The sequence below is a fragment of the Halosegnis rubeus genome, from assembly GCF_009184545.1.
Taxonomy (GTDB): domain Archaea; phylum Halobacteriota; class Halobacteria; order Halobacteriales; family Haloarculaceae; genus Halosegnis; species Halosegnis rubeus.
Window position 1 is genome coordinate 53,451 of the sequence record NZ_QJOW01000008.1, and the last position, 52,069, is coordinate 105,519.

Sequence of the window (52,069 nt, forward strand, 5' to 3'; positions counted from 1 at the left end):
GCGTCCGTTCGGTCTTGCCGTGGTAGGTGAGGTCTTGGAGGAAATACCCGACTGGGTCGTCCGGGTTGGCGGTCTCACTCATCGGCCGAGAGGGTGTAGCCACCGTGGCGACCGCTGTAGTGAACACGGTTCTCCTGCTGGAGCGTTTCCAGCGTCTGCTCCAGCCGCTTCTCCACGTCGTCGGTCACGCCGGCGAGTAGCTCATCCCACGACTGGTGTGAATCTGCGTCGAGCAACTCGACGAGTTGCGTCTCGAGCCCGTCCACCCCTGGGTTTGTGCCCTCTGAACTGCTATTGTCGGGGTTACTCGCGTTGGACTCGCTCTCGGTGCCGAATTCGAAGCTTCTGCGCCCCGCCTGCACCATCGTTCGGACGAACTCCGCCTGACTCATCCCCAACCGGTCTGCGTCCTCGACCCACGCCTCTTTCTGGTAGTGCGGGACGTAGGTTCGCACGCTCGCGCGCTCGCGGTCGTCGTCGGTGGCCATACCGAGACGAACACAGCCAGCATCTTCAAACTATCCCATATAGCAGAATAACTCCACTTATCACAGTATCTGGACTGCCAAGATCCGCCTACCAATTATTGTATCCCATATTCTATCTTGTCTACACGCATAGCAGGCTAATTAATCGGATATAAAATAGCGCCGGCTATTGCCACGAACTGGGCCACAATCGAATCTGGGCTGTTGGAGAGATTTCGGCGCACCTAAATATTGGCGCGTGTCACACTCGGTATGGCGGAGTACACCTTCGACGATCTGAGTGTCGTGATGGGGACGTACAACGAGGCCGAGGCCATCGAGACCGTACTCGACGACATCGACCGCGTGACCGACGGACGGGCCGAAGTGGTCTGTGTCGACGGGAGCGACGACGCGACGCCGGAGATCGCTCGCGAACACGGTGCACGAGTCATCGAACAAGAGCCTCGCGGCTACGGCTACGCAGTCAAGGAGGCGCTGGAGTCGGCCTCTCGCCCGCTCATCATTACGACCGACTGTGACGACACGTACCCGATGGACGCGATTCCGCGCTTCATCGAACTCGTCAACGACGGGTACGACGTGGTTTCGGGCGATAGACTGTATCGCGGCGGCGAGGCGATGCCGACGACGAATCTCATCGGCAACGAACTGTTCGCGCTCGCCGGCTCACTTCTGATGGGCGACCGCGTCCACGACACCACGACTGGGATGCGCGCTTATCGCGAGGAGGTCATCCGGAACATCGAGTGGACGGAAAACACCGGTCTCTCTGCGGAACTGCTGTTGCGGCCGCTCGGCCGAGGGTACGACGTGTACGAGGAGCCGATAGCGTACGCCGAACGCGCCGGCGAGACGAAGCTCGACCCGCTGGCCGGCGGCTACGCCATCGCGAAGTCCATCGTGAAGGTCTCGCTGCAAGAACAGGTCCGATAGTCGGTTCCACGACACAGCAGTCTCTCGACTGTTATTCTCTGCTGACTGCTGTCGTCTCGGGGTATCGGTGGGTGTAATCTCGCAGCTTCTCACATTTTCTCGTAGTATCGTTGCATTTCCTGCGACCCGTCGTGTTCTACGCCCGACTTGTAAATCGTATAGTGCTATATCGAATTAGCTACAGCTGGAAGTTGCACCCGCGGGCAGATGGATTGCGGCCCTTCCGACTGAAGAGCGCGAGGCCTACTTCGAGGCCAATCCCGAGCTAGAGGAGGTATGGGACGAGGAGTGGGGTGACAGAGGAACCCGACTCGTTCTTATCGGCACGGACATGGACCACGATGCGCTCAGAGTGAAACTCGATGCAGCTACACTGACCGACGAGGAGATGGACGCCGACTGGGACGCCTTCGAGGACCGTTTCCCGACGTTCGAATCCGAGGATGGAGCGGCGGAGAGTGACGACACCGAAGCGGGCGAAAACAGTGCCGAAGAGGTCGGTCTCGCCGACTGACGATGTCTTCACCACGTTCACTCTTCCAGACGGTCGTCGACAAGAACACGCCGCGGCACGCTCGGGAAGACGCCATCAACGGACTCGCGAAGGCTGGGGCAACCACACAACTTCGCCTCATCGTAGTCACGAACGGTCTCTACGGGCGGTATCGCCGCCAAGCACTGAACGCTCTCGGTCAGTGCCGAGCGATGAACGAACTCGAGAAACTGGTCGACGACAGAAGCCTCGCACGGCCCCTCCGTGAACGGGCAAAAGAGCTGACCTAGCTCTAATTGGGCGGGCTTTTTGAACTTCCCAGCCGGTCATTCTTAGTTAGCTGGAGAGTCGATTTACTAGTCCGTATCAATCTCTCTGACCTTATTTTTAATAATCCTTTTACTCACTCAGAGCTTCAGTTGTTAATGTAATGTCGTACACCTGCTCCAGCTGCGATGCACAGTTCCAGAGCGCTGCTGGCGTGACCCAGCACGTCGCGCTTCATCACAACACGTGTGCCGAGTGCGACGAGAAGTTCGACGACTCCGATTCGCTGCGCAACCACATCCACGAGAATCACTGAGCAATCACTACGCCACGGGACAGATCTGTCTCGGTCACGATACTGATTTTTCGGTAGAAGACGAAGCCACGAACGTGCCCAAAGACACGTTCAGCTACGAATCGATTGGGGTGATTCGGACGCCGTTCGAATCACCAGAAGGAATGCCGATTCAACCGATCGGAGCGGATTCAGTCACAGGAACTGTCGAGATCGATGCGTCGTATGCGGATGGATTAGCGGATCTTGCCGAGTTCTCGCACTGTATTCTGTTGTACCATTTTCACGCATCTAGCGATGACGCTCCCCTACGGGTCGAACCGTTTCTCGATGACGAACGACGAGGAGTCTTCTCGACACGGGCGCCACAACGTCCGAATTCGATCGGCCTCTCCATTGTGGCAATCGAGTCCGTCACAGAACAGGAACTGACCGTGAGCGGTATCGACGTCGTCGACGGGACGCCATTGCTGGATCTCAAACCGTTCGTTCCCGAGTTCGATATCCCGTCCAAGGTGCAGACGGGCTGGCTCGATGCGTCGGAATCGACGATCCGATCAGAACAGGCCGACAAGCGGTTTCTCTGAGGCGGCCGGCCGCTACTCGTGGAGGACTTGGACCGGAAATTCGGTCCCAGACGTGACTCGCTAAGGCCAGTCGTCGCCAGTTGCGGACGTAGTCCCAAGCCGCCAGTCCGCAGCCGTTGCAGCGTCGGTCACTGATTGGAAGGTCCAGTCAGGCACCGTCTCTACAACCCCGTCAGTCTCGTCCGTCCCGACGAACACGTACCGTTCCGTCTCGAAGTGATTTCGAAGACTCGAGAGTGTCTCTTCGATCGAACGCGGACCCGATAAGAAGTCCTGCTGGTATCCCGCCTCTCGGACTCGCCGTCGTTCGATGAAGGACGACTCCGAGGAGACGATCCCGATGTGACTCGTCCACGTAGCGGCGTCTTCGAATGCTCGCTTCGGTCGTGCGAGCTTCTCGAGGGCCTGCAACGAGAAGGCGAGCGTGAGGTCGTCCGACGGCATTTCAGGACCTCCCTCTTGGAGCCGACGGCGCTCTCTTTGAACCGGCCCTGTGTCGTGACGCGAGGAGCCGTTCCGCGACTCGACGAGCGCCGACGATGTTCCGGGCAAAGGGGCCGACACTGGGTTCTGCGAGCGCTCCCGAAACGTACACCGCAGAACGGGTTCCGTCGGCTTCTCGCCACGCGAGCGTCCGGTCGTCGAGGACCGGAAAGCTGTTCGCCCCGCGCTCGAGTGACAGCGACTCGGCGACGGATCCGACCAATGGGTGCTCCGGGACCGGATCGAGTCCGGTCGCGAGGACGACCTGCGCATTCGTTGCGGTCTTGCCGTCGTCGAACCGCACCAGTAATCCCTCGTCTGTCGCGTATGCAGACGCGATCTCGCCGCGTCGGATTTCGAGGTCGTCACAGTCATAGGCTTCGTCCAGTCGACGCTCGACGTACGGCGGAATCGTCGCATCGTTGCGGGCGACCCGAATCCGGTCAAGACGGGCCTTCGACCCCGGCGGGAGCGTGTGAATCTCCTGTTCGATGTGTCGCCAGTTGATCCAGTACGGGTCGGCTTCGGTCAGTTCGATATCGAGGTCGTGACGCGACAGGAGCGTCACGTCTGTGTGTTCCGAGAGGCGGCAGGCAAGTTGCCCAGCGGTGATGCCGCCCCCAACGACGAACGTCGGTCCCGAAAATTCCGCTGCTGTCGTCGGGTCGAACTCGTCGTCCCAGACGTGAACGAGCGGGGCGTCGTCCGGGAGTGACGTCCCCCACGTGGGGAGCGTTCGCGAGCCACCGAGTCCGATGGCTAACACGACGTGGCGAGCTTCGAGCGACCCAGCATCCGTCTGTACTTCGAGTCGGTCGCCTGCCCCAGTCCTGGTAACTCCCGTCGCCCTCGACTGGAGGTGACACTCGTGGATACCACGCCGGTCAATGACGTTTCGAGCGTGGTCGAGAAAGAGTTCCAGCGTCGGTCGATTCGGATAGTTTTCCGTCGAGACGAGTTCCGCCTCCCGACCGGCCCCCTCCGCGAACGATTCAAGTGAGAACGGCTCTGTGCCGATGTGGTGGACGAACGTCGACCGGAGCGTTCGCATTCCGCACTGACGAGCCTTGGTCTCGAACGACGCGAGTAACTGCTCGCGAGGTTCGACGAGACAGAGGTCCTGGTGTCTGTACGCTCCCTCGGTGAGGAGATAGTTCGCCAGGCACGTTCCGTGAATACCGCCACCGATGATCACGTACTCGTAGGACTCTGGCCCGTTCATCGTGTGATCGGTGTTCAGTCCGTCGATGGTCACTCTCGCTCGCCTCCGTCGGCTTCGAGTCCTTCTCGGGTCTGTCCTGGCCGTTGGCTGTGGAGCCGTCGAACGGTTGGGAGACGATGCGCCAGCCCCTGGAAGCCGAGGGCGACAGCGTACACAGCAATCGCCGCGAGGACAATCGAGCCACCGGCCGCAATTCCATAGACGTACGATAGTGTCACACCGGCTATCGCCGCGAACTCGGCAGCAAGGACCGCCAACAAGATAGACTGCTTGAAACTCCCGGCGACCTGCGCCGCGGCGGCGACCGGAACGACAAGCATCGCAGCGACCAGAATGACGCCCATGATCTGCATCGCGCTAACGACGACCAGCGCCGTGAGCACGACCATGAGGCGTTTGTACAGGCGGACATTCAGTCGCGCCGCGCGGGCAGCCGTCGCGTCGAACGTGACGTACAGGAGTGGCCGATACGCCAGCGTGACGAGGCTGCCGACGATGACGCTCATCAACACGAGGATCCCGACGTTCTCCGTCGAGACGGTCGCCAGACTGCCGAAGAGGTAGGCGTCGATGCCGACCGCAATGCCACCGTCGGTTGCAGTGATGAGAATACTGCCGACGGCGAATCCGCCCGTCAGGACGATGGCCAGCGAGGTGTCGCTGTACGCCCCGGCGTGTTCGACGAGCAACTCCACGAGTAGTGCCGTGACGACTGCGACCACGAACGCGGTGAGCAGCGGGGACAGCGAAAGCGAGAGGGCCGAATTGAGGAACAACCCGACGGCGACGCCGGCGAAGGCAGTGTGTGCGAGCGTATCGCTGATCATCGCCATCTCTCGATGGACGAGAAACGTTCCGACGACAGGTCCGATAAGGGCGATACACACAGCAGCGAGATAGGCCCGTTGCATGTAGGGATACCCGAGCATCGGCGTGCCGAGCAGGTCGGCCAGCACGTCCATTCCGGGACCGAAAACGTGGTCGAGGAACCACTCGATGGAGGTGAAGACGTTGACTGTGAGGAGGAGGGATGCGATCGCATCCTCGAATGGGATACTCTCTCCGAGGCGGTGTAGTGTGTGCATCATCTGTGGTCGTGCTGGAGGACGTGCTGGTCCTTTCCGTATGCCTGCGAGAGTGCATCAGTCTCGACGAACTCCTCCGGGTTACCGTCGAAGTACAACTGGCGGTTGATACAGGCGATGTCCGTCGCGTGCGTGGTGACGACGCCGATGTCGTGCTCGATCAGGATGACGGTCAGTCCAGTCGCGTTCAATTCGTGGATAAGGCTGTAGAACTCCTCTCTGGACTCGGCATCGACGCCGACCGTCGGTTCGTCGAGCGCGAGTAGGTCGGCCTCCGAGGCGAGCGCACGGGCGATGAAGACCCGTTGTCGTTGGCCACCGGACAGTCGGCCGACCCGGCGAGACGCGAGGTCTGTGATTCCGACCTGTTCCAGCGCCTCCTCGACCGCTCGCCGGTCCGCTGTCGAGAATCGGCCGAAGAGCCGCCGCGGGTACCGCCCCATCTCGACAACTTCTCGAACCGTGACCGGCATATCGCGCGCCGCCTTCGTCGCGTCCTGTGCGACGTATCCGATTCGCTCACCGGCGTCGAACTCGTGGGCGGGTTCGCCGAACAGCGAAACCGTTCCACTGTCGGGCCGTCGGAGACCGAGCATCAGGTCGAGCAGCGTGCTCTTGCCGCTGCCGTTCGGCCCGACCAGTCCGAGGAAGGATCCGGGTTCGACGTCGATCGACACCGACTCAAGAACCGGGATCTCTCCGTAGCCGAATGTGACGTCGTCGACGCTGATGAGAGGGTCTCCCGCCCGTTCCCTCTCCGTCGTTGCTGTCGTCATCGGTAGTCGTCGAGGTCGACGAACGAGTTCCCGTACGCCGTAATCCAGGTCGTCGTCCGATACGGAACAGCCACGTCCGGCGGATAGATCGTACAGACGGGTCTCTCCGCTGGGCCGACGACCAGTGCCATCAATCCCGAACGAGGGCTCTCGGACGGACCGTGCTCGGCGTTCCCGTCCCACTCCGGTTCCGTGTCGCCAGACGTGGTGTCGCTCATTCTGCGTCGAGGGCCTGCTTCAGCGTCTCGAGATTGATGTTTTCCATGATCTCGACATAGCCCCAGTCCTCGTCGGCCCACTCTTGGGTCTGTCCGGGAATCGGCGTCAGCGGCAGGACTTCGGTGGCGTCGGTTTCTTCGACGAGCTGGTTCGCCGCGGTCTGGGATTCGAGCGGATCCGCACAGACGTACTGGAGGTCGTGCTCGGCAATGATCTCCTGGGCCCGCTCGATGTCCTTCGGCGTCGGCTGGTCGTCCGGTGACAGTCCCGTCAGCGTCTGTACTTCGAATCCGTAGCGCTGGCCGAGATACTGGAAGGCGTTGTGACCAGCGACGAACACGACGTCTTTCGAGGCGCCCTCAAGCGCGGACTGGAACGACTCGTCGAGTTCGTCCAGACGATTACGGTACGACTCGGCGTTCTCGGCGTAGGCACTGGCATTGTCGCTGTCGACGTCGACGAACCCGCTCCGGATGTTGTCGACCGCCTGCTTCGCTCGCTCCGGGTCTAGCCAGAAGTGTGGGTCCGTTCCGCCGGAATGGTTGTGGTTGTGTCCCTCCTCGCCTTCCTGTTCGTTTTCTCCCTCGTGCTCGTCTTCGTGTTCCTCTCCACTCTCGTGGTCGTGTTCACCTTCGTGCTCGCCATCGCCCTCGTGTCCGTGTTCGCCGGCAGTCTCGGTCACTTCGGGTTCGATGGCCGACCCACTGCCGTTGGTGAGCGTCGCGTCGAACTCCGCGGGAGCGTGCTGGGCGAAGAGGACGTAGTGGCCCTCCGTTTCGATATCGAGGGAGAACGTCGTCTCGCCGGAATCCGCGAACTGGAGGTGATAGAGTGACTCACTGGACGGCGTGAGTGTCTCTCCGCCTTCTACCGGTGTGTGCGTGTCGTGGTCGCCGTAGAGGGTGGTTGCGGTCTCCTCGACGTGGTGAATACCGTGGTCGCCGCCCTCTTCGGTTGCGATAACGGCTAGCTGCATCTTCGGATCGGGGCCCTCGTGGAACGTGTACGTGTAGGTGCCAGCTTCGAGGTGGTAGAGACCAACCCACTCCCACGGGGCCGATTCGCCGTGGTGCTCCTCGTGGTCTCCCTCTTCGTGTTCATCGTGGCCGTGTTCTCCTTCGCCGTCGTGGCCTTCCTCGTGTTCCCCCTCGTGGTCTTCTTCGTGACCGTGGTCGTGTCCGCCTTCGATGAGGTCGATACCAGCACCGGCAGCGACGATGTCGACATCGGCGTCGTCGTCACGGAGACTCGTCGCGAGGTCGTCAGCCCACGGCTGGAATCCCTCCATCCCGTAGAGGAAGAGATCCGATTCGAGGATCGTTCCCTGTATTTTGGAGCCAGGCTCCCACCCGTGGCCGTGTTGGCCGATCGGGACGAGCGTCTCTGCGGTCGCAGTGTCGCCTGCAACCTGACTGGCCAAGTCCCCGAATACGAAGAACGAAGACTGGGCTTCCGGCCCGGCTCCACCTGAATCATTGGAGCTGGCGTCGTTCGAGAGACAGCCAGCGAGGGAGCCGATGGTAGTGAATCCGATTCCAGTTGCGACGAGTCGTCGTCGGGTGTATCGAGGCATCTATTGTTAACACTGGTAAACTAGATAATAAGAGCTATGATTTTGTACGGTGAGGTTAATAATATCTCCCTAAGTGAGATGGAGACTTGCTAACCGTTGCCGGGATAACTAACGTGGGCTCTGGAATTGCTAATCGTTGCTACCTCAGATTCCGTATTACATAAGCCCGAGAAGCGTGCTAACAGGCATTTAGTAGCTGTGGCACCCAGATACGGTTGCAATGTGCCACTGCTTCAGCGAGTTGACCGAGATGAGTGACGAACAGCGAGCGGAGGTTCTCGAAGAACACTCGATGGAAGAACTCCGCACGGAATACTCCACCGAAAAACTAGAAACCCTCGGCGTCATCGCCTGAGGACACTTCACGTTGGTCCTACCCCGGACGACCGACAGCATCCGCCCATCACGCAGACCCGGTCGCCTCCCGTTTCTCTGCGTACGCGAGCGTGTAGTAGTCTCGATCAGTTACCTCACCGGGATCGTTCGTAACGAGGGGCTCTTCCGAATCCATGAAGAGTCGCCGTCCGAACGTCACCTCGTACCCTGCTTCAGTCATCTTTTCGTAGGTCGTCGGTGCGTCAGTCACTTTGAACAGGATCAACCGATTCGGACCGATCGGTGCTTCGCCGTCGGTCGCCTCGCGTAGCGTCAGTTCAGCGCCAGCGTCGATGTCGACCCCGAGGACCGAAGCGAATGCCGTCACACTGCTGACACCGGGAACGACTTCGATGTCGATGCTGGGATGCTGCTCGCGAAGCGTCCGACGCAGGTGCCCGAACGTCGAGTAGATACAGGGATCGCCAAGCGTGACGAACGCCGCGTCGGCCTCTCGCGCTTTCGGCGCGACTTCCGCGGCCGCCGTCTCCCACGCTGCCTAGAGTTCTTCGGGATCGGTCGTCATCGGGAACTCGAGGTCACTCAGTTTCGATTCGGAAACGTACTCGGCTGCGACGCGCCGTGACAGTCGTCCCGGTGAGTAGACGACGTCGACCGATTCGAGTCGTCGCTTGCCGCGAACCGTGAGCAGGTCCGCCGAACCCGGTCCCAGCCCGATTCCGTAGAGCATCATCGGTTACGTGCCCTCCTCGTGGCTCTTGATACCGTCCTGAACCACTTTCTCCGCGAGCACAGCACACGGGACGCGCATCGGCGTCAGCTCGATTCCCAAGAGATCGAGGGCGTCCTCACGGTCGAGGTCACGAACCTCCGAGAGCGTCATTCCTGGGAGTTCTTCGGCGAGCAGGCTCGCACTCGCAATGCTAATCGCACAGCCTTCTCCAGTAAACGTGACCTCTTCAATCGTCTCACCGTCCTCGGCGAGTCTGAGATCAAACGTGAGTTCGTCGCCACAGGAGGTATTCTCGCCAGTGTGCGAGAAGGTAACCGGCGAGAGGCGGCCCCACCTTCGAGGGTTACGGTAGTGATCCAGGATTACCTCCTGATACATTTTAGAACCCTGCATCTATTCGACCTTGTGTCGGGTTGCGAGTCCGGCAAGATGCGGGGCTTCCTCGCTGATAATCTCCGCCGTGGCGAGCTCGACGGCGTTCACACTTCCCGGGAGCACGAACACTGGCACGTCGCGGGCGATGCCCGCTGTCGCACGGGTTGAGACGATACGCGTTCGTACCTCCTCCCACGAGAGCCATCGGAACGCTTCGCCGAAGCCCGGCAGTTCGCGGTCGAAGAGTTCGCTCACCGCGTCCGGAGTGACGTCGTCGACGGTGACTCCCGTTCCGCCTGTGGTCACGACGAGGTCGACATCCGGTCGATCCAAACAGTCGCTCACTGTGGTCTTGATCTGGACGTAGTCATCTGGAATCATCCGGCGTGCCGTAACGACGTGACCCGCTTCGACGAGGATGCTCGCGATGGCGTCGCCACTCGGGTCTGGCGGCGTCTTTTCGACGCTATCTCCGCGTGACGAGGACACGGTTACGATGGCCACGCCGAGCGGGTCGATGCAGTCGTGACCGTCGGCGTCAGTCGTCCGCCGATCCGCCGCCGGTGGCAGTTCGCGACGATTCTGTATCACTGTCGGTCACCTACCACGAGACGTTGTTCGATCGGGGGCTGCGACCACTCCATCGTCCCTGGGAATGGATTCTTGAACGCCTCCCAGTCGTCTTCCATTTCTGTCTCCGAAACGAGGCAGTCGTCGAGGGCGTCGGCAATACTGGATTCGTCCATCCCAGCCCCGATGAAGACGAGTTTCACTTCGCGGTCACCCCACTGTTCGTCCCAGTGGAGGTCCGACCGCGATTCGCGGTAGGACTCGCGCTGGAACTCGGGGAGTGTGACTGCCCACCGCCCGTTGACCTCGACGTGGGTCTGTGTTCCTGCCTGACTCAGGTCGAGCGCGTAGCGCTCTCGGCCAGCGACCCACAGGTGTCCTTTCGCTCTGACGACGGATTCTGGAAAGGACCCGAGCCACTCTCGGAACCGTTCGGGATGGAACGGTCGGTGGCGCTCGTAGACGAACGAGTCGACACCGAACTCCTCGGGTGGGTGTAAGTGATCGTGCTCATCGTCGTGGGTGTGGTCGTGGTCGTCGCCAGTTCCGTGTTCGTGGTCGTCGCCATGCCCGTGGTCGTCCATCTCCGTCTGGCTCTCATGGTGGTCGTCTGAATCGACGTCTGTGCCGTCTCCGTGATCGGGCGAGAGTGCCTGTTTCCACCGGGCGGAGTCACTCGCCTCGTCTTGATCGAACCGACCCGTTCCGAGAACTCGTTCCGGGTCGACGGTGCTCTCGGTCGTGCGGACCACGTCGACCCCAGGATGGAGTGTTCGAACGACGCGTTCGACCGCCTCGCGCTCTGTCTCGGAAACGAGATCGCACTTGTTGAGGACGAGTACGTCGCAGAACTCGACTTGCTCGGCGAGGAGGTCCGATAGCGGTCGGGCGTCGTCGTCTGTCGACTTGAGTGGGCGGCCATCGACGAACGCCTGATGGAACTGTGCAGCGTCGACCACCGTGACGGTCGTATCGAGATCGTACAGTGCCGACGCACGTGCGGGCGAGACGAACCGCTGGGCGATGGGAACTGGATCGCTGATACCCGAGGCTTCGACGACCAGATAGTCGAACGCCTCGTCGAACGCGAGGCGTCTCAGTTCCTGATCGAGTTCGTTTTGCAGCCCACAGCAGATACAGCCGTTCGACAGCTCCGTGACACCGCCGTCTTCCATCGAGAGTTCGGAGCCATTCTCGATGAGGTCGGCGTCGACATTCACCTCGCCGACGTCGTTGACCAGAACGGCGATATCGTACTCCTCGCCCCCGATGGTAAGGAGGTGGTTGAGCAGGGTCGTCTTTCCGGCGCCGAGCCCGCCACTGAGGGTCGTGACCGGGGGTTGCTCGTCGACGGCCATCAGTCGTCAGCCAGTGCGAGTTCGCGCTGTTCGTCGGCGGTGAACGGATCCGGATACTCGTTCCAGTCCTCGGTCATTTCTGCGTCTGAGAGGACACAGTCTTCCAGTCGCTCGATTAGTGTCTCCTGATCGAATTCGCGGCCGATGAACACGAGTTCTGATCCGCGGTCGCCCCACTGGTCGTCCCAGTCCTCTTTGATGCCGGGGCGGGCGGCGAAGTAGCGCTCCTGTTGGGCCTTTGGGAGCGTGGCGATCCACGTCCCTTTCGGACCGGCCCGGACCGACTGGCCTGCTTTGTCGAGCCCCATCGCGATGTCTTCGCGACCGGCGGACCAGAAAAAGCCTTTTGCGCGAACGATCCCGTCGGGAAGATCGGCAAAGAGACGAGCGATCCGCTCGGGATGGAACGGTCGGTCGGCGTCGAAGACGAAGGACGTGACGCCGTGTTCATCGGCGGCTGACTCGTGGTGATGTCCGTGCTGGAGTTCACGCTTCCACCCGGCGGACTGGCTTGCTTCCTCGAAGTCGAATCGACCCGTGTTCAGGATCTCCTCGGGATCGACGGCGCCGTGTTCGGTCCGGATGATCTTCGCTCGCGGCTGGAGCGTCTTCAGGACGGCCTCCATCTCCTCGAGTTCGTCGTCCGGGACGAGGTCGCACTTGTTCAACAGGAGAACGTCGCAGAACTCGATCTGGTCCATGAGGGCTTCCTCGGGGACACGATTGCCCTGCGGCTCCATTTCATCGTCAGTGAGCACCTGTCCGGAGTCGAAACCCTGCCAGAAGCTGTGTGCGTCGACGACACTGACCATCGTGTCGAGTTCGTAGACGCCCGTAGGGTCGAACTCCGCGTCCTCAAATCCGCGGGCGAACGTCTGGGCGACCGGAATCGGTTCGCTGATTCCAGACGATTCCACGAGGAGGTATTCGAAGTCTCGCTCTTCGGCCAATCGTCCCACTTCGTCGAGCATATCGCCACGGAGCCGACAGCAGATACACCCGTTCGACATCTCGATGATCTCGTCGTCGTTCTGGGTGAGATCCGACTCGCGTTCGACGAGGTCGGCGTCGACGTTCACTTCGCCCATATCGTTGACTAAGATGGCAGCGTTCAGTTCCTGCTCGCTACTGAGAATGTGGTTGAGCGTCGTCGTCTTGCCGGCACCGAGGCTTCCGCTGAGAATTGTCACCGGGATCGGGTCGTTGTTGAACGGCATACGCGGGTTATGAATCTACTATACTAAAATACTAATTATTACGGTATGGTTTCCACAGTCATAACAGAAACTAATAACTCAGAATAGTATTTTAGTATATGAGCGTCGTTAGCATCTCGATGCCCGAAGCGTTACTCGAACGCATCGACGAGTTCGCCGACGAACACGGGTACAGTGGCCGAAGCGAGGTCGTCCGCGAAGGCACACGGACGCTACTCGAAGAGTTTCAGGGGCGAAATATCGACGGACAGAAGCAGATGTGTACAGTATCGGTGGTCTTCGAGTACTGTCAACCTGCCGTCCAGCAGCGTCTCACGGGAGTACGCCACGAATACGATGCTATCGTCTCCGCGACTACCCATGCACACGTCCAGGACCAGTACTGTATGGAGTTGTTCGTCCTTGAGGGGACCACGGAGGCACTAGCTGGCTTCGTCAACACCGTCCGGGCAGTGCCGAATGTCCGGGCAGTGGATTACTCGATCACCTCAGTCGGCAGAGATCCCATTGATCAGCACATTGAATCTTGAAGGCGTGTTGAAATCCACAGGAACGCGTAGGCGCCGCGTGCTTGTATTCGTGAGATAGGGCAGCAGCGGTTCGGACAGAGGGTGCAGTTATCTGCATGGGCGGCATCTGTGTCCATTTGCCCGAAGAGGTCCTGTTCAAATCGGAAAGCGACCAGAGTCGAGAGGAAATCGCAGCGTATCTTCGCCGTGTAGCCGATAAATTGGAACAAGGAGACGGAATCACTCTGAAATCGGGATCCGATCCCGTGACAATGGAGCCGCCAGCCCGCCCGACGTTCGAGGTCAAAGCCGAACGTGAGGGGCCGACAGATGGACCCGGTGAATTGAGTATCGAGTTCGAACTCGAATGGGACGAGAACGGCGCTGATGGAGATCGTGAGAGCAGTCAGCTGGAAATCGAGTGAGAACCAGCCGTGAGTACAGCCTAGTGCTCCGCGAGGAGCATCAGTTTGACCCGACTCACCGCATCGAAATCGCGCAAGCGATAGGTGAGGCCCCGGACACGCGGTGCCGGTCCGCTGCAGAAGAGCGTCTCGAGACACCACTCTCCTTCATGGATATGATTCGTGGTCGTGATGACGTCCTGAAACTGACGTTGTGCGTCGTGAATCTCTTCGATAACCGCTTCGTGTTCGTAATCGAAAGCGATGATAACGACGACGTCGCCTTCGATATCCTCCAGTCTGGTGTGTACCTCGATATACTCCTGCATCGCTTCGCGAACACCACGCGATCGTGAATCTAATCCCTCGGCCTGCCACGTCTCATCGAACTCGGAGAGGAGATCGTCGGGGATGTTGACGCTCGTGCGCATCAAGTATTAATCTGCACTCCACACTTATGAGTTATTAGCAATTAAATCTGCTATAGTATGATAGTGGCCGGCGGTGGGGTGAATCATTCTCCGGTGTTCGAACATACCGTGCTGTAACGATCTGGCGGCGAAAAGGCAGGCTTCGGGCTGATACAGGCCTGTCGGTTCGTATTGTTTTCGCTCGTCGAGTCGCAACGGCGAGTATTGTCGCCAGAATCGCCAGCGCAACAGCGCCCGCAGCTGCAATCTCGTGTGCCGGGGAGACGTGCTGGACGGTGCCGTTCACGATCGGTTCGACCGGCAACAGGGTGTGATGCGGTGTCCCGACAATCGGGACGAAGTAGTCGACAAGATCGTTGAATCCGTACCAGATTACGGCAACGAGAATCGCTCGACCCGGAAAGTCACTGTAGCGATGGATGAGGAACGCTTGGACGACCATCCCCAAGTGTGAGACGAACAGGAAGGCGTACATCGCGTTCGAGGCGAGTTCTCGTCCGAACAGTGGAACGACCTGCGGTGGTGGCGTGACCGTCGCGAGAAACGCGTCTGCGAATACTGTCAGGACGTACGGTGTCCAGAGGCCGAGCTTGATACAGCCGAAAAACGCCAGCATGTTCAGGTACTCGTTCGACCGCCCGAGTTTGTAGAGCGCCAGCGAGCAGGCGATGAACAACGTGGCTGTCGGGCTGTCCGGGACGACCGGCCACGCGACGACCGGCTCGAGTTGGAACTGAGGGATATAGTACCAGAAGCCGAATGCCGTTCCCGCGAGGTTGATTGCGACGATTACCCACGCGTACTGCAGGGCACCCGTCTCGATCCGCCGAGGAAGTGGCGCGAGATACCGATGGAGGCGCTCAGTCGTGTCCGCGCCCATCTGGAGAGGGTGTCTGTGTGGTTTCCAAGTTGCTGGCTTCTGTGAGGAGCGCCACCAGGTCCGCTTCCGTCACTGGCTGTTCGGTCGCCCCCAGCCCTGCATCGCGAGCCACACGAACCGCACTCGGCGGGTGCAGGTTCGCTTCCGCCAACAGCGCGTCGTCGTAGAACACCTCTCGGGGCGTCCCGCTCCCGACGACGTTGCCGTCGGCCATCACACAGACTCGGTCTGCGACTTCAGCGGCAAATTCGAGGTCGTGCGTCGACAGGACGACGCTGATACCGTCCTCGTGGATCTGCTCGATTCGCTCGGCGACCAGTTGGGACCGTTCGGGATCGAGCCCTGCGAGCGGTTCGTCCAGCACGACCACGCTCGGTTCGAGGACCAGCACGCCAGCGAGGCCGACGAGGCGTTTCTCGCCGCCGCTCAGGTAGTGTGGGATTCGGTCTTCGAGGTGGCTCGCGTCGACGGTCGCAAGCGCCTCACGAGAGCGCGCTCTCGCTTCGTCACCGGGCACGCCGTAGTTCTGGAGGCCGAACATCACGTCATCGAGGACCGTGGGTGCGACGAGTTGGGTATCGGCGTCCTGGAAGACAAACCCGACTTCCCGCCGTGCGTGTGCCTTGTTGTCTTCGGTGATCGGCGTGCCGTCGACGACGAGTTCGCCGTCGTCGGGAACGAGCGTCGCGTTCAGGTGTTCGAGGAGCGTCGACTTCCCGGCGCCGTTGCCGCCGACGAGTGCGACGACTTCGTCGGGGTACACCGAGAAGTCGACGTCGTGCATGCCGACCGTCCCGTCGGGGTAGGTGTGGGCCTCACACTGAAGATCGACGAGCGGTGAATCGTCTCGACTCACAGTCTCACCCCGTAGACCGCGACCGCTGCGTAGCCGACGACGGCAACATACGAACCCACCACGATGAATAGTTCGTGGATTGGTGGCCGCGAGACGTCGCCGTACAGCGTGATGTCGCCGTTGTAGCCACGGGCTCCCATCGACTTGACGAGTCGTTCTGACTGCTCAATCGCCGACAGCATCGTCATGCCGAGGATTCTCGCGTACAGCCGTTTGTTCGACCAGAACTCTGAGAAGTTCGCACCCCGAGAGAGCGCGGCTTTCACGAGGTCCTCAAGCGTCTCGATCATGACGAACGTGAACCGATAGGTGAGCAGCGCGATCTGGTCGATCGGCCGTGGGAGCAACCGCCCGAGCATGTACGCCACGTCGGTGTATTTAGTCGTCATCGACGCCGTCAGGGCGAACGTGACGACCGTGAGTGATCGACAGCTGAGCTCCCCGAAGAGCACGAGCCCTGCCCACGTGACAGAAAGTTCACCAAGCGGTGTCGAGAGCGCGCCACCGATCGGCGTCCCCGGTTCGAGGAACGCCAGCGGCCCGGCGACCGAGACGATGAACAGCATCGGGAGCGTGTACCACCCAGCGAGTCGTCGGTATGGCAGTCCCGCGAGTCCATAGACCACCAGTACGGCTCCGTATAGTCCGGCCAAGAGCGCAAGGCGGTCGAACACCGTGACGGCGAGGACGAGTGCACCGACGACACCGACCTTCGTCCATGGATTGACGCGGTGTAACGGCCCGTCTCGCCGTTCGGCGAACGCCGTGATGAGCCGCGGATCGGGAACGTGGTTCGAGAGTGTCGTCACGGTTACCGAGCTGGGCGTTCTCCGTCCTCGAAGCCACCGTAGCGGTCGACGTAGACGTACAGTCCGATACCGAGGACAACCAGTACGAGGACGATCGCGCCGAATTCGAGCATCATTCCGCCCTTCCGAATGGGGCCGGCGACGACGATGCCGCGGCCGATGTCGACGAGGGCGCCGCCGCCGTCTTGCACCCCACGCTGGAGTGCTTTTGCGGACCGCTTGGCCCACGGGAGTGCGCCGCCAGTTGCGGTGAAGCCCCAGTAGCCAGCCGCGAGGAAGGCTGCGAACAGCCCGAGGAGGCCACCGTATTGCTTCCAGCGCTGCATCAGGCCGTCACCCCGGTCGGCTCCTCCTGGGTGTCACGGTCGTCGAGCCCGACGAGGTCGGGGCGGACGGAGGCGAGGAACTGAACGATGAAGCCCGTCAGGAGTCCCTCGATGACGGCGACGCCGAGGTTGAGCCCGACGAGACCGGCGACGGCGATCGTCAGATCACCGCGCGGCAGCGCGCTTCCGTTCACGCCGCTGACGACGATGATCGCTCCCATCAGGAACGCGCCCGCCGAGAGGCCGAGCGTCGCGGCACTGGCGCTTGCGGGGAAGACGTCCCAGTCCATCCCCATCAGCGTCTTGAACGCGTAGTAGGCGACGATAGCTTCGCTCGCGTTGACGAGCGTGTTCGCGCCGATCAGGCCGACTGCACCGTGGCCCAGCGCTGCCGAGAAGATGTTCACCACCAGCGCGATCAGTGAGCCCAGCAGTGGGCCGGCCAAGATACCGACCAACCCGGTGAGGTTCATGTGGATACCGCCCCACACGGGAATGTTCAGCTGGAAGACCGCGAAACTCGCGGCAGAACCGATTCCAGCGAGTGCGATCTGATGCGTTTTGATACCACCCTTCCGGACCCGGTAGACGACTGCGGCGACGAGTATCACGCCGATCGTCGTCCACAGAACGAGTGCCCATACCGGGAACGTCCCTTCACCGAGGTGAATGTGTGCCATCTCTGTTTGGCAATTTTAGCTGCGATTATAATAAAGTTGCTGTATTCGGCTGTTCCAGATAATAATTATAGGGTGGGCTGGTGCTGTGTCTTGTTAGACGAGGGTGTTGATTTCCGTCGGTGGAAGTGACTTCGATCCTACTCCTCGACGGGCTGTGCGTTCATAACGTCGACGGGCAGGACCGTGTATTCGACCGAAACTGACTCGTCTGCTCCTCGAACGGTTCCGATGAATCGCAGGACGTCGTCGTACGCGGCTTCGATGACGAACGTCTCGACACAGCCGGCGTTGCCTTCGAGGCAGTTGTGAGAGTTCGACCGGATTGACGCTTCGAATTCGTGGCGGATATCCATCATCCGGCGTTCGATCTCCGGCTCGTCGTATCCGAAGACAGCCGTAACTGTCGCCAATACCCGCCGATCCTCGTCGTCTGTCTCTTGGTATTCTTCGAGTAGCGACTGGCACGCTTCGCGGATGACCTCACTTCGTCCGGTGTAACCGTGTTCTTCCGCAAACGTATCGAGATCGTCCCGGAGTCGCTCCGTCATCGAGGAGCTCACGATGGGCATATATTAAAAATTGTCTCGAAGATAATAGAGATAGCGGTCTAATAAATTACTATTAATAATCTTGCTGTAAGAGCGTATCAGTGGCTAGTGTCGACAGGACTTCCGAGCGCATCCCTAATTCGCGCGACGTGGTCCACGAAGTCACGAGAGGTCCGTTCACGTGGGCGCTCTAAGTCAATAGAGAACGTCGACTGCACGGTTCCCGGATCGGCATCCATGACGACCACGCGATCAGCGAGGGTCACTGCCTCGTCGATGTCGTGGGTGACGAACACGACGGTCTGTCCGGTTTGCGTCCAGATATCGAGCAATTCGGCATGCAAGCGGTCGCGCGTCCGAGCGTCGACACTCCCGAACGGTTCGTCCATCAAGATGATCTCCGGATCGGGGGCGAGTGCGCGAGCGATACCGACGCGCTGTTTCATGCCGCCCGACAGCTCCTTCGGGTACGCGTCCTCGAAGCCATCGAGCCCTACCAGGTCGATCAACTCCCGGACCCGTCCCTCGCAGTCGGGACAGTCACAGGCGGGCCGATCAAGGCCAAACCGGATATTTCCGCGGACGGTTCGCCACGGGAACAGCGCGTACTCCTGAAAGACCATTCCCCTGTCCAGCCCAGGACCGGTAACCGGGTCTCCACCGACCAGTATCGAACCACCATCGGGATCGTCGAGCCCGGCGATCGCTCGCAACAGCGTCGTCTTCCCACACCCCGAGGGACCGACGACACAGCAAAACTCGCCCTCCGGCACCGAGAACGAGACGTCATCGAGCGCCTGCGTCGACTCGTACGAGCGGCTGACGTTCTGGATAGTGATCTTCTCACGTGCGTCTCGACCGACGGACGAGTCCGAACTCAGCGCCATGCGAGGACCCTCCGTTCGAGTAGCCGGAACCCAACGTCCATACAGAGGAACGCCAGGCTGATGAGGAACATATAGGCGACGCTGGTCGCCATCGCGAGGTTGTTCGAGGCGTTTATGATCTCGTAGCCGACGCCGGGGGCGCCGAACAACTCTGCGCCGACGACGATCATCCAGCAGCGACCAATGCTCGTCCGGAACCCAGTCAACACCTGGGGAGCCGCACTCGGGAGGGCAACGAGTTTCAGCATCGAGAGGTCGCGCTCGACGCCGAGCGTCGATGCGGCATCGGTCAGGTCGGTCGAAACGCCCTCCACGCCGCCGTAGGCACCATAGAAATTGATCCAGAACGCGCCGACGAAGACGATGAAGGCCGCGCCGGTGTGGTGGATGCCAAACCAGACGATCGCGAAGACGATCCACGCCAGCGGTGGAATCGGTCGCAGCACCCGGACGAGCGGCCGGAGCCAGTCGTCGAGTACCCCGTTCCAGCCCATCGCCAGTCCGAGTCCGATCCCACAGCCCGCACCGAGGAGGAGGCCGGGAACGTAGTGGAACAGCGTCTGTGCGAGGTGTGCGAGTCCAGTCGGGAGTACCAGACTCGACCCCAGAACGGGGGCCACGATCGTCGTCGAGGTCGCAAACAGCTCTATGAACGCGTACACTGACTCGAGGGGACCCGGCACCAGATACGACGGCTGGGTCGTCATCGCGCCAACCCACCAGACGAGCAGGAACACGACGAGACCGCCGAGGCCGCGAAGATACCGCTGCAGGTTCCCCTCGAAGGTTTCGGCCCTCAGCGCGTTCGAACTGGTGTCGGTCTGCGTGCTCATTACTGTATTGCGTCGTAGGGGTCGAACGCGAACAGGTCCTCGGTCGCGACTGGCTCCTCGATGTTGCCGACGTTGGCGACGAACTCTCCCATCGTCGCGGCCTGATCGGTGATCGCGTGGGGATCCGAGATGAACTCCGACGCCTTCGAATCCACGGCGGCCGTCGCGAGGTCTTCACTCACGCCGGAGCCGATGACCGAGGCAGCGTGGCTGGCGGCGGCATCCGGGGAGTTCTCCGTGAACTCGGTCGCCGCGACGTGCTGTTCGACGAGCGATTGGGCGACCTCATCGTCGTCGAGCACTCGCTGGTTCGCGAACAGCACCGTGACGGGGTGGTTGTCCAGGATGTTCCCGGACCAGGCGAGTTCCTCGAACCCGTCAGCTTGGCTGATGATCGTCGCGAACGGTTCCTGGATGATCGTCGCGTCGATGTCGCCCGACTGGATGGTCTGGACCGCCTTCGCCGGCGGTACCTTGGACTTGTTGATGGTGGAGTCCATCTCACCGACGTCGAGGTCCTCCTGAATCCAGTACCGGAGAACGATGTCGGGGACGCTCCCGTCCGGCGGTGCTCCAAACCGGACCTTCCGCCCGTGCTCTTCTTCGAAGCGCTCGAACGTGGCAGCCCCTTCCTGTTCGTAGAGATCGCTGAGTTCGGTCGTCCCCATGATCTTGAAGCCATTTCTCGAGTTCGCCGCGAGGATACCGGCGTTGGTCCCTTTGTCAACGAGGACCATTGCAGGAGTGTTCCCGAAAAGCGCAACGTCGACGTCCCCACTCGCGAACGCCTTGACAACACTGGGGCCGGAGCTGAACCGCTCTATTGTGACCTCTGTCGGAACGTCCTCGTAGTAACCCTCTTGCTCCATCACGTAGTGTTGCATGTTCGGGTAAATCGGGACGTACGCGACCGTGACGGAATCGAGTGATGCACCTCCCTGACCGAGACAGCCAGCAATTCCCGTCGCAGCAATCGTGGTTGCGCCTGCCTTCTGGAGTAGTCTTCGGCGCGAGATTTGAACCATCAGTGTTGCTAACTCTAGAAGCAGTTCTAATAATACCTGTGATTCTAGCAAGGGTAGTTAATACTGATAGAGGATAGAGTTCAGAGATGTTGCTAGAGTCAGCTTGAATTCAGCGAGAATCCCGCGAGCGACCGCAGAGAGCGAGTGGGATGTCGGCTCGCCGGAAGGGGCAGAACAGTATCAGTTCATATCGGCTAGCGGGCCGAAGTCGTCGACGGGTAGCACTGAGTAGTCGATCGTGAGCGTGTCCTTCGTCGCTCGGATCTTCCCGACGAACGTCGAGATCTCTTCGAGCGACCCTTCGAGTACGAACAGTTCCATGCAATGATGGCCGCCGACGTGGCTGTGGAAGTTCGATGCGACGATGTCCTCGTGCTCGTGGCGGAGGTGCATCATCTTCTCCTCGACGCTCGTCGTTTCGTAGTCGAAAACCACCGTGACGACGCCCATCAAGTCTCGATCTTCAAGTTTCTTATCCTCGAACTCACCGAGGAGATTCCGGCTTGCTTCACGAAGTACCTCACTGCGACCAGTATAGCCGTGGTCGTCGGCGAACTGGTCGATTCGTTTAAGCAATTCCTCCGGCATCGAGACGCTGACCACACTCATATAACAATATGAACTGCGAGAAATATTAAGGATTATCATTTTCAGCTGTAGCATTACAGTGATTATGGATATGCCCTCTCAGGATAGTGGGATACCGGCACTCTAAGAGACACCGAGTTACTCCGAAATTGTCGAGTGTTGCTGAAGCGAATATCAGGGTTAGTCGGAAGCTTGTGACGTATCTTGTTGGAGCGGAGAAGACAGAAGGCACGGATCAAATCCATCTTCCGAAGTTGTGAGTAGTTGAGACCGGTCGTCTCAATGCATACGTCTCAAGCCCTCTGTGCTCAGTTGTTCAGAGTTGGTCGATCGGCTTGTTGATGATCTGGAAGACTTCGCTCGCCCGGTAGACCCGATTCCGGTCTTTCCCGGTGAGTTCTTCGAGTATTTCGTCATTTCCGAGCTGTCCGATCAGTCGGTTGGCTGTGCTGTATTCGACATCCAACCAGTCGGCCGCCGTATTCACGTCCAGATACGGATCTTCGAAGAGCCGCATCACCAGTTCGAGGATATTCTCAGATCGCTCGCTCTGATAGCGCTGTTGATAGTCCTCTCGGAGGTCGACTAGCAGGTTGGCCCGTTGGTGGGCCTCATCTGCTTGCGACTGCACGCCACGTAAGAAAAACAGGAGCCACTCTTCCCAGTCACCGCATTGACTGACAGCCAAGAGATGATCGACGTACTCTGACCGTCGTGCGTTGAAATAGGAACTCAGGTAGAGATACGACTCGGGCAAGAGACCGTCACGTTGCAGGAGGAGACTGATCAATAGCCGCCCGAGTCGTCCGTTCCCATCGAGAAACGGGTGGATCGTCTCGAACTGGTAGTGGATCAGCCCGATTCGGAGAAGTGGATGCAGATTCGTCTCTTGGTTCGCATACTTGAGCAGGTCCTCGAGTAGGTCAGGAATCTCGTCCGGTGGTGGCGGTACGTATCTGGCGTCTTGGATGTATGGCGTACTGCCGATGAAGTTCTGCGTCGTACGAAGTTCCCCTGGGTCCGCCTCATCTCCACGGACACGCGAAAGCAACCGGTCGTGCATCTCGCATAGCAATTCGACGGTGATTGGATCGCCAGTTGTGATCGCATCCAATCCGTGCATCAGCGCGTGCAGATAGTTCACGACTTCTTGAGTACCCTGCTGTCTGTCTTCGTCGATGAGAGCTTCCTGCCCGGCCTCATAGGCGTAGATATCCGAGAGAGTAGCATGTGTCCCCTCGATTTGGGAGGATTCGAGCGCTTCTTTTCGAATGAACGGTTCGATAAGGATTTCTCTCGAGCCGACACGTGGACCGATGCCGTGGAGTCGGCCGAGGGCTTGTGTCGCTTCTGCCAGCGGTGTAATGAGCTGTTCAGTATTGATGGAAGGGGGAAGTGGGTCAGGCCGGAACACCGAATATGTCCCCTTCGATGTCGTTGTGGGAACAATCTCACCGGGCGCTGCCTCGTCGAAGTCATCTCGCTCCATTAGTGGTATCCCTACGAATACGCCCACCACTATTGGTATTTATGGCGCTAAATAAAAATAGCAGGATGGCCGATTGCACCGTTACAACTACTCAGGATCTCTGAGGCCAGGTTTGGAGACACTTTTTTATCCGGTTTTGCGATTGGAACTCCTGCTCAGTATATCTGCATATTCCCCAACGTATCCCTATGCACAAGCAACTGTCTTCCACCCTTCCTCTGGTGGAGTGTCCCCGCTGTAAGCGGGAGCGCGCTCTATCCTTTTTTCATTGATTCGATACCATCCCTCGTATGAGAAACTCCCATATAGCGTCTGCTCAGTACCCGTTCCACCGTCGGTTGATTTGTGCGTATCGATGTTAACAGTCGCCAGTATGAAGAATCCGTTTTCCGAAGTTTGCACGGTCGAACGCGTCCCATCCGTCCCGTCGACCTTCCATCCATCGGATTCAGCCCGTGCAAAGGGATAGGTTTCTTCGACCGATATTGCCGCTGATTTCGCGGTTTCTCTGGTCAGTTCGGATGGCACCTCGGTGGAAGGTAGCGGTGATGACTCCGGTACAGTGCAGTCCCGTTCGGTGGCTGTTTCCGTCGCAATTGTGGTTTGGCTACTGTCGCCTTCCGTGGTTCCATCTGACGGGCTACCCATGCATCCAGCGATCAAAACAGTCGATCCAATTGTGCTCAAAAACGGCCGTCGGCGCATACCCTGTCATTCACTCCCTCTGGTAAGTGTCTTGTCTGTACCTACCGATTGGGTAGATAGAGTCAGGAGTGTATCGTGCCTAAGTCCTCGTAGTGACTCCGACTCGTGAGTCTCGCCAAGCTGTCTTTCGACACATCGCACGTCGATCACGTACTGACTGGCCGACACACAATTCAACGGCCCTGTACGACCGGACCTCGCTTGGCGGGCTGGAATCGGATGTTCGTATCATTTCCACACAGTGGTTCAGACACGACGCTCACAACTCTGTCGAGCAGTTTGTCTGTTCGCTCCCCCTGACGTACTTCAGATTTGAAGCCCACGACCAGTACACGAGTTCAACCCGCTATGAGATGGACACCCTCCTTCGGCTCTTCGTATTGAAGCAACTGCACGGCTGGGAACACGAAACAGTACTCGCAGAGTATCTCGATTCCTACCCGGACCTTCGAGAGTGCTTGGGAATCGGGTCGGTTCCAGACCAATCGACTCTGTGGCGGAGCTGGCACAACCGGTTCACCCCTGACCTTCGTGAGACGATTTCCACGGCCGCTCGGACGATCCTCATCAAAGCACAGAACGCTGGAGTCGAGGTTCCACGTCCTCCAGAACAAAAACTTCCTCAGCGAGACATGGATGCTGAAGAATCGGATCCGGACAATCAGACCGTATTGGAACAGGCGGAACCAGTGGGCCACTGTCCAGCTGGTCGACAACCCCATCCCGATCGTGTTGGATGCTCGCCCTGTTCGGCGAGGTGAGTCACGCAAAGAGATCGTTGAAGACCTTCTCAACTCCGCCGAGGAATTGGTCCATGTCGATAACGTGTTGATGGACCGCGAGTTCGACAGCCAGCACGTCTTGGAGGTGATTAGCCAGCGCGGACTCTCATACGTCGTACCGAAACGAATGCAGACGAGCGAAAGAGCACAAGCAAAGCGACTCCTCCGGCGGGATGATGATCGATACGAAACGGACCGCAAACTCCACCTCGGGAACAACGAGTGGCACGAGACGACGCTGATCTACCGGCGCAATGAGAACGCTGAGCACGATGATCATCGGCAGTACTCGGTGTTCATGTCGAATCATGCGGGCAGTTTTCTCACCGAATACGCGTATCGCTGGGAGATCAAGAGTGGCTACAGATCGATCAAGCGGTTCATGGCTGCGACGGCCTCAAAGGACTTCGGGCTCCGATTCTTCTATTTCGCGTTCGCGTGTCTGCTATATTCGATCTGGCGGGCGGTCGATGCGCTCGTCCAGGTTGGAGTGACCGGTGAGTACGAGCGGTCGCCGCTCGTAGCGGCGGACAATACGCTGACGCTGTTGAAGAAGGAGACAGGAATCGGATAGACCGGCGTCCGTTACTGAGATAGCCGAGTTGAGAGTGGCGACACTATCGGCCAGTGAGGAAAACTCCTGAACTAGTAAGTAATACGATAAGATAGTGTGGTTGAGAGGCGGTCTAAACCTGACTAGTCTCGCTGATTCGTCCGAAACCACGTATTACAGCCCTGCAAAACCCGCTGTAGTCTCAACTTCTAAGCTACGGCCACAGCCGACTGGAATGTTCGAAATACAACACACCAGACGGGGAAGGAAGATTGACCGAACCGCTTGGTGACGACACCGAGAAGCGGTTCGCGTAGACCGGCTACGCTCACAACACTGGGACGGTTCTGTGGGTCGACCCGAGCGAGCCGTACGAAAAGGTTGCGTACGGCCACGACGGGTGGTCGGTGCGTCTCAGTCGTCTGCCGAGACCGAGCCTGCGCCCGTGCGCTGTGACGTGGTAACGGTCCGTTCGTTAGCCGCGACCCACCGCAACAGGAGGAACGCGAACACGTACTTCGCGAACACGTCGAGTGCGGAGTAGCCCCACGAGGTGAGTCCGACCGACTCCACGATGGCCAGCCCCTCGACCCCCAGTGCCCAGATGATCGGGTAGCCGAGCCACAACACGACCGTCATGACCCGGAGCGTGGAGAATATCTCTCCGGTGCCGGCCTCGCTCGCTGCGTCGGCCCATTCGGTCAGCAGGGCGTACAGCACGACGACGAAGAACGCACAGCTGACGACGTAGAACGCCCACCGAATCATGTATGAGGACGTGACCAGTGCGGCCGCGAGACCGGTGACACACATCCCGATGTCGGCGGCGATGACGGTGAACAGGCTTCCCCTGTCTACGTCAGCCAGCAGTCCGAGCGCGAGCAGTATCATCGGCGTCGAGAGCGCCCAGGTGAGGTACCTTCCCCACTGGCTCATGACTTCTTGGCCCGCGAGCGCATGGCCCGCAGGCATCTCGATGAACCCGACCGTCAGTCCCGACACCAGCCCTAGGTAACTGGAGATGGACACGAGCGGTACCATCAGCGTTGCCGCCCAGATGAATCGGGCCCGACTGCTCGTAACTGTCCGTCCCATGTAGACGAACAGGAGAATCGCGAGCCCTGCAAGGGCGATATTCACCCACAGCGAAGAACTCAACAGCGCGTCGTTTTGTATCTGTGTGAATGCGTCTGACTGTGTCGTCTGTAGCAGGGCGTTGCCTACTTCGAGTACTCCCGCGTGCATGCACTCTGTGGTTCACGCTTCACCCACATAAACTGTGAGATGAGATACCAAAGCCGACGGGACCACCGACCCGTCACTCGGCGTCGGGCGTCCGATTCGAGCCGCTCGGGAACCACGCGAGGTCGTGGGCCACGTCGAGATCGACCCGGATGGGTTCGTTGAGGGGAATATCGGCATCGTGGTTGTGCATGCAGCCGACGGTGTCACCGGAGTCGAGGTCGACCCGGTAGAGCACGGTCGGTCCGAGGAACCGACGGTGGACGGCCCGTCCGTTGGCTTCGGACGCATCCGCGGGACGGGCGACCACGTCGTCGGGGCGCAGCATGATATCCACTTCGGAGCCGTCGTACTCCGTCGCGAGGCCGTCGACGTTCGTTCGGCCGATTGGTCCGAGCCCGGTCTCGACGGTGTCTCCCTCGACCCGACCGGAGACGAAGCTCGCGTGCCCGAGGAAGGAGGCGACGAACCGCGAGCGCGGCTGCTGGAAGACGCGCTCGGGTGTGTCTACCTGCTCTAACTGCCCCTCGTACATCACGGCCACGCGGTCGGAGATGGACATCGCTTCCTCCTGGTCGTGGGTGACGGAGACGGCGGTAACGCCGGTCTCCTTGAGGATGCGCCGCACCTCCTCGCGCATCTCGACGCGGAGCCGCACGTCCAGGTTCGAGAACGGCTCGTCGAGCAAGAGCACGTCCGGTTCGGGCGCGAGCGAGCGGGCGAGCGCGACCCGCTGGCGCTCGCCGCCCGAGAGGTCCGTCGGCGACCGGTCGCCGTACTCGGAGAGACCAACGAGGTCGAGAAGTGACTGGACGCGTTCGGGGTCCGACTCCGCCAGCCCGAAGGCGATATTCTCGGCGACGGAGAGATGTGGGAACAGCGCGAACTCCTGGAAGACGAGCCCCACGTCGCGGTCTTCGGGCTTCGTGAAGTCACCGCCGTCGGCGACCGTCGTTCCGCCGACGCGGATCGTCCCGTCGGAGGGCGCTTCGAGCCCGGCAATCATCCGGAGGGTCGTCGTCTTCCCGCAGCCGGACGGGCCGAGCAGCGTGAGTAGCTCCCCGTCCCGGACCGTGAGGTCGAGCCCCGAAACCGCCGTCGCGTCGCCGAACCGCTTCGTCACGTTCCGGAGCCGCAAGACGGGGTCGCCGTCTTGTGTAGCAGTCGTCCGGGTGTCCTGTTCGAACCGCGGCGAGTCGTCGGTCGTCGGCTGTCGGAACTGCTGTGTGTCGTTGCTCATGTCTGTGGCCCTCGCTGGTAGCTCTGCGTGCCGCCGGGGTGGCCTATCGGATTCTCGGTGCCCACCAACTCTCCGCCGGTCGGCGTCGAGTAGAGCGCGAACAGGAGGTCGTTGACGAGATAGTAGCGGACGCGCTCCACGTCCGAGCCGTCGGGATCCGGGTCGGCGCTGTCGGCCCCCATCTGTTCAAGCGTTGCAGCCCGCCGGTCGGGCGAGAGGTCGCGGAACGGTGTGCCGTCCAGCGTCTCACTGTACGTGTCCAAGTACTCGATAGCCGCCGCGACACCGCTGGCGTGGTCGGGACGCGCCCTCGCGCGCGTCTGCGTGAACTGCCGTACGAACGACTCGATACCGTCAACCTCGCTCGGATAGACGACCCGGCCGACAGCGACGAGCGTCGCGAGGTCGGACTCCTCGAGAGGGCTTGACGTGGGTTGGGTATCCCTGTCAGCTCGGAGCCGTTGGACGCCGACGCCGGCACCGACGCCGAGCCCGACGGCTCCGAGCGCCTTCGCGAGGTCACGGCGGCTGAGTTCCATCTGCCACTCGATTAGGGGAGCCGAAAGTTACGTGTTTGGGTCTGCATCGAGCGCCGTCTCGACGAAGATTCCCTCCGGACCGTGGCCGGGGACGTACGCTGCCGCGCCGTCACAGGCACGAGCGTCCCGACACCACTCCAACTCCGGCGAGAGTGCACGCGTCTCGCCACCGACGCGCTCGACGGGCATCTCGACGCGGTAGGTGAAGCCGGTACCGCCGGGGTAATCGATGAACGCCGTCGCGACTACCGGTCCGTCGTCAGGCCGGACGACCGAGTCGGTCCGGCCGTCTGCACCCACGAGCGTGAGCGTGTCGTCGGTCACGTCCACAGTGAAGGAGACGGAGCCGTCGGTCGGCGTCGCACCGTAATAGGTGCTCGTCCCGTCTGCGCCCGACAGCCGGACGGTGACGCTCGTCGCACCTGCCGGGGTCCCCAGTGTCGTGTCGAGGCTGAGTTGCTCACCCCGAACGACCGTGACCGGCTGGACGCGGGCCGCCTGTGGTGACCCGTCTGGCGGATTCCAGAACCCCCGGAACGCGTAGCGATAGAGGTCGCGGTCGGGGTACTCCTCGGCGACAGCGAACGGCTGATCGTGGAGCGCGTACACCGTCTCGCCGTCGAAGCCGGGGTCGTTCCGGAGCGGCTGGAACGGGTGGTTGAGCCAGCCGCCGTAGGTATCGGGCAGGAGGACGACCGCGTCGGTCGGCGGGTTCTCGACTGGTTCGTACGTGTCCTCGTAGGTGTCCGTAATCTCGGCGTTGCGGCCGAGCCGTTCGTCGAGCGAGACGGCGGTCACGCCGGCGAAGATGCCCCCCGAGAGCACGAGAACGACGAGTAAGGCAGTTCGGGCCCGCGGGACTGACAGTCGGGATTCGAGCAGCGAGTGGAGCCACCGGCCACCGTAGAGCGCACCGACGGCCGCAAAGGCCGCCGTCGGCAACAAGAGGTCGAAGTGGTAGTACGGGCCGTGGGTGGCGATGAAGCCGTCGCCCGGCCGATCGAGCACGCCGAGGATGTTGTAGTTCCCCCAGAAGTAGGCGTTCCCGACACCGACCGAGAGGAAGACCCCGGCGAGCGTGAGCTTCCGGGGCGAGGGACGGCGACGGAGCACCGCGAGGACACCGCCGGCGGCGAGTGCAGTTCCGAACAGTCCGCCCGCCACCCAGCTGGTGTAGAGACTCCACAGCACCTTCCGTGACACCTCCAGTGCGAGCCGGGGCGTGTAGACGAGTTCGTGGTCGAGCAGTCGCCGTTGCCCGAAACCGAGCCCGTCGAGGGGGGCAAACTCTTGGTATGGGAAGACGAGCGGCGAGCCGGTCACCACGGCGTTGTATCCGAGCGTGATCGTGACGCCGGCGAGCCCGAGGACGGCGGTCGCAGCCTGTCGCGGGAACGCATCCCTCGGCTTTTGATACAGCGTCCACAGCGCGTGGACGATGAACGGCGTCGCAAAGAGGACGGCCGTGAACGGGCGGGCGAAGAACGCCAGTCCGATTGCCGCGCCCGCGGCGGCGCCACTCCGGAGACTTCCGGTGCGGTCGGCGCGCAGATAACCGTACGCGAAGGCGAGATTCAACAGCGTGGTCGGCGCGTACGGAAGAAACACCGACGCGTCGATGACGAACAGCGGCGACAGCCCGACGAATATCGCCGCGAGCAACCCCGCGCGTGCGTCGAACACCTCGCGAACGACCGCTGCCGTGAGGAGGAGGATTCCCCCGCCGATGCCGACGAGTGCGAGTCGGTAGCCGCCGAGCAGTTCGCCGACGGCGAACATCGCCGCTGGAACCGGTGCGTACTTGGAGTAGAGTCCGTTCTCGCTCTCGATGAAGAACCACGGCCGGAACAGCCCGTCAATCGGCGGCTGAAGCCAGACCTTCCCGTCCAACAACATCGCGGCCTGTTGGAGATACACCCCTTCGTCGTGGTTGAGAGAGTGATACGGGAAGACGGTGTTCGCAACGACCCAAACGCCGATGGCACCGAGGACGACGACTGCGACTGTGGCGGCGAGAACAGGACGCTCGCGGAGGGTGACTCTGGGGTCGCGCATCTACGTTCGCTGCTCCTGGTGGAGGATGACCCCCATCGAGAGCGCGGAGATGACGACGAGCACGAGCGCCGGAATCGCCGCCTGCCCGTACGCGCCGGTCTCGCGCACGCTCCAGATGTGGGTGACGAGCGTTTCGAAGCCGAGCGGTCGAAGCATGAGCGTGGCCGGCAGTTCCTTCATCGTGGTGAGAAAAACGAGCGCTGCGCCCGTCGCGACACCGGGGACGATGAGCGGGAGGGTCACGGCCCGGAACGTCTGGAGCCGCGACCGGCCGAGGGTTCGGGCCGCCTCGTGGAGTCGGCTGTCCACTTGGAGGACCGAGGTGCGTATCGAGCCGACCGCCTGCGAGGAGAAGCGGACCACGTAGGCGAACACGAGCAGTGGAATCCCGTAGTTCCGGTAGACGACCGGTGCAACGTCGAGGGTGAACCACAACAGTGCGAGCGCGAGGACGATTCCTGGGGTCGCGTAGCCGACGTACGGCGCACGTTCCGCCAGCCGCGAGAGCCGGGAGTCGGCGTTTGCACCCCGCAGCCCGATGGGGAGCGCGACGACGAGCGAGGCGACCGCCGCGAGCACCGCGACCTGCACGGAGTTGGCTGCGAACGCCCACTCGAAGGCCATCCCGTCGGAGGCGAGTCCGGTGCCGGGCCGGAACAGCCACGCGGTGAAGATACCGATGGGGAGACCGACAGCGAGGAGACCAATACCAGCTGGCAGTAGCATGGCCGGGTAGCGGAACACGCCGAGGTCGAAGCCGAACTTGCCGCGGTTGCCGCGGCTTTCGTAGGCCCCGTCGTCGTCGGCCCCAATTCTCGATTCGAGAAAGAGCACGACGGCCGTGACGGCGAGCAGTTGGAGCGACAGCAGGGCGGCGTACCCCTGCTGAAAGGCGTCGAACCGGCTGTAGATGAACTGCGTGAACACCTGCACGCGCATGAACGCCGGCGTCCCGAAGTCGGCCAGCGCGTACAGCGCGACCAGCAACGCGCCGGCAGCGATTCCCGGCGCAATCTGTGGAAGCGTCACCCGCCGGAACGCCTCGAACCGGCCGGCGTTGAGGGTTCGCGCCGCCTCGACGAGCGAGGCGTCGAGCGAGAGCAGCGACGCGCGCGTCGTCAGGAACACGTACGGGTAGGTGTAGATGGTGAGGACGAACACTGCACCCCAAAAGCCGAACACCGAGGGAATCTTCTCGATGCCGAGGGGAGCAAGCAGGTCGACGAAGGCACCGCGGGGGCCGAACGCCGAGATGAACGCGAAGGCCCCGAGGTAGCTGGGGACAGCGAGCGGAAGCGCCGCGGCGACGGTCCAGAAGCGCTTGAACGGGAGATTCGACTGGACCGTCAACACGGCAAGGGGAACGCCGACGAGGATGCTCGCACCCGTGACGGCCGCGACGAGTGCGACACTCCGCCCGAGGACGGCAAGCGTCGTCGCCGAGGTGAGCAGTGCGGGAATCTGGTCGCCGAGCGTCGCGGTCTGGATGAACAACCACGCGAGCGGGACGACGAGGAGGAACGCGAGCAGGACTGCGATGGCAGTGACTGTCCGGCCACCGAGGTCACCGGAGCCGTCGAGGCGGTCGGTAATCGGGGCCGGCCAGTCGGGGGCGCTCATCCGGAGACGCCGGCCTCCTCCATCAGGTCGAGGGTCGACTCCAGGTCCGACAGCTCGGAGAGGTCGATTTCGGGCGGGTTCAGCTCGCTGACCAGCGGCAGGTCACCGACGGGTCGGACGCCGTCGATCATCGGGTACGCGAAGCTTCGAGTCGCGAAGAACTCCTGTGCTTCCGCAGTGAGCAGGTGCCGGATGAACAGGTCGGCGAGGTCGGCGTTGCCGGTCCCCTGAATCCGGGTCGCCCCGGCGACGTTGACGAGCGCACCGGCGTCACCCTCCGTGAACGCGAGGTCGATCGGTGCGTCCGGGCGCTGGTTTTGCACGCGCAGCGCGTAGTAGTGGTTCGCGAAGCCGGCCGAGAGTGCGCCGTCGGCCACCTGCTGGGAGACGACGTACTCGTTGCCGTAGCGCTCGGTGCCGGCCTCGCGCATGTCGACGAGCCACTGACGCGTGGCGTCCTCGCCGCGCAGCAGTCGCATCGCCGTGATGAACGACTTGAACGCGCCGTAGGTCGGAGCCCAGCCCATCGTCCCTTGGAGCGCCGGCGTCTCCGGGAACTCGGCGACCTTATTCGGGATGTCGTCGTCGGAGAGTTCGTTCGTGTTGTACGGAATCGCGCGAGCGCGGCCCGCGATTCCCACCCACGCGTTGTCCGGGCCGGTGAAGGAATCCGGAACCGGAGCCGTCACCTCTTCGGGAAGTAACTCGACGGCGTCGTTTTGGGTGACGTACGCGAGCGAACTCGCGTCGATAGACCAGAACACGTCCGCACGCGAGGCCCCGCTGTCGACCTCCTCGACAATCTGTTGAGCGAGCGTCGAGGAGGTGTTCGTCGTCGGCAAAACGGTGAACTCGGGGTACGCCTGCTCGAGAATCTCGACGAACTCGCGGTAGATACCTCCCTCGCCGCCGCCGAGATACAGACTCAACTCCCCCGAGAGATTCGGGAGGTCGTTGATGGAAGTGCCCTCCGGCTGTGGGCGGCCCTCGACGATTGAGCCGGAGCCGCGAAGCTGGGTGAGCGCAGGGACTTCGACCTGCTGTGACGGGCTTTCGCCGTTGTCGCCACCGAGCAGACTGTTACAGCCGGCCAGCCCGGCAGTCACCGCGGTACCGAGTCCGGCGAGATATCGGCGTCGGGTCGAGTCGTTCATATCTGATTTTGGGGACCCTAAATCGGAAAACCGTGTCGATTCGCGTTCAGTCATCGGCGGCCACCTCCGGGGTGCGGCGACCGTCGGATTCGAGCGCGTCGAGGGCTGCGAGCCAGTCGCGCATGTGTTCGCCGACGAAGTTGAGGAACTCGCCGTTGGTCCACTGGTCGTACTCCGTGGCCGCGAGTCGGTCCGCCATCGCGGCGAACGCCTCCCGGTAGCTCTCGGCGCCGGCTCCCGCGGCGTCGACCTCCTCCCAGACGTGTTCGTTGAGTTCGAGCGCCGGGACCTCGTTGTTGAGGTCGTCGAACGTCGACCGCGGGGCCTTGTTGTGCTCACACAGCGGCGTTCCCGTCACCACGCTGTCGCCGAGGATGTCGGCCGCCCGCTTGAGGAAGACGCCCGACCAGATGTCGTCGAACCGGCCCACGTCCCACTCGTTGTCGTCCATCGGCAGCTGGTAGAAGGCCGGGACGACCCGCCGGCGGAACGCGAGGTTCATCGAGCAGACGGTGAGGTAGTTGTCCTCGGCGGCGACGAAGTCCTCGCTGTAGTCGTCGGCGTCGAGTCGGGTCTGTGCCAGCCCTTCGAGGTCACCGTCCATCAGGATGCGGATGGCGTCGAGGTCCGGGACGTTCGTCCACAGCCCCTGTGAGGCGACGACCTCGCCCTCGGTAAGCTGCGTCGTCGACTCCGCGATCGTCTCGCCCATCGCGGCGTAGGGGTAGCCACGCGGGTAGAGATCGTGGTCGTCGGCGTTCTGATAGAGGACGTTCACCCACCGCTCATCGGAGCTGACCTCTCGAATCTCGCCCGAGCGGTCGAGGTTCTCGTAGTGGCCGCCGAAGAAGTCGGTGTCGTGGGGGAGTGTGTCGTCGTCGATGAAGAAGCCGAACTCGAAGTCGCCTTCCCACATGTAGAGGAGTCCGAAGGAGGTCTCGGCGTGGGAGGCGGCCGGCACGACGTGGCCGTAGTCGCTCATGCCGTGGTCGTCGTACCACGCCTCGCGGTCGCTGCCGTCGTACACTGCCCCCGCCACGTCGAGGTCGTCCAGCATCGCCTCCATCGCGTCGGTGTCACAGAACTCCTCGGTAACGACCAGGAAGAACAACCGGTCCTCATGGCCGTACTCGCGGGCATTTGCGACGTACTCGCGGATGCACTCCCATTCCCGAATCGTCGGGACGATTACGCAGGTGTCCGTCATACCCGACACGTAGTTTAGGCCTTCCTAAAGCGTGTCGATGTTTAGGCTCCCCTAACAAGCGCGAACGAGCGGGTTCAAGCCCGCCCGTCGGCGCGTGTGTGAGTGTGACCGAAGAACGACTGGTCGGCGGCTACAGCGGTCGCCTGCTGCTCGCGGTGTCTGTCGGTTGGGCCTTCATTCAGGCTGGCAGACTCGTCGTCTCGCCGCTGCTCCCCGAGATTAGCGGCCAGTTCCGGCTCTCGCCGACCCAAGAGGGGTTGACCGTTACGACAATCTGGTTCGTCTACGCCTGCCTCCAGTATCCGAGCGGGCGGCTGTCGGACGCACTCACCCGCACCACGCTGCTCGTCGCCGGTCTCTGTGTCATCGCCGTCGGCTTCCTGGCCTTTGCTGGCGCACCCACGTATCTCGTCTTACTCGCCGGCGCTGTACTCGTCGGCTTCGGCGCGGGGCTGTATCCGACGCCCGCACGCGGACTCGTCTCCGACCTCTACGTCGAGCGCCGTGGACAGGCGTTCGGGCTTCACACGGCCTCCGGCGACGTTGGTGGCGTCATCGCGGCCGGGCTTGCCGTCGTGACCCTCGCCGTTGCCTCGTGGCGCGGGGCATTTCTCCCAGTCGCGGCCGTTCTCCTCTGTGTCGCGCTCGCGTTACACGCCTGGAGCCGCGAGGGGTACCACGTCGAATCGGTCGAGCTTGAAGTCGGGGCGACCGCCCGGCGACTGCTCGGGGACCCGGGGACTCGGCGGCTGATACTGGCGTACGCGCTGTACGCGTTCACGTGGCAGGCTGCGACGGGACTGCTGCCGACGTTTCTCCGGCGGTCGAAGTCGTTCTCTCCGGCCATCGCGACCGCGAGCTTCGGGACGCTGTTCGTCGTCGGCGCGGCCGTCAAACCCGTGGCCGGCGGGCTGGGCGACCGGGTCAGACGGGACCGGCTCGCGCCGGCCGCGCTCCTGCTCGCTGCGGTCGCGCTCACTGGCGTCGTCCTCGCGTCGAGTGAACTCGCCGTGACGGTCGGCGTCGTCGTCTTCGCCGCCGGGCTGATGTCGTATCCACCGGTTATGTAGGCGTATCTGATGGACACCTTCCCGACCGAAAGCATGGCCGGCGACCTCGGCGGGATGCGCTCGCTCTACATCGGACTCGGCTCGCTCGGGCCGACAGCGGTCGGCTTCGTCGCCGGACGAGCCAACTATACCATCGCGTTTGCCGGCCTCGCCGGCTGTCTGCTCGCCGCGGTCACACTCATCCTCACCGGCGAGTAGCCCGACCCGAAACGTTACCACAGGTCCACGAGAGTGGCTGGTATGACCGACGTAGCGATTATCGGCGCGTCGATGACGCAGTTCGGCGAGCGCGGCGGCTGGGTGTGTGACCTCCTCGCCGAGGCCGCGACCGACTGTCTCGACGACACGGGGGTCCGTGCCGACGCGCTCGACCACCTGTACGTCTCGAACATGGCGAGCGGCGAGTTCGAAGGACAGACCGGCGTCCCGAACGCACTGGCACACGACATCGGCGCGCTCGGAGCTTACACCCAGCGCGTCGACCAGACGTCTTCCTCCGGCGGCGCGGGCATCTACGCCGCGTGGCAGTCGATTGCCTCCGGCGCGAGCGACCTCACCCTGCTCGTCGGCGGTGAGAAGATGACACATCGCACGACCGGCGAGGCGACGGACGTAATCGCCTCACTCACCCACCCGGCGGAGTACAAACACGGCGTCACGCTCCCCTCCTTTGCGGGACTGACCGCACGCGCGTACCTCGACCAGTACGACGCCCCCCGCGAGGCGCTCGCCGAGGTGGCCGTCAAGAACCACGCCAACGGCGTCGACAATCCACACGCGCAGTTCCGCAAGGAAATCGACCGGGAGACCGCCCTCGACTCGCCGCTCGTCGCCGACCCGCTCCGACTCTACGACTTCTGTCCCATCACCGACGGTTCGGCCGCGCTCCTGTTTTGCCCGGTCGACGTGGCCGAAGAGTACACCGACGACTATGTGCGCGTGGCCGGCGTCGCCGGCGCGACCGACACCCACGTCGTCCACGAGCGCCCGGACCCAACGAGGATGAACGGCGTCGTGAAGTCCGGCGAACGCGCCTTCGAACAGGCTGGGCTTGCACCCGAGGACGTCGACGTAGCAGAGCTTCATGACATGTTCACCATCCTCGAGTTCCTCCAGTACGAGGACCTCGGCTTCGCACGGAAGGGTCACGCGTGGGAAGACGCGATGGACGGGACGACCGCCCGCGACGGCGACCTCCCGATCAACACCTCCGGCGGGCTCAAATCGAAGGGCCACCCCCTCGGTGCGTCGGGCGTCGCACAGGGGTACGAGATTTACCAACAGCTCACCGGGCAGGCGGGGAAACGACAGGTCGATGCCGAGGTCGGACTCGCCTGCAACGTCGGTGGCTTCGGGAACTGCGTCACGACGGCCATCTTCGAGGTGGGCGCATGAGTCTCGACGCCGGCTGCTGTCCGAACGGCCACCTCTCGTGTCCCCCGCACCCGCGCTGTCCGGAGTGTGGCGAACCACAACCCGAGACGGTCGACCTCGCCGACGAAGCGGCGACGGTCGTGACGTGGACGACGTCCTACGCCACGCCGCCGGGCGTGCGCGAGCCGAACACCCTCGCAATCGTCGAGTTCGAGGAGCACGACGTGCGACTGCTCGGGCAGGTCGACGGCGACGTAGAAATCGGTGACCGCGTCGAGCCGACCTACACCGAAGAGCTCCGAGACCCCGAGGCCGGGATTCGCGAGCCGGCGAGTCAGGCGTGGGACGGTTACCGGTTCTCCCCGTCGTAGTCGTCGAACACCGTCCGTTCGTCCGCGACCTCGTCGCGAATCGTCTCTAGCTCTCCCTCCACGTCAATATTGGTCCCGTCTTCACCCCCCTCGCTCGCGGTCGCGTCGGTGACTGGTATCTGTACTCCCTCCCCGATGGGCGTCTGCTCGGGGTCGCCAGCCTCCTCTGTCTCCTCGGCCGGGAGACGCCCGTCGACGCGGTCGCGAATCTCGGCCCGGAGGTCACGCACTTCCTGGAGCAGTTCGCGGGCCTCGGGATCGGTCGGATCACCACGGAGCGCGGCGGTCACGTCCTCGACGGCGCGGTCGACCGTCTCGACGGCGGCCTCACGGCGCGCCCGGGCGCGGGCGGTCGTCTCCTCCGTGCCCTGGAGCAGTCGAATTGCGCCCGCGAGTGCCTCCAGCGCCCGGATGTTGGCTTCCAAGCCGGCAATCGCCGTCGGGATGGCGTACCGCTCGGTGAACTGGAGCACCCCGTCGCTCGCGTCGGCGCGGTCGCGAAATTCACGGAGTCGGTCGGCGAGTTCCCGCACGGTCGGCGAGAGGTCGTCCTCGGCGTCGCTCATAGCCGAGGGTTGGGCAAGCAGAACTAAAGGTCCGCCGTTGGCCCAGGGAGATTCACTCCGAACTGACGGAGACGCCGACGATGTCGCGCTGGGAGTCCAGTACGCCCGTGTCGAGCGTGCGGACGAGCGTATCCGGCTCGTAGGCGAGTTCGCCGGCGACGACGCCGTCCGGTCTGACGACCAGCGAGCGCCCGGCGTACTCGCTCAAGCGGGCGTCCGCCACCTCCTTGCGACCGGTCCGGCCACAGGCGACGACCCAGCGAACGCCGTCGAGCGCGCGAGCACGGGCGAGCAGTCGCCAGTTCGCGGCGTGGGTCGACGGCCACGCGCCCGAGACGAACAGCGCGTCGACGCCAGCATCGAGGAAGGCGGCGCTCTCGTGGACGAAGTTCAAATCGTAACAGGTGAGCAGCCCCGTCCGACCGGCGGGCGTGTCGACGACGACCCGCTCCTCGCCGGGCGTGAGCCGTTCGGACTCGCTGCCCCAGAGGTTCCGTTTTCGGTACGGCGTCAGCTCACCGCCCGGGGTGATGTACGCGGGGGTGTTGTGGTACTCGCCGCCCCGCTGTTCGATACAGCCGACGAGGACGGCGGTTTCGGTCTCGTCCGCGTGTGCGCGCAGACGGTCGAATATCGGAGATTCAAGCGCGAGTGACGGCTTCAACTCGGTCGTCGAGGTCGGCGAGTCGGTCGACCACGGTCGCGACGTTCGTCTCGGGGGCGAGGTCTGCCACCTCAATTTGGCAGGCAGCGACGGTCGGGTCCATATCTCGGCTGTCGGCGGCGTCGGCTTAGCCCCCGTGAAGTTATGTCGCGGCTGTTCGTACGACCGGTATGGCAGAAGTGTACGCACTGGCGTGGGCTGGACTGAAGTGGAGCTACGACGAGTACGGCGTGAAGGGTGCGGCGGCGTTTCTCGTCGCTGGACTGCTCGCGTACTATCTCGTGATGGAGCGGTTCCGCGAGAAGTTCGAGGACGTCGACGTGGACGCCGACGCGGTCGCGGAGGCGCTGCCCGACGACGTGACCGAGGCGCCCTAACGCCACAACACCATCGCGTCGTAGCCGTCGAAGTTTGTCCCGTCGACGACACGGCGCGCCTGTGCGTCGTGAACCGTCTTTATCGCCCGAAGCTCCGTGTCCGACAGCGACAGCTGCTGGCCGAACTCCGTCCAAATCGACGACTCGACGGCGAGTACGTAGGCGTCGCCGGTTCGCTCGACCAGCGGCTCGTAGGGGAGAAACCGCCGCCACTCCATCACCAACTCGTCGATGCCGGGAGTGGTGGCGGCGTGGTCGTAGTGGTCGACGAGTCGGTCTCGAAGGGTCGCGGCGTCGAGACCGACATCGGCTGCGGTCTGCTCTATGACCTCGTCGTCGAACGGCGCGAGTGAGTCCATACTCGCGGTAGGCGAGCCGTCAGGTTGTGCATTTCGTCGCTGTCGACACCGTTAGGTAGGTGACAAGAGAGGAGAGCGTATGCAGTATTTCGAGGACATGGCGGAAGGTGACGTGCGCGAGTTCGGCGAGTACACGATGACCCGCGAGGAGATACTGGAGTTCGCGAACCAGTACGACCCGCAGCCGTTCCACACCGACGAGGAGGCGGCACAGGAGTCGCAGTTCGGTGGACTCATCGCGTCGGGCTGGCACACCGCCTCGGCGTGTATGCGGATGCTCGTCGACAATCACCTCTCGGAGTCGGCAAGCGCCGGTGCGCGTGGGATTCGCGAGCTGAAGTGGATTCGTCCGGTCCGGCCGGGCGATACGCTCACCTGTGAGTCGGAGGTCATCGAGACGGATCCCGGCAAAGGGCCGGTCGGGACGGTGACGAGTCGACTCACCGGCTTCGTGGACGGGGAGCCGGTCGTCCAGTGGACGGCGGAAGCGATGTTTGAGAAGAGAGCGGCTGAGTGAAGCGAAGCCGCGGGACTCGAACGGGGAGGAGCAGCGCGACGACCCGTGAGAAGCGAGAGGCCGAGTGAAGCGGGGCCTCCCAGAGCGACACGCGGACAAAAGAGCGGCTGAGTGGAACGGAGCCGCGGTATTCGAACGGGGAGGAGCAACGCGACGAAACCGAAAGCTTCGGTAGCCGCGGGCCGGGCCACGAGATATGGACGAACAAGCCCGCGTTGCGCGGTTCGTCGACGAGCACGACCTCTCATGTCCGCCTGCCTACCGGCTGCTCGACCTCTCGGCTGAGGTGGGCGAACTGGCGGCGGATGCGACCGAGTCCAGCGAATACGGCACAACGCCGGACGCGCTGTCGGTGAAAGAGGACGAACTCGGCGATACGCTGTTTGCGCTCCTCGCGCTGTGTGAAGAGCTGGACGTGGACGCCGGCGAAGCGCTCGACACTGCGATTGGCAAGTACGAGGGGCGGCTCACGGAGCGAGGAGACGCCGGCAGCCAGTAGCTACAAGCCGACGGGGCTAAAGCACCGCAATATGCACACGCGCGCCACGGAGTTCAGCGAAATCGCACGCGACCGGTACGACTTCGACCCCGACATCGAGGAGTTTCCGGCCGGAACCAAGACCGCAGCAGACGCGGCCGAGGCGGTCGGCTGTGCGGTGGGACAGATTGCCTCGTCTATCGTCGTCGAAACCGAAGACGGGCTGGCGGTCGTCGTGACCAGCGGCGCGAACCGGGTGGACATGAGCCTGGCAGCCGAGGTGCTCGGCGTCGAGCACGTGTCGATGGCCGACGCCGACGAGGTTCGCGAGACGGCCGGCTGGTCTATCGGCGGCGTGCCGCCGTTTTGTCACGAGACGCCGGTGCCGGTCGTCATCGACGAGACGCTGTTCGAGTTCGACGAAATCTGGGCGGCCGCCGGGACGCCCCAGGCGGTGTTCGAACTCACACCGGACGAACTGGCGTCGCTGTCGGGTGGTGAACGGGCTGCGATAGCCGAGTCGTAGCCCTCCGGTTCGCCGCTTCGACCGAGATTAAGTGAGGAGACGCCGAACGCACGGGCATGGGCTACCGGGTCGTTTCGACGGACGCAAAGACGGCTGACGTGCTCGCTGACGCCGGCTGGGGCGGCCACGAAGTCACCGTCGAGATACTGGACGCAGCCCGGGAGGCGGACCTCGCGAGTGGGGTCGCCGGCGCGACGGCACTGGTCGTTGACGCCGGGACGCAGGTGACAGAGCCTCTGCTCCGGGAAGCGAATCCCGGACTCGTCGTGCGTGCCGGTATCGGCGTCGACAACATCGACATCGCGACCGCCCGCGAACTGGAGATTCCGGTGGCGAACGCCCCGGAGTACTGTCTCGAGGAGGTGGCGACCCAGCCGCTGTCGTTACTACTCTCGACGTGGCGACAGCTCCGCCCCTACGACGAGCAGGTGCGGGCAGGCGGATGGGCGCGTCGCGAGCAACCGATACGACGGCTCTCGACCGTGACGGTCGGCATGGTGTCGTTCGGGAAAATCGCACAGCGGTTTGCCGACCTACTATCGGGCTTCGACTGCGAACTGCTCGCGTACGACCCCTACGTGCATGAATCTGTGGCTGCCGCCCGCGATGTCGACCTCGTGGCGTTCGACCAGTTGTGCCGCGAGTCGGACGTGCTCTCGGTGCATGCGCCGTTGACGCCGGAAACCGAGGGTCTCGTCGACGGAACCGCCTTCTCGGCGATGCCCGACGACGGGATCGTCGTCAACACCGGACGCGGCGTCGTCGTCGACGAGGAGGCGCTGGCCGGGGCACTCGACGCCGGTGATATCGGCGGGGCCGGACTCGATGTGCTATCGGCCGAGCCTCCCGAGACGCTCCCGACCGACCATCCGAACGTCGTCTATACGCCACACGCCGGGTGGTACTCGGAGCAGGCGATACAGGAGTGTGCGGCCACGATCGCAGACGCCGTCGTCGCGTTTCTCGACGGTGAGACACCGGAGACGCTGGTCGACGACTCGTGGATGTCGGGATAACGACGCAGCGAAACCGCGTTGTACCGACTCGGCGACGGCAGCCGAGTCGGGTAAGCGGTGTCGGGCAAACACCGCCCCACGCCGGATGTGTCAGAGGCATCCCGGCATGAACCAACTCAGACTCGGATGTATTTACCCTATCTGACGGTGCGCTTTCCGGTATCTGGTATTAGTTAATAAATCCTTCCCCTAGTTAAAATAGACGAGGGACAGAACGCTTTTGAATATTCCACCGGAGAAACATTTGATGCCGGTGGTGACCGAAATCCTCCCGCTGTTTGCCCGCCGGGAGCAACTGCTCGAACAGCTCCACGGCGGGACACGGTCGAAGACGACGCTCGCCGAGACGCTCGATATCTCGCGTTCGACCGTAGACCGGTCGGTGCGGACGCTGGCAACGGCCGGGATGGTCAAACGCCAGCAGGGCGGGTACGGATTCACGCTCACCGGCCGGCTCCTCTACGAGGAGTTCCGCTCGTTCAGCGAGCGCGCGGAGTCGCTGGCCACGGCCCAGCGGTTGCTCTCGTCGCTCCCCGCCGATACGGAGCTCCCTCCGGAGGTCATCGTCGGATCCACGGTGACGTATCCTGAGTCGACCGCGCCGTACCGGCCGATGGAGCGACACGTCGAGATGATTCGCCGCGCCGACGAAGTTGACCTGCTCGCGACGACCGTCGCTCCGCGGTTCATCGACGCCTACAGAGAGCAGGTGCTCAACGGTGAGTTGACGCTGCGGGCCGGACTGAGCCCGTCGGTCGCAGAGCGCGTCGCAACGAACCACGGCGAGACGGCACGAGAGATGATTGCCGCCGGCGGGCTGACCCTTCGCGAACTCGACCAGCGACCGCCCTTTTCCTTCACACTGTCGCGAGTCGGTGACACGGAGTATCTCTCCTTGCTCGTCTACGGGACGGAGGGACTCAACGGCTATCTCGTCAACGAACGCCCAGAGGCGGTCGCGTTCGCGACCGAACTGTTCGAGCGCTACTGGGCCGAGACGACGGCGTGGCCGGCCGGAGACTCCCGCGTCTCGTCGTGAGACGGCCGTCAGACGCGTCGGCAGCGTTAAGGAAACGGCCCCTGTTGCTGGCGGTATGAACGAGGACGTTCCACAGGAGATTACATCCCTCGTCGGCCGCGAGGTGTACTCGAACAACGGCGTGTTCGTCGGACAGGTTGAGGACCTTCGGCTCGACCTCGACACTGAGACCGTCACCGGTCTCGCGCTCGGCTCGCTGAACCACGACCTGTTTCACGGGCGCGCGGCGGGAGCCAACGGTGTCATCATCCCCTACCGGTGGGTCCGGTCGGTCGGCGACGTGATTTTGATCAACGACATCATCGAGCGGATGAAAAACACCGACGACGACGCGCAGGCAGTCGCGTAGCTCAGGCGTTGTTCGTCGACTCCCCACTCGACGATTCGACGCCCATCGCCGCGAACAGCTTCGTCTTGACGGCTTCACGAACGAGCGACAGCAGGGTCTCTTGGTTCTCCTCGGTCGTCTCGATGCCGGTGAAGATGCCGAGCGGAATCTCGACGGTCGCGTCTGTCGAGTGGCCGACCACGTCGCCGCTGTCGCCGAACGCGTCGGCGAGCACGGAGCCGATGTTCATCCGGATATCCTTCGAGCGCGCGGCGAGATAGATGGTATCGTCGGCAATCGCGAACACCGCGGTCGTCGTGATGCCTTCCAGGTTCAGGAGATGTTGGGCGGCCTCGGAAAGCGCCTCCCGGTTCCGGATGAACCCCGCGTTCGAGACGAGGTGGCTCCCCTGCACGTCGCGGTTGCGAATCGCCTCCGCGAGTACGTCGAGCGTCTCGGGACTCATCGACGGCGACTCCACCTGTTCGAGCGTGTCGTGGTTCGCGAACGGGTAGAGATACGCCGCGGCCGTCAGGTCCGCCGGCGTCGTGTCGCGCTTGAAGTCCAGCGTCTCGGCGCGAATCCCGTACAACAGCGCCGTCGCCACGTCCTCCTGAAGATTCAGGTCGAACTCTTGGATGTACTTCGTGAGAATCGTCGAGGTGGACGAAACGTTCGGTCGCACGTCGATGAACGTCGGGTCGTACTCGATCTCCGGCTCGAAGTGGTCGATGAAGATTTCTACGTCGCCCTCGACCGCCGGCTCGGAGGCCTTCGCGTGGTCGACTAACGCCAGCGTGTCGTAGGTGTCGAGACTGACCTCGGACAGCGGCGTCAGGTCGATACCGAAGAGATTCACGAACGCACGATTCTCCTGGTGGCCGATTTCGCCGTCGTAGAGGATATCCGCCTCGACGCCGCGAGCCTCCGCGATGGCCTTCAGCGCCACGGCGCTCGCGATGGAGTCGGGGTCGGGCGACCGGTGGGTGAGAATCGCCATCCGCCGGTCGGTCTGGTCGATGACGTTCGCGAGCTGTTCTGTCTTGTACTCCAGTTCGCCGGTCTCCAATGCCCGCAGCGCGGAGTCTGCGATGACAGCCGACGGATTGATGACCGTGTCGACGCCGAGTTCGGTGAGTTCGTCGGCGGTCACGGGGTCGGAGGCGCGGACGACGATGAAGTGGTCGCTGCCGTGTTCGCGGATGTTCTCGACGGCGGCGCGGTTGGCGTCCACGTCCGACGAGAGGATGAGAATCACGTCGCGGTCGGCGACCGTCTCGGCGGTCTCGGGGTCGGAGATGTCACCGACCCGGGCGTTGAGGTCCTGGTCGCGGAGCGCCTCGACGCGGCCCTCGTCGCGGTCGAGGATGAGAACGTCTTTTTCCTCGCCGACGAGCGCCTCCGCGACGGCGTGGCCGACGCTCCCACAGCCCAAGATTGCGTAGGTAGACATCGACGCCATCGAGATACCGGTGCTCATACCCGCGTTGGGTCGTCCTCTCACTTAACTTCCCACCTCTGCCCGAGTCACGCGGGAACCGTGCGACGGCGCGGCGGTGGACCGAAACGCAAGGTATATCCCCCGGCCGTCGTTACGAGGTGTTGTCGGGGCCGATAGCTCAGCCCGGCAGAGCGACTGGCTCTTAACCAGTCGGTCAAGGGTTCAAATCCCTTTCGGCCCGTCTCTCCGTGCTGTGAGCGAACGCGAACGGCCAGAGTCGTCCCTAAACTGATCTGATTCGTCTTCAGTCGATTATACGCACGAGCGACGGGTGTCGCAGTGATGTCGTTCGCCAGCGGTGTCGCGGCCCCAGAATAAAAACGAGCGTCGTGGAGAGTTGTCGACGGCCGCTCGGGCTGTGTCGGGCTTGTGGCGTCTTAGACCGTCTTGTCGAGGTCGGGGTCGAACTCCAGGACGTTCTCCATGTCGCTGTCGTCCACGTCCTCGAAGGCGTGGCGGGCGATAGAGCGGCGGTGGACCTCGTCTGCTCCGTCGACGATGCGGAACGCGCGGACGGCCTCGTAGAAGTGCGCGACGGGCAGGTCCTTTCCGATGCCGTTGCCGCCGAGACACTGGACGGCGAGGTCCATGACCTCGTTCGTCACGTTGGCGGTGAACATCTTCGACATGGCGACCTCAATGCGGGCGTCGCTCTCGTCGAGTTCGCGCGCGGCGTGGCGGACCATTGTACGCGCGGCGTGGAGTTCAGTCTCGGCGGTCGCGATGCGGTGGCGCAGTGCCTGCTTTTCCGCGAGCGGCTCGTCGAACGCCTCACGCTTCTGGAGATACGCCTTCGAGATGTTGAGCGCGCGCTCCGCCATCCCTGAGTAGCGCATACAATGAGTGAGGCGACCGCCGCCGAGTCGGAGCTGTGCGAGCCGGAATCCCTCATTTTCCTCGCCCAGGAGGTTCTCCTCGGGGACGCGGACGTTGTCGAACTTGATTTCGGCGTGGCCGAGCGACACGTCGACGATGCCGTGACCGCCGAGGTGTGGGACGTTCCGAACGATGTCGACACCCTCGGTGTCCGTCGGCACGAGGATGATGGAGGTGCCCTCGTACGGGTGGGCGTCGAGGTCCGTCCGTGCCATCACGAGCAGGAAGTCGGCGTTGTAACCGTCCGAGGACCACCACTTGTGGCCGTTGATGACGTACTCGTCGCCGTCTTTGATGGCTGTGGTACGGAGCATCTTCGGGTCGGAGCCGCCACCCCGCGTCGGCTCCGTCATCGAGAAGGCCGACTGGAGTTCGCCCTGCACGAGCGGGCGGAGGTACTCTTCTTTTTGTTCCTCGGTTCCCGCCATCTCCAGCGTGTGCATGTTCCCCTCCTGTGGCGCGTTCGCGCGGATGGCGAGGGCACCCCACAGCGAGCGGCCGACCTGCTCGAAGGAGGGCAGCATGTCGCTGAACTCCAGCCCCTGTCCGCCGTACTCCTCGCTCACCTGCGGCGCGAACAGGTCACGTTCCTTGGCGAGTTCCCACGTCTCGTGGAGCTCGTCCTCGGAGATGAGTTCGCCCGTACGGAGGGCCTCCCGTTCTCGCGGGAGGACGACCTCTTCCATGAAATCCTCGACGCGGCCCGCCACTTCCTTCGCTTTCGCAGAGTCGTGATACTCCATATCACATCTCACAACCGGAGCTATGTAAAACTATAGCTGTTTGTCCGTAACTGCAAGAATAATCCCGGCTGTGGGTTTACGCTGTAGTCGATTCCAGGGCTATAGATTTCAGCTGTTGTATGCGTCTCGGACATCGGGAAGCGGCACGCGCGCCGCCGGTGGGCAGCTTCGAGTCTGCTTACTCGGTCACTTCGGTCTTCACCACGGTCGCCGGGCGAGTGGTCAACCGGAGCACGCGGTCGGTCACACTGCCGAGCAGCGTCCGATACTCGTCTGCTCGCCGCTTGGTCCCGAGCACGAGCAGGTCCACGTCGGTGTCGTCGGCGTACGAGACGATGGTCTCGGCGGGCTGTCCCTGCCGAGTGGCCGTCTCGATGTCGACACCCATCTCTGCGGCTCGGTCGCGGAGCGAACCGAGGGCCTTCTTGGCCTCTTCCTCCAGCCCGTGTTCGGGGCCTTCGGCCTCGTCGACGTACTCGTCCCCGCTGTAGGCCGTAACCACGTCCTCGTCGACAACGTAGAGTGCGTGGAGCTCTGCGCCGGTCGCGCTCGCGAGTTCGAGTGCGTGTGTCTCAGCCGCCGTCGAGGCGGTCGTCCCGTCGGTCGACAGTAGAATGCGGTCGTACATCATCGACTAGTTCGATGGTCGTTGTGATAAATCTACGATATTTTGCCCGATTACTCCTGTGGGGAGTAGTTCGGTGCCTCGTCCGTAATCATCACGTCGTGTGGGTGGCCCTCCGTCTGGCCGGCTGAGGAGACGCGAACGAACTCGGCGCGCTCTTTGAATCCGGGAATCGTCTCCGCGCCGACGTAGCCCATCCCCGATCGCATTCCGCCGACGAGCTGGTGAAGCTCTGATTCGAGCGAACCTTTGTACGGCGTAGCTGCCTCAACGCCTTCGGGGACGAACTCCTCGTCCTCGTCGGCGTCCTTAAGATAGCGGTCGCCGCCTCCCTCGCTCATCGCACCGACGCTGCCCATCCCGCGGTACTGCTTGTACTTCTTGCCCTGCATCGTGATGACGCGGCCGGGCGCTTCGTCTGTGCCGGCGAAGTAGGAGCCGAGCATGACCGCGTCCGCGCCCGCGGCGATTGCCTTGATGGCGTCACCGGAGTAGCGAATTCCACCGTCAGCGATGACAGGCACGTCTTCGCGGGTGGCCACGTCGGCGACCTCGGCGACGGCCGTAATCTGTGGTATTCCCGCCCCCGAGACGACGCGGGTCGTACAGATGGAGCCGGGACCGATACCGACCTTCAGACCGTCTGCGAAGTCCACGGCCGCCTCGGCGGCCTCCCGCGTCCCGATGTTGCCGACGACCACGTCGGCCTCGACTTCCTGTTTGATGTCGCGGGCGGAGTCAAGCACGTTGAGGTTGTGTGCGTGCGCACAGTCGATGAAGATGATGTCGGCCCCGGCCTCGTCGGCGGCGGTCGCACGGTCGGTCTCGAACGGGCCGACGGCGACGCCGACACGGAGCTTACCGTCCTCGTCGCGCGCCGCGTTGTCGTACTCACGCCGCGAGAGAATGCCCTTCATCGTGACGAGCCCCGTGAGCCGATTCTCGTCGTCGACAATCGGGATACGCTCGATTTTGTGTTCGTACATCAGTTCGAGAGCCTCCCGCGCCTCGATACCCTCCGTCGCCGTGATGACCTCGTCGGTCATCGCCTCGCGGACGGTGTCGTCCTCGGCGATGCCGATGTACGGCCGGATGTCGGTGCCGGAGATGATACCGAGCACCTCGTTGTCGTCGTCGACGACCGGGGCTCCCGAGACGCCCGACCGGCCCATCAGCTGGTCGACCTCCTCGACGGTCATCTCGGGAGACGCGGTGACCACGTCACGGATAATGAGTTCATCCGCGCGCTTGACCTCGGTGACTTCTTCCGCAGTCTCCTCGACGCTCATGCTGCGGTGGATGACGCCGAGTCCACCTTGTCGAGCAATCTCCGTCGCGAGGGGTGCCTCGCTGACGGTGTCCATCGCCGCCGAGAGGACCGGAACGTTCAGTTCGACGTTTCGGGAGACCCGAGTGCTGGTGTCGGCCGCGTCGGGTTCCACGCGTGACTCTTTGGGTCGAAGGAGTACGTCGTCGAACGTCAGCGCCTCTGGTACGGTGAGCTTCTGCGAGAATCTGTTGTCGTCCGCCATGTAAACGGTGAGCAGGCTCGTCGGAAAAGGATTCCGAGAGCTACGACAGTCAAAGTGTGTGAACACACCACACAAATCGGACGATTTTATTCTGTGAACGGTCCACATCCAACAAACGGCAATTTCTGCACAATACTTATGTGACATAGCGCGTACATTCGGGTATGGACGCCGTATGTTCCAACGTGGCTCGTGTTGCCGGAATGAGTGAGAACTCTGTGGACACGAAGAACACAAAGTGCACGTTCGGAACAGCGGCCTGGTTCGCGTTCGACTGGCTCGGTCCCGTACCGGGTTATCGCGACGCAGACCACCCATCGGCGACGGGGTATCGCCATCACCCCTGAATGAGCGTCTCCAAACACCCGGTCGCGATTCGGCTCGAGCAACAGGTAGGAAAAGGGACGCGACTGCTCGCGACGGTGATGTGTCTCCCGCTCGTCGACGGTATCTTCCCGGCGCTCGTCCTCGCTGGTGCGCTCTCGACCACCCTCGGCATCATCGAGGTCGGCCTGCTCGTTTTCGGCGGTTCGGCGACCCTCGCCGTCGTCCTCGCCGAGATGGAGGGGACCCGCCGCGAACAGATTCAGTCGATTCTACTGGTGGGAGTCCCGCTCGTCGTCATCGCCGGAGCCGAGGCGGCACTCGCACCGACCATCGCCAACATGCTCGACATCCCGACGTTCGAGCGCTTCGCCGCGCTCGTCATCCTCGCAATCGCCGCCAAGACGGCCTCCGCGACGGTCGGCGAGTATCTCCCCTCGCCGGGCGTCATCGTCGGACTCGGCTTAGTCGCTTCGTTCCAGCCCAACAGTTTCGAGCTGGCGTTCAGCGCGAACCCCGAGGTCGTGTTCCGCGGGATGGCGGCGGCCGGTGCCGGCGTGGTCTTCGCGCTCGGTGCGGCGCTGTTCGGCCCGTGGCTCCGTGGCAACGTCGACATCGACCGCTTCCGGTTCGGCAGCGCGGTCGCGCTCGGCGTGCTCCCGCTGAATATCCTCGGACTCATCGATGCGAACGTACCGCTTGCACTCGCGGTGCTCGCGGTCACCTCCCTGCTCTCGCTCGATCCGCAGGGCGCGGTCGAATCGATGCCCGTGGACGACGAGAGCTCCGACGACGGCGAGGAGCCACCGACCGACCCCGGTGGGAACGAGCAGGCCCCGTGGCTCTGACGACAACGCTTTGACGCGCCGGCCGCACCCTTGGGTATGGCAGACAACCGCGTCGTCGAGGGCCGGATGGTCACGCCGAAGAAGCTCGCCGAACGTATCGAGGGCGACTCAATCATGGACGCCGAGGGCATCGAGGACGCCAACTTCGACTGTCCCGACTGCGGCGAGAACGTCCTCGCAGTCGGCTACATGCCGAGCGTGACGAGCTTCTACACCGGCTACAAGTGCCAGGAGTGTCCGTGGTCGGATATCGAAGAGTAGCTACCGCGGTAGCAGCTGTCCCCAGTACCGCTTCTCGATGATTTCCACCACCAGCGGCTCCGTCACCGACAGCTGACACGAGAGTCGCGGATAGCCGTAGCGTGCAGCCAGCTTGTCGTGCCAGTGGTCGGCCGCCGGCGCGGCGTCGTCGTCGGTGTGGACGCGCACGCCACAAGTAGCACAGATACCACGCCCCCCGCAGTTGGCCGCCTTCGCCGCCGGTGCGTACACCTCAAAGCCCGCGTCGAGCAGGAGGTCGCGCAGATTCTGGCCGTCGGTCGCCGTGAGCTCCGTCGCGTCGCCGTCGTCGAGCACCCGGACGGTGTGGTCGGTCATATCCGTGGTTCGCGCTCGACGGATATAGTCGTCTCCCGAATCGAAACCCCTTTACAGCGAATCCGTGTACGCACAGGCGAGGGGCTGTGGCCAAGCCAGGCATGGCGACTGACTCCAGAGGCCACGCGCCCGGTGACGAGACTCCAGACTGATATACCGAGCGACCGACTGATCATCGCTCGCGATGACGACCCTCTGGAGGACCGAGGCGCACACCGGAGATATCAGTCGATCGGGGGTTCAAATCCCTCCGGCCCCATTCTCATCTTAAACGAACGCAAACGCATCGAGAGCGGCCAGCATACCGTTCTCTGCGAATGGTGTGGCGGGGAAATCGTCGAACATCCCCAGCGATGTCACGCCGACCCGACACAATTCTGCGACCCATCTCCCGACCGGAGGGATGGCCAATGATGCGCCACTGCCCGAGCTGTGGCGCTCGCATGAAGCGCGGCACGCCTCAGAAGGTGAGGCCGGTGCTGGATGACGCGAATCGCGTCGGGTCGCGTCAGCCCTCCAGTTCGTAGCCAATCCGCTCTATCCCGTCGACGTGGTCAAAGTCACCGTCGTCGGAAACGACCGGTTCATCGTAGTGCCGGGCAGTTGCTGCGACTATTGCATCACCCGGGCCGAGCGTTGGCTTTGAGTCACTTCGCTGGTGTTCGCCTTCGAGAATCCCCGCCTGAGTCGCAATCACCTCTGTAAGTTCTGCCTTCGGTTTGCTGGATGTGAGGCGCTGATACGCCTGCTTGTCCTGTTGTTTGCACTGCTCTTGTCCGGTCTTGCCAACGGAGATGAACAGCTCGTAGCCGACAATCGTGGGCACACGCAGCGGCTCGTTAGAGACTTCCAGTTCCTGTGCTTTCAGCCGTGCGCCGGGGTGTTGGTCCTTCAGCGCACCCAAGAAGTTCGTGTCTAAAATCATTGCTCGGCGGCAGACCCTTCAGACTCGTCGTGAAACGCCGCCATTTCCTCGTTCTGGGCGGCTTCTGCGGCTTCAATCGCCTCCTTGTGCTCCTCCCAACTACTCCCGTCACCGTCTGCGAACTCGTCTGCAAAATCTACGAGCGTGTAATCGCCCGTCAGTCGCTCAATTGCTTCAGAAAACGTCTCGTCATCGCGTTTCTTGTCCTTGAGTCGCTCGTACAGCCCCTCCTCAATTCTGACCATCTTTGTCCCCATGTGTATACGTCGTTTACTCGCTCATATAATGATTTCGCCGTCAGTCCTCAGCGTGGATATTCGTCGAGGTATCGAGAAACGTCATCGCCAGTTCTCGCGCGATTCACGAACAGATTCCATCGCTTCCTCGGCCTGCTCATCGCTCCACACGCTGGCTTCAATCGGCTTTTCATCCTGTGTTTGGCACATACACACCTATCATGAACTCATCTACAGGCGGAGCAGGGCGAGTGCCTCGGGGCTTGACCCCGAGGGTGAAGCCCGACACCCGCCTTGATCTACCACAAACACGAATACTTACAAACCACCGTTTCTAAACAGTATTCGTGCAGAAGTCGCTGACCAGTACTCTGGTGTTTCAATTAGACATCCACGAAGGGAGTCAGCAACTGCTAGATTCTGGACAACTCGAAGCTCGCCGCGTCGTTAACGAAATCTTCCGGCTAGACGCGCAAGGATACGATTGGGAAACCATCGAAGACAAAGTAGTCGGGCGGTCAAACCACGTCCAAAACACGACGCAGCGGCTCTTCGACAAAGCAACGGATGCACTCGAACGCTACTACGACGAAGACGACTACGGCCACCCCCGACAGAACCACGACGAATCGTTCCCACTTCGAATGAATCATGGCGAGGGATACCAACTCTCCGGTCAACTACCCCACCCTAAGCGCCTTCGGCACTTTGAGGGTGGGGCTTGTCCGTGAACTCGGCCTCAAACCCATCAGGGTAGGCGGTAAATCCGCCACTCAGTGTCACAGTTCCAGACTTTAGGGCG

General features: G+C 62.4%; 58 protein-coding genes, 2 tRNA genes and 6 pseudogenes (1 of these 66 running past the window's edge). 23 read left to right on the top strand and 43 right to left on the bottom strand.

Annotated features, from left to right (window positions below; translation table 11 throughout):
- Together DMP03_RS13365 and DMP03_RS13370 are read right to left on the bottom strand one after the other, a co-directional pair.
- Window positions 1-82, bottom strand: partial view of a tyrosine-type recombinase/integrase gene (locus DMP03_RS13365; RefSeq protein WP_152121048.1) — the 5' end (the start) only. Its footprint begins 944 nt before the window's first position; 82 of the gene's 1,026 nt are visible here — the first part of the coding sequence; its start codon is at window positions 80-82; the stop codon falls past the left edge of the window.
- Entirely contained in the window at window positions 75-488 is a 414-nt protein-coding gene (locus DMP03_RS13370; protein WP_152121049.1) for a DUF5805 domain-containing protein, read from the bottom strand. The genes DMP03_RS13365 and DMP03_RS13370 overlap by 8 nt, the downstream gene beginning before the upstream one ends.
- Before the next feature lie 252 nt (window positions 489-740).
- Here DMP03_RS13370 and DMP03_RS13375 point away from each other — a divergent pair, with 252 nt between their 5' ends.
- From DMP03_RS13375 to tsaA, 5 genes and pseudogenes are all read left to right on the top strand, one after another.
- Entirely contained in the window at window positions 741-1,424 is a 684-nt protein-coding gene (locus tag DMP03_RS13375) for a dolichyl-phosphate hexose transferase (RefSeq protein ID WP_152121050.1), read from the top strand.
- 184 nt (window positions 1,425-1,608) lie between these two features.
- Window positions 1,609-1,938 (top strand): annotated as a pseudogene (locus DMP03_RS14805) (GTP-binding protein); the annotation flags it as partial.
- A 2-nt stretch (window positions 1,939-1,940) separates the two neighbouring features.
- Entirely contained in the window at window positions 1,941-2,207 is a 267-nt protein-coding gene (locus DMP03_RS13385) for a hypothetical protein (RefSeq protein WP_152121052.1), read from the top strand.
- Window positions 2,208-2,347: 140 nt separating this feature from the next.
- Window positions 2,348-2,500: a C2H2-type zinc finger protein gene (locus DMP03_RS14430; RefSeq protein WP_172967163.1), complete on the top strand. Its 153-nt coding sequence runs from the start codon at window positions 2,348-2,350 to the stop codon at window positions 2,498-2,500.
- Between the two features lie 74 nt (window positions 2,501-2,574).
- Entirely contained in the window at window positions 2,575-3,066 is a 492-nt protein-coding gene (tsaA, locus tag DMP03_RS13390) for a tRNA (N6-threonylcarbamoyladenosine(37)-N6)-methyltransferase TrmO (RefSeq protein ID WP_152121053.1), read from the top strand.
- Window positions 3,067-3,126: 60 nt separating this feature from the next.
- On the opposite strand, the gene DMP03_RS13395 is transcribed toward tsaA, so the two are convergent.
- From DMP03_RS13395 to DMP03_RS13445, 11 genes and pseudogenes are all read right to left on the bottom strand, one after another.
- The gene (locus tag DMP03_RS13395) at window positions 3,127-3,510 is read right to left on the bottom strand and encodes a DUF7124 domain-containing protein (RefSeq protein WP_152121054.1); all 384 of its coding nucleotides are present in this window, start codon (window positions 3,508-3,510) and stop codon (window positions 3,127-3,129) included.
- Between the two features lies 1 nt (window position 3,511).
- Entirely contained in the window at window positions 3,512-4,771 is a 1,260-nt protein-coding gene (locus DMP03_RS13400; RefSeq protein WP_152121100.1) for an FAD/NAD(P)-binding protein, read from the bottom strand.
- Window positions 4,772-4,800: 29 nt separating this feature from the next.
- Window positions 4,801-5,859 (bottom strand): metal ABC transporter permease, encoded by a 1,059-nt coding sequence (locus DMP03_RS13405; protein WP_152121055.1) that lies wholly within the window; start codon window positions 5,857-5,859, stop codon window positions 4,801-4,803.
- Window positions 5,856-6,632, bottom strand: coding sequence for a metal ABC transporter ATP-binding protein (locus DMP03_RS13410; protein ID WP_152121056.1), 777 nt, complete (start codon window positions 6,630-6,632; stop codon window positions 5,856-5,858). Before DMP03_RS13410 ends, DMP03_RS13405 begins: the two co-directional genes overlap by 4 nt.
- Entirely contained in the window at window positions 6,629-6,850 is a 222-nt protein-coding gene (locus DMP03_RS13415) for a DUF7511 domain-containing protein (protein ID WP_152121057.1), read from the bottom strand. The genes DMP03_RS13410 and DMP03_RS13415 overlap by 4 nt, the downstream gene beginning before the upstream one ends.
- Entirely contained in the window at window positions 6,847-8,424 is a 1,578-nt protein-coding gene (locus tag DMP03_RS13420) for a metal ABC transporter solute-binding protein, Zn/Mn family (protein ID WP_152121058.1), read from the bottom strand. The genes DMP03_RS13415 and DMP03_RS13420 overlap by 4 nt, the downstream gene beginning before the upstream one ends.
- Before the next feature lie 403 nt (window positions 8,425-8,827).
- Window positions 8,828-9,493 (bottom strand): annotated as a pseudogene (locus DMP03_RS13425) (cobalt-factor II C(20)-methyltransferase).
- 3 nt (window positions 9,494-9,496) lie between these two features.
- The gene (locus tag DMP03_RS13430) at window positions 9,497-9,886 is read right to left on the bottom strand and encodes an iron-sulfur cluster assembly scaffold protein (RefSeq protein WP_152121059.1); all 390 of its coding nucleotides are present in this window, start codon (window positions 9,884-9,886) and stop codon (window positions 9,497-9,499) included.
- The gene (locus DMP03_RS13435) at window positions 9,887-10,459 is read right to left on the bottom strand and encodes a MogA/MoaB family molybdenum cofactor biosynthesis protein (protein WP_152121060.1); all 573 of its coding nucleotides are present in this window, start codon (window positions 10,457-10,459) and stop codon (window positions 9,887-9,889) included. It abuts the gene before it with no gap.
- Window positions 10,456-11,796, bottom strand: a complete 1,341-nt coding sequence (locus DMP03_RS13440; RefSeq protein WP_152121061.1) for a GTP-binding protein — start codon at window positions 11,794-11,796, stop codon at window positions 10,456-10,458. The genes DMP03_RS13435 and DMP03_RS13440 overlap by 4 nt, the downstream gene beginning before the upstream one ends.
- Window positions 11,796-13,013: a GTP-binding protein gene (locus tag DMP03_RS13445; RefSeq protein ID WP_152121062.1), complete on the bottom strand. Its 1,218-nt coding sequence runs from the start codon at window positions 13,011-13,013 to the stop codon at window positions 11,796-11,798. The genes DMP03_RS13440 and DMP03_RS13445 overlap by 1 nt, the downstream gene beginning before the upstream one ends.
- Window positions 13,014-13,111: 98 nt before the next feature.
- On the opposite strand from DMP03_RS13445, the gene DMP03_RS13450 reads away from it, so the two are divergent.
- Both DMP03_RS13450 and DMP03_RS13455 read left to right on the top strand, forming a co-directional pair.
- Window positions 13,112-13,543, top strand: a complete 432-nt coding sequence (locus tag DMP03_RS13450; protein WP_152121063.1) for a CopG family ribbon-helix-helix protein — start codon at window positions 13,112-13,114, stop codon at window positions 13,541-13,543.
- Window positions 13,544-13,659: 116 nt separating this feature from the next.
- On the top strand, window positions 13,660-13,947 hold the full coding sequence (locus DMP03_RS13455) for an amphi-Trp domain-containing protein (protein WP_152121064.1): 288 nt from the start codon (window positions 13,660-13,662) through the stop codon (window positions 13,945-13,947).
- 20 nt (window positions 13,948-13,967) lie between these two features.
- Here DMP03_RS13455 and DMP03_RS13460 read toward each other — a convergent pair whose 3' ends face one another.
- The 12 genes and pseudogenes from DMP03_RS13460 to DMP03_RS13515 all read right to left on the bottom strand — a co-directional run bounded on the left by DMP03_RS13460 (window position 13,968) and on the right by DMP03_RS13515 (window position 23,308).
- Complete coding sequence (locus DMP03_RS13460) at window positions 13,968-14,357, bottom strand: CopG family ribbon-helix-helix protein (protein ID WP_152121065.1); 390 nt, start codon at window positions 14,355-14,357, stop codon at window positions 13,968-13,970.
- Between the two features lie 166 nt (window positions 14,358-14,523).
- Window positions 14,524-15,237: pseudogene (locus tag DMP03_RS13465) on the bottom strand (DUF1405 domain-containing protein); the annotation flags it as partial.
- Window positions 15,218-16,021: an energy-coupling factor ABC transporter ATP-binding protein gene (locus DMP03_RS13470; RefSeq protein WP_394351043.1), complete on the bottom strand. Its 804-nt coding sequence runs from the start codon at window positions 16,019-16,021 to the stop codon at window positions 15,218-15,220. The pseudogene DMP03_RS13465 and the gene DMP03_RS13470, both read right to left, overlap by 20 nt.
- Window positions 16,022-16,089: 68 nt before the next feature.
- On the bottom strand, window positions 16,090-16,902 hold the full coding sequence (locus tag DMP03_RS13475; RefSeq protein WP_152121068.1) for an energy-coupling factor transporter transmembrane component T family protein: 813 nt from the start codon (window positions 16,900-16,902) through the stop codon (window positions 16,090-16,092).
- Between the two features lie 2 nt (window positions 16,903-16,904).
- Window positions 16,905-17,228, bottom strand: coding sequence for a cobalamin transport operon protein (locus DMP03_RS13480; RefSeq protein ID WP_152121069.1), 324 nt, complete (start codon window positions 17,226-17,228; stop codon window positions 16,905-16,907).
- A complete protein-coding gene (locus tag DMP03_RS13485; RefSeq protein WP_152121070.1) occupies window positions 17,228-17,908 on the bottom strand; it encodes an energy-coupling factor ABC transporter permease in 681 nt (226 codons plus the stop codon). The genes DMP03_RS13480 and DMP03_RS13485 overlap by 1 nt, the downstream gene beginning before the upstream one ends.
- 137 nt (window positions 17,909-18,045) lie before the next feature.
- Entirely contained in the window at window positions 18,046-18,456 is a 411-nt protein-coding gene (locus DMP03_RS13490; RefSeq protein WP_152121101.1) for a CopG family ribbon-helix-helix protein, read from the bottom strand.
- A 98-nt stretch (window positions 18,457-18,554) separates the two neighbouring features.
- Window positions 18,555-19,343 (bottom strand): ABC transporter ATP-binding protein, encoded by a 789-nt coding sequence (locus DMP03_RS13495; protein WP_144263512.1) that lies wholly within the window; start codon window positions 19,341-19,343, stop codon window positions 18,555-18,557.
- Window positions 19,334-20,176 (bottom strand): ABC transporter permease, encoded by an 843-nt coding sequence (locus DMP03_RS13500; RefSeq protein WP_152121071.1) that lies wholly within the window; start codon window positions 20,174-20,176, stop codon window positions 19,334-19,336. Before DMP03_RS13500 ends, DMP03_RS13495 begins: the two co-directional genes overlap by 10 nt.
- On the bottom strand, window positions 20,176-21,201 hold the full coding sequence (locus DMP03_RS13505; protein WP_152121072.1) for an ABC transporter substrate-binding protein: 1,026 nt from the start codon (window positions 21,199-21,201) through the stop codon (window positions 20,176-20,178). The genes DMP03_RS13500 and DMP03_RS13505 overlap by 1 nt, the downstream gene beginning before the upstream one ends.
- Window positions 21,202-21,381: 180 nt before the next feature.
- Entirely contained in the window at window positions 21,382-21,810 is a 429-nt protein-coding gene (locus DMP03_RS13510) for a CopG family ribbon-helix-helix protein (RefSeq protein WP_152121073.1), read from the bottom strand.
- A gap of 295 nt (window positions 21,811-22,105) precedes the next feature.
- Window positions 22,106-23,308 (bottom strand): Fic family protein, encoded by a 1,203-nt coding sequence (locus DMP03_RS13515; protein ID WP_235908817.1) that lies wholly within the window; start codon window positions 23,306-23,308, stop codon window positions 22,106-22,108.
- Between the two features lie 863 nt (window positions 23,309-24,171).
- Between DMP03_RS13515 and DMP03_RS13520 the strand changes: the two are divergent.
- Window positions 24,172-25,339: pseudogene (locus DMP03_RS13520) on the top strand (transposase); the annotation flags it as partial.
- A 393-nt stretch (window positions 25,340-25,732) separates the two neighbouring features.
- Here the strand turns inward: DMP03_RS13520 and DMP03_RS13525 are convergent.
- From DMP03_RS13525 to DMP03_RS13555, 7 genes are all read right to left on the bottom strand, one after another.
- Window positions 25,733-26,563 (bottom strand): bacteriorhodopsin, encoded by an 831-nt coding sequence (locus tag DMP03_RS13525; protein ID WP_152121074.1) that lies wholly within the window; start codon window positions 26,561-26,563, stop codon window positions 25,733-25,735.
- 73 nt (window positions 26,564-26,636) lie between these two features.
- On the bottom strand, window positions 26,637-27,800 hold the full coding sequence (locus DMP03_RS13530) for an ABC transporter ATP-binding protein (protein WP_152121075.1): 1,164 nt from the start codon (window positions 27,798-27,800) through the stop codon (window positions 26,637-26,639).
- Window positions 27,797-28,339: a gluconate 2-dehydrogenase subunit 3 family protein gene (locus tag DMP03_RS13535; RefSeq protein WP_152121076.1), complete on the bottom strand. Its 543-nt coding sequence runs from the start codon at window positions 28,337-28,339 to the stop codon at window positions 27,797-27,799. The genes DMP03_RS13530 and DMP03_RS13535 overlap by 4 nt, the downstream gene beginning before the upstream one ends.
- A gap of 27 nt (window positions 28,340-28,366) precedes the next feature.
- Window positions 28,367-30,394: an ArnT family glycosyltransferase gene (locus DMP03_RS13540; RefSeq protein ID WP_152121077.1), complete on the bottom strand. Its 2,028-nt coding sequence runs from the start codon at window positions 30,392-30,394 to the stop codon at window positions 28,367-28,369.
- Window positions 30,395-32,014, bottom strand: coding sequence for an ABC transporter permease (locus DMP03_RS13545; protein WP_152121078.1), 1,620 nt, complete (start codon window positions 32,012-32,014; stop codon window positions 30,395-30,397). It abuts the gene before it with no gap.
- On the bottom strand, window positions 32,011-33,168 hold the full coding sequence (locus DMP03_RS13550) for an extracellular solute-binding protein (protein WP_152121079.1): 1,158 nt from the start codon (window positions 33,166-33,168) through the stop codon (window positions 32,011-32,013). Before DMP03_RS13550 ends, DMP03_RS13545 begins: the two co-directional genes overlap by 4 nt.
- Before the next feature lie 46 nt (window positions 33,169-33,214).
- On the bottom strand, window positions 33,215-34,375 hold the full coding sequence (locus DMP03_RS13555; protein WP_152121080.1) for an alpha-1 4-glucan-protein synthase: 1,161 nt from the start codon (window positions 34,373-34,375) through the stop codon (window positions 33,215-33,217).
- Window positions 34,376-34,479: 104 nt separating this feature from the next.
- On the opposite strand from DMP03_RS13555, the gene DMP03_RS13560 reads away from it, so the two are divergent.
- From DMP03_RS13560 to DMP03_RS13570, 4 genes are read left to right on the top strand one after another with little or no spacing between them, the layout of a single operon-like run.
- Window positions 34,480-35,445: an MFS transporter gene (locus tag DMP03_RS13560; protein WP_225870839.1), complete on the top strand. Its 966-nt coding sequence runs from the start codon at window positions 34,480-34,482 to the stop codon at window positions 35,443-35,445.
- Window positions 35,446-35,454: 9 nt separating this feature from the next.
- Window positions 35,455-35,643, top strand: coding sequence for a hypothetical protein (locus tag DMP03_RS14735; RefSeq protein WP_225870838.1), 189 nt, complete (start codon window positions 35,455-35,457; stop codon window positions 35,641-35,643).
- A gap of 42 nt (window positions 35,644-35,685) precedes the next feature.
- Entirely contained in the window at window positions 35,686-36,840 is a 1,155-nt protein-coding gene (locus DMP03_RS13565; protein WP_152121081.1) for a thiolase family protein, read from the top strand.
- Window positions 36,837-37,190: a Zn-ribbon domain-containing OB-fold protein gene (locus tag DMP03_RS13570; protein ID WP_152121082.1), complete on the top strand. Its 354-nt coding sequence runs from the start codon at window positions 36,837-36,839 to the stop codon at window positions 37,188-37,190. Before DMP03_RS13565 ends, DMP03_RS13570 begins: the two co-directional genes overlap by 4 nt.
- On the opposite strand, the gene DMP03_RS13575 is transcribed toward DMP03_RS13570, so the two are convergent.
- Window positions 37,169-37,756 carry a DUF7547 family protein gene (locus DMP03_RS13575; RefSeq protein WP_152121083.1) on the bottom strand — a complete coding sequence of 196 codons (588 nt, stop codon included), beginning with the start codon at window positions 37,754-37,756 and terminating at the stop codon, window positions 37,169-37,171. The two genes, DMP03_RS13570 and DMP03_RS13575, sit on opposite strands and share 22 nt — an antisense overlap.
- A gap of 52 nt (window positions 37,757-37,808) precedes the next feature.
- Window positions 37,809-38,523 (bottom strand): annotated as a pseudogene (locus DMP03_RS13580) (carbon-nitrogen hydrolase family protein).
- Window positions 38,524-38,590: 67 nt separating this feature from the next.
- Between DMP03_RS13580 and DMP03_RS13585 the strand changes: the two are divergent.
- On the top strand, window positions 38,591-38,797 hold the full coding sequence (locus tag DMP03_RS13585) for a hypothetical protein (RefSeq protein ID WP_152121084.1): 207 nt from the start codon (window positions 38,591-38,593) through the stop codon (window positions 38,795-38,797).
- Here DMP03_RS13585 and DMP03_RS13590 read toward each other — a convergent pair.
- On the bottom strand, window positions 38,794-39,156 hold the full coding sequence (locus DMP03_RS13590) for a hypothetical protein (RefSeq protein WP_152121085.1): 363 nt from the start codon (window positions 39,154-39,156) through the stop codon (window positions 38,794-38,796). The two genes, DMP03_RS13585 and DMP03_RS13590, sit on opposite strands and share 4 nt — an antisense overlap.
- 79 nt (window positions 39,157-39,235) lie before the next feature.
- Between DMP03_RS13590 and DMP03_RS13595 the strand changes: the two genes are divergently transcribed.
- From DMP03_RS13595 to DMP03_RS13620, 6 genes are all read left to right on the top strand, one after another.
- On the top strand, window positions 39,236-39,673 hold the full coding sequence (locus tag DMP03_RS13595; protein ID WP_152121086.1) for a MaoC family dehydratase: 438 nt from the start codon (window positions 39,236-39,238) through the stop codon (window positions 39,671-39,673).
- 196 nt (window positions 39,674-39,869) lie between these two features.
- Window positions 39,870-40,172 (top strand): MazG nucleotide pyrophosphohydrolase domain-containing protein, encoded by a 303-nt coding sequence (locus DMP03_RS13600; RefSeq protein WP_152121087.1) that lies wholly within the window; start codon window positions 39,870-39,872, stop codon window positions 40,170-40,172.
- A gap of 31 nt (window positions 40,173-40,203) precedes the next feature.
- Window positions 40,204-40,677: a YbaK/EbsC family protein gene (locus tag DMP03_RS13605; protein WP_152121088.1), complete on the top strand. Its 474-nt coding sequence runs from the start codon at window positions 40,204-40,206 to the stop codon at window positions 40,675-40,677.
- A 56-nt stretch (window positions 40,678-40,733) separates the two neighbouring features.
- Window positions 40,734-41,693: a C-terminal binding protein gene (locus tag DMP03_RS13610; protein ID WP_152121089.1), complete on the top strand. Its 960-nt coding sequence runs from the start codon at window positions 40,734-40,736 to the stop codon at window positions 41,691-41,693.
- Window positions 41,694-41,940: 247 nt separating this feature from the next.
- Window positions 41,941-42,732: a helix-turn-helix transcriptional regulator gene (locus DMP03_RS13615; protein WP_152121090.1), complete on the top strand. Its 792-nt coding sequence runs from the start codon at window positions 41,941-41,943 to the stop codon at window positions 42,730-42,732.
- A 55-nt stretch (window positions 42,733-42,787) separates the two neighbouring features.
- A complete protein-coding gene (locus DMP03_RS13620) occupies window positions 42,788-43,081 on the top strand; it encodes a PRC-barrel domain-containing protein (RefSeq protein ID WP_152121091.1) in 294 nt (97 codons plus the stop codon).
- A gap of 1 nt (window position 43,082) precedes the next feature.
- Here the strand turns inward: DMP03_RS13620 and DMP03_RS13625 are convergent, their stop codons facing one another.
- Window positions 43,083-44,540 (bottom strand): DHH family phosphoesterase, encoded by a 1,458-nt coding sequence (locus DMP03_RS13625; protein WP_152121092.1) that lies wholly within the window; start codon window positions 44,538-44,540, stop codon window positions 43,083-43,085.
- A 128-nt stretch (window positions 44,541-44,668) separates the two neighbouring features.
- On the opposite strand from DMP03_RS13625, the gene DMP03_RS13630 reads away from it, so the two are divergent.
- Window positions 44,669-44,742: transfer RNA gene (locus DMP03_RS13630), tRNA-Lys, on the top strand.
- A gap of 196 nt (window positions 44,743-44,938) precedes the next feature.
- Here the strand turns inward: DMP03_RS13630 and DMP03_RS13635 are convergent.
- The 3 genes from DMP03_RS13635 to guaB form a co-directional block, all read right to left on the bottom strand.
- The gene (locus DMP03_RS13635; protein WP_152121093.1) at window positions 44,939-46,180 is read right to left on the bottom strand and encodes an acyl-CoA dehydrogenase family protein; all 1,242 of its coding nucleotides are present in this window, start codon (window positions 46,178-46,180) and stop codon (window positions 44,939-44,941) included.
- Window positions 46,181-46,358: 178 nt separating this feature from the next.
- On the bottom strand, window positions 46,359-46,808 hold the full coding sequence (locus DMP03_RS13640; protein ID WP_152121104.1) for a universal stress protein: 450 nt from the start codon (window positions 46,806-46,808) through the stop codon (window positions 46,359-46,361).
- Window positions 46,809-46,858: 50 nt separating this feature from the next.
- Window positions 46,859-48,337 carry an IMP dehydrogenase gene (gene guaB / locus DMP03_RS13645; RefSeq protein ID WP_152121094.1) on the bottom strand — a complete coding sequence of 493 codons (1,479 nt, stop codon included), beginning with the start codon at window positions 48,335-48,337 and terminating at the stop codon, window positions 46,859-46,861.
- A 347-nt stretch (window positions 48,338-48,684) separates the two neighbouring features.
- On the opposite strand from guaB, the gene DMP03_RS13650 reads away from it, so the two are divergent.
- On the top strand, window positions 48,685-49,509 hold the full coding sequence (locus tag DMP03_RS13650) for a DUF5794 domain-containing protein (protein ID WP_152121095.1): 825 nt from the start codon (window positions 48,685-48,687) through the stop codon (window positions 49,507-49,509).
- Between the two features lie 36 nt (window positions 49,510-49,545).
- On the top strand, window positions 49,546-49,770 hold the full coding sequence (locus tag DMP03_RS13655) for a DUF5795 family protein (protein ID WP_152121096.1): 225 nt from the start codon (window positions 49,546-49,548) through the stop codon (window positions 49,768-49,770).
- On the opposite strand, the gene DMP03_RS13660 is transcribed toward DMP03_RS13655, so the two are convergent.
- Window positions 49,771-50,106 (bottom strand): 2Fe-2S iron-sulfur cluster-binding protein, encoded by a 336-nt coding sequence (locus DMP03_RS13660; protein WP_152121097.1) that lies wholly within the window; start codon window positions 50,104-50,106, stop codon window positions 49,771-49,773. It lies immediately after the preceding gene.
- 80 nt (window positions 50,107-50,186) lie between these two features.
- Between DMP03_RS13660 and DMP03_RS13665 the strand changes: the two genes are divergently transcribed.
- Window positions 50,187-50,365: transfer RNA gene (locus DMP03_RS13665), tRNA-Trp, on the top strand.
- Between the two features lie 249 nt (window positions 50,366-50,614).
- Here the strand turns inward: DMP03_RS13665 and DMP03_RS13670 are convergent.
- From DMP03_RS13670 to DMP03_RS14855, 3 genes and pseudogenes are all read right to left on the bottom strand, one after another.
- A complete protein-coding gene (locus DMP03_RS13670) occupies window positions 50,615-51,031 on the bottom strand; it encodes a PIN domain-containing protein (RefSeq protein ID WP_152121098.1) in 417 nt (138 codons plus the stop codon).
- Complete coding sequence (locus tag DMP03_RS13675; RefSeq protein WP_225870836.1) at window positions 51,028-51,288, bottom strand: antitoxin VapB family protein; 261 nt, start codon at window positions 51,286-51,288, stop codon at window positions 51,028-51,030. The genes DMP03_RS13670 and DMP03_RS13675 overlap by 4 nt, the downstream gene beginning before the upstream one ends.
- 669 nt (window positions 51,289-51,957) lie before the next feature.
- A pseudogene (locus DMP03_RS14855) lies at window positions 51,958-52,069 on the bottom strand (transposase); the annotation flags it as partial.

Bases quoted from the DNA above. Each gene is read 5' to 3' on its own strand.
- DMP03_RS13370 (WP_152121049.1), bottom strand. From the start codon at position 488: ATGGCCACCGACGACGACCGCGAGCGCGCGAGCGTGCGAACCTACGTC.
- DMP03_RS13375 (WP_152121050.1), top strand. From the start codon at position 741: ATGGCGGAGTACACCTTCGACGATCTGAGTGTCGTGATGGGGACGTAC.
- DMP03_RS13385 (WP_152121052.1), top strand. From the start codon at position 1,941: ATGTCTTCACCACGTTCACTCTTCCAGACGGTCGTCGACAAGAACACG.
- DMP03_RS14430 (WP_172967163.1), top strand. From the start codon at position 2,348: ATGTCGTACACCTGCTCCAGCTGCGATGCACAGTTCCAGAGCGCTGCT.
- DMP03_RS13395 (WP_152121054.1), bottom strand. From the start codon at position 3,510: ATGCCGTCGGACGACCTCACGCTCGCCTTCTCGTTGCAGGCCCTCGAG.
- DMP03_RS13400 (WP_152121100.1), bottom strand. From the start codon at position 4,771: ATGAACGGGCCAGAGTCCTACGAGTACGTGATCATCGGTGGCGGTATT.
- DMP03_RS13405 (WP_152121055.1), bottom strand. From the start codon at position 5,859: ATGATGCACACACTACACCGCCTCGGAGAGAGTATCCCATTCGAGGAT.
- DMP03_RS13410 (WP_152121056.1), bottom strand. From the start codon at position 6,632: ATGACGACAGCAACGACGGAGAGGGAACGGGCGGGAGACCCTCTCATC.
- DMP03_RS13415 (WP_152121057.1), bottom strand. From the start codon at position 6,850: ATGAGCGACACCACGTCTGGCGACACGGAACCGGAGTGGGACGGGAAC.
- DMP03_RS13420 (WP_152121058.1), bottom strand. From the start codon at position 8,424: ATGCCTCGATACACCCGACGACGACTCGTCGCAACTGGAATCGGATTC.
- DMP03_RS13430 (WP_152121059.1), bottom strand. From the start codon at position 9,886: ATGCAGGGTTCTAAAATGTATCAGGAGGTAATCCTGGATCACTACCGT.
- DMP03_RS13440 (WP_152121061.1), bottom strand. From the start codon at position 11,796: ATGGCCGTCGACGAGCAACCCCCGGTCACGACCCTCAGTGGCGGGCTC.
- DMP03_RS13445 (WP_152121062.1), bottom strand. From the start codon at position 13,013: ATGCCGTTCAACAACGACCCGATCCCGGTGACAATTCTCAGCGGAAGC.
- DMP03_RS13450 (WP_152121063.1), top strand. From the start codon at position 13,112: ATGAGCGTCGTTAGCATCTCGATGCCCGAAGCGTTACTCGAACGCATC.
- DMP03_RS13460 (WP_152121065.1), bottom strand. From the start codon at position 14,357: ATGCGCACGAGCGTCAACATCCCCGACGATCTCCTCTCCGAGTTCGAT.
- DMP03_RS13470 (WP_394351043.1), bottom strand. From the start codon at position 16,021: ATGCACGACGTCGACTTCTCGGTGTACCCCGACGAAGTCGTCGCACTC.
- DMP03_RS13480 (WP_152121069.1), bottom strand. From the start codon at position 17,228: ATGCAGCGCTGGAAGCAATACGGTGGCCTCCTCGGGCTGTTCGCAGCC.
- DMP03_RS13485 (WP_152121070.1), bottom strand. From the start codon at position 17,908: ATGGCACACATTCACCTCGGTGAAGGGACGTTCCCGGTATGGGCACTC.
- DMP03_RS13490 (WP_152121101.1), bottom strand. From the start codon at position 18,456: ATGACGGAGCGACTCCGGGACGATCTCGATACGTTTGCGGAAGAACAC.
- DMP03_RS13495 (WP_144263512.1), bottom strand. From the start codon at position 19,343: ATGGCGCTGAGTTCGGACTCGTCCGTCGGTCGAGACGCACGTGAGAAG.
- DMP03_RS13500 (WP_152121071.1), bottom strand. From the start codon at position 20,176: ATGAGCACGCAGACCGACACCAGTTCGAACGCGCTGAGGGCCGAAACC.
- DMP03_RS13505 (WP_152121072.1), bottom strand. From the start codon at position 21,201: ATGGTTCAAATCTCGCGCCGAAGACTACTCCAGAAGGCAGGCGCAACC.
- DMP03_RS13510 (WP_152121073.1), bottom strand. From the start codon at position 21,810: ATGAGTGTGGTCAGCGTCTCGATGCCGGAGGAATTGCTTAAACGAATC.
- DMP03_RS13525 (WP_152121074.1), bottom strand. From the start codon at position 26,563: ATGCACGCGGGAGTACTCGAAGTAGGCAACGCCCTGCTACAGACGACA.
- DMP03_RS13530 (WP_152121075.1), bottom strand. From the start codon at position 27,800: ATGAGCAACGACACACAGCAGTTCCGACAGCCGACGACCGACGACTCG.
- DMP03_RS13535 (WP_152121076.1), bottom strand. From the start codon at position 28,339: ATGGAACTCAGCCGCCGTGACCTCGCGAAGGCGCTCGGAGCCGTCGGG.
- DMP03_RS13540 (WP_152121077.1), bottom strand. From the start codon at position 30,394: ATGCGCGACCCCAGAGTCACCCTCCGCGAGCGTCCTGTTCTCGCCGCC.
- DMP03_RS13545 (WP_152121078.1), bottom strand. From the start codon at position 32,014: ATGAGCGCCCCCGACTGGCCGGCCCCGATTACCGACCGCCTCGACGGC.
- DMP03_RS13550 (WP_152121079.1), bottom strand. From the start codon at position 33,168: ATGAACGACTCGACCCGACGCCGATATCTCGCCGGACTCGGTACCGCG.
- DMP03_RS13555 (WP_152121080.1), bottom strand. From the start codon at position 34,375: ATGACGGACACCTGCGTAATCGTCCCGACGATTCGGGAATGGGAGTGC.
- DMP03_RS14735 (WP_225870838.1), top strand. From the start codon at position 35,455: ATGGACACCTTCCCGACCGAAAGCATGGCCGGCGACCTCGGCGGGATG.
- DMP03_RS13565 (WP_152121081.1), top strand. From the start codon at position 35,686: ATGACCGACGTAGCGATTATCGGCGCGTCGATGACGCAGTTCGGCGAG.
- DMP03_RS13570 (WP_152121082.1), top strand. From the start codon at position 36,837: ATGAGTCTCGACGCCGGCTGCTGTCCGAACGGCCACCTCTCGTGTCCC.
- DMP03_RS13575 (WP_152121083.1), bottom strand. From the start codon at position 37,756: ATGAGCGACGCCGAGGACGACCTCTCGCCGACCGTGCGGGAACTCGCC.
- DMP03_RS13585 (WP_152121084.1), top strand. From the start codon at position 38,591: ATGGCAGAAGTGTACGCACTGGCGTGGGCTGGACTGAAGTGGAGCTAC.
- DMP03_RS13590 (WP_152121085.1), bottom strand. From the start codon at position 39,156: ATGGACTCACTCGCGCCGTTCGACGACGAGGTCATAGAGCAGACCGCA.
- DMP03_RS13595 (WP_152121086.1), top strand. From the start codon at position 39,236: ATGCAGTATTTCGAGGACATGGCGGAAGGTGACGTGCGCGAGTTCGGC.
- DMP03_RS13600 (WP_152121087.1), top strand. From the start codon at position 39,870: ATGGACGAACAAGCCCGCGTTGCGCGGTTCGTCGACGAGCACGACCTC.
- DMP03_RS13605 (WP_152121088.1), top strand. From the start codon at position 40,204: ATGCACACGCGCGCCACGGAGTTCAGCGAAATCGCACGCGACCGGTAC.
- DMP03_RS13610 (WP_152121089.1), top strand. From the start codon at position 40,734: ATGGGCTACCGGGTCGTTTCGACGGACGCAAAGACGGCTGACGTGCTC.
- DMP03_RS13615 (WP_152121090.1), top strand. From the start codon at position 41,941: ATGCCGGTGGTGACCGAAATCCTCCCGCTGTTTGCCCGCCGGGAGCAA.
- DMP03_RS13620 (WP_152121091.1), top strand. From the start codon at position 42,788: ATGAACGAGGACGTTCCACAGGAGATTACATCCCTCGTCGGCCGCGAG.
- DMP03_RS13625 (WP_152121092.1), bottom strand. From the start codon at position 44,540: ATGAGCACCGGTATCTCGATGGCGTCGATGTCTACCTACGCAATCTTG.
- DMP03_RS13635 (WP_152121093.1), bottom strand. From the start codon at position 46,180: ATGGAGTATCACGACTCTGCGAAAGCGAAGGAAGTGGCGGGCCGCGTC.
- DMP03_RS13640 (WP_152121104.1), bottom strand. From the start codon at position 46,808: ATGTACGACCGCATTCTACTGTCGACCGACGGGACGACCGCCTCGACG.
- guaB (WP_152121094.1), bottom strand. From the start codon at position 48,337: ATGGCGGACGACAACAGATTCTCGCAGAAGCTCACCGTACCAGAGGCG.
- DMP03_RS13650 (WP_152121095.1), top strand. From the start codon at position 48,685: ATGAGCGTCTCCAAACACCCGGTCGCGATTCGGCTCGAGCAACAGGTA.
- DMP03_RS13655 (WP_152121096.1), top strand. From the start codon at position 49,546: ATGGCAGACAACCGCGTCGTCGAGGGCCGGATGGTCACGCCGAAGAAG.
- DMP03_RS13660 (WP_152121097.1), bottom strand. From the start codon at position 50,106: ATGACCGACCACACCGTCCGGGTGCTCGACGACGGCGACGCGACGGAG.
- DMP03_RS13670 (WP_152121098.1), bottom strand. From the start codon at position 51,031: ATGATTTTAGACACGAACTTCTTGGGTGCGCTGAAGGACCAACACCCC.
- DMP03_RS13675 (WP_225870836.1), bottom strand. From the start codon at position 51,288: ATGGGGACAAAGATGGTCAGAATTGAGGAGGGGCTGTACGAGCGACTC.